46 protein-coding genes, 1 tRNA gene and 2 pseudogenes (1 of these 49 running past the window's edge) are annotated in these 57,671 nt (G+C 67.1%); 26 read left to right on the top strand and 23 right to left on the bottom strand.

What is annotated here, in order from left to right; genetic code table 11:
* Window positions 1-778, top strand: the 3' end of a protein-coding gene (gene hpnD, locus IHV25_RS03335; RefSeq protein ID WP_192533677.1) for a presqualene diphosphate synthase HpnD. Its footprint begins 1,301 nt before the window's first position; 778 of the gene's 2,079 nt are visible here — the last part of the coding sequence; its start codon lies beyond the left edge, outside the window; its stop codon occupies window positions 776-778.
* A 13-nt stretch (window positions 779-791) separates the two neighbouring features.
* Window positions 792-2,123, top strand: a complete 1,332-nt coding sequence (gene hpnE / locus IHV25_RS03330) for a hydroxysqualene dehydroxylase HpnE (protein ID WP_192533675.1) — start codon at window positions 792-794, stop codon at window positions 2,121-2,123.
* A 250-nt stretch (window positions 2,124-2,373) separates the two neighbouring features.
* On the opposite strand, the gene IHV25_RS03325 is transcribed toward hpnE, so the two are convergent.
* From IHV25_RS03325 to aroA, 6 genes are all read right to left on the bottom strand, one after another.
* Entirely contained in the window at window positions 2,374-2,931 is a 558-nt protein-coding gene (locus IHV25_RS03325; RefSeq protein ID WP_192533674.1) for a hypothetical protein, read from the bottom strand.
* 312 nt (window positions 2,932-3,243) lie between these two features.
* Entirely contained in the window at window positions 3,244-5,100 is a 1,857-nt protein-coding gene (gene ilvD / locus IHV25_RS03320) for a dihydroxy-acid dehydratase (protein ID WP_192533672.1), read from the bottom strand.
* A gap of 126 nt (window positions 5,101-5,226) precedes the next feature.
* Window positions 5,227-6,288 carry an adenosyl-hopene transferase HpnH gene (hpnH, locus tag IHV25_RS03315; RefSeq protein ID WP_192533671.1) on the bottom strand — a complete coding sequence of 354 codons (1,062 nt, stop codon included), beginning with the start codon at window positions 6,286-6,288 and terminating at the stop codon, window positions 5,227-5,229.
* Window positions 6,289-6,407: 119 nt separating this feature from the next.
* Complete coding sequence (gene ispH / locus IHV25_RS03310) at window positions 6,408-7,373, bottom strand: 4-hydroxy-3-methylbut-2-enyl diphosphate reductase (protein ID WP_192533669.1); 966 nt, start codon at window positions 7,371-7,373, stop codon at window positions 6,408-6,410.
* Window positions 7,374-7,512: 139 nt separating this feature from the next.
* On the bottom strand, window positions 7,513-8,148 hold the full coding sequence (gene cmk, locus IHV25_RS03305; protein ID WP_192533668.1) for a (d)CMP kinase: 636 nt from the start codon (window positions 8,146-8,148) through the stop codon (window positions 7,513-7,515).
* A 196-nt stretch (window positions 8,149-8,344) separates the two neighbouring features.
* Window positions 8,345-9,715 (bottom strand): 3-phosphoshikimate 1-carboxyvinyltransferase, encoded by a 1,371-nt coding sequence (aroA, locus tag IHV25_RS03300; RefSeq protein WP_192533666.1) that lies wholly within the window; start codon window positions 9,713-9,715, stop codon window positions 8,345-8,347.
* A gap of 220 nt (window positions 9,716-9,935) precedes the next feature.
* Here aroA and IHV25_RS03295 point away from each other — a divergent pair, with 220 nt between their 5' ends.
* Window positions 9,936-10,274: a TIGR02300 family protein gene (locus tag IHV25_RS03295; RefSeq protein WP_192533665.1), complete on the top strand. Its 339-nt coding sequence runs from the start codon at window positions 9,936-9,938 to the stop codon at window positions 10,272-10,274.
* Window positions 10,275-10,417: 143 nt separating this feature from the next.
* Window positions 10,418-10,493, top strand: a tRNA-Ala gene (locus tag IHV25_RS03290).
* 851 nt (window positions 10,494-11,344) lie between these two features.
* Here IHV25_RS03290 and IHV25_RS03285 read toward each other — a convergent pair.
* From IHV25_RS03285 to IHV25_RS03275, 3 genes are read right to left on the bottom strand one after another with little or no spacing between them, the layout of a single operon-like run.
* Window positions 11,345-12,625 (bottom strand): CNNM domain-containing protein, encoded by a 1,281-nt coding sequence (locus IHV25_RS03285; RefSeq protein WP_192533663.1) that lies wholly within the window; start codon window positions 12,623-12,625, stop codon window positions 11,345-11,347.
* Window positions 12,626-12,630: 5 nt separating this feature from the next.
* The gene (gene aroB / locus IHV25_RS03280) at window positions 12,631-13,743 is read right to left on the bottom strand and encodes a 3-dehydroquinate synthase (RefSeq protein ID WP_192533662.1); all 1,113 of its coding nucleotides are present in this window, start codon (window positions 13,741-13,743) and stop codon (window positions 12,631-12,633) included.
* Entirely contained in the window at window positions 13,740-14,345 is a 606-nt protein-coding gene (locus IHV25_RS03275; RefSeq protein ID WP_192533660.1) for a shikimate kinase, read from the bottom strand. The genes aroB and IHV25_RS03275 overlap by 4 nt, the downstream gene beginning before the upstream one ends.
* A 172-nt stretch (window positions 14,346-14,517) precedes the next feature.
* On the opposite strand from IHV25_RS03275, the gene IHV25_RS10535 reads away from it, so the two are divergent.
* From IHV25_RS10535 to IHV25_RS03260, 4 genes are all read left to right on the top strand, one after another.
* Window positions 14,518-14,652: a hypothetical protein gene (locus IHV25_RS10535; protein WP_274605232.1), complete on the top strand. Its 135-nt coding sequence runs from the start codon at window positions 14,518-14,520 to the stop codon at window positions 14,650-14,652.
* Window positions 14,653-14,935: 283 nt separating this feature from the next.
* Window positions 14,936-16,774 (top strand): hypothetical protein, encoded by a 1,839-nt coding sequence (locus tag IHV25_RS03270; RefSeq protein ID WP_192533659.1) that lies wholly within the window; start codon window positions 14,936-14,938, stop codon window positions 16,772-16,774.
* A complete protein-coding gene (locus IHV25_RS03265; RefSeq protein WP_338048579.1) occupies window positions 16,767-17,792 on the top strand; it encodes a site-specific tyrosine recombinase XerD in 1,026 nt (341 codons plus the stop codon). The genes IHV25_RS03270 and IHV25_RS03265 overlap by 8 nt, the downstream gene beginning before the upstream one ends.
* A 215-nt stretch (window positions 17,793-18,007) precedes the next feature.
* Window positions 18,008-18,520 carry a hypothetical protein gene (locus IHV25_RS03260; protein WP_242018773.1) on the top strand — a complete coding sequence of 171 codons (513 nt, stop codon included), beginning with the start codon at window positions 18,008-18,010 and terminating at the stop codon, window positions 18,518-18,520.
* 589 nt (window positions 18,521-19,109) lie between these two features.
* Here IHV25_RS03260 and phoU read toward each other — a convergent pair.
* From phoU to IHV25_RS03230, 6 genes are all read right to left on the bottom strand, one after another.
* A complete protein-coding gene (gene phoU / locus IHV25_RS03255; RefSeq protein ID WP_192533656.1) occupies window positions 19,110-19,835 on the bottom strand; it encodes a phosphate signaling complex protein PhoU in 726 nt (241 codons plus the stop codon).
* Window positions 19,836-19,899: 64 nt separating this feature from the next.
* The gene (pstB, locus tag IHV25_RS03250; RefSeq protein WP_192533654.1) at window positions 19,900-20,715 is read right to left on the bottom strand and encodes a phosphate ABC transporter ATP-binding protein PstB; all 816 of its coding nucleotides are present in this window, start codon (window positions 20,713-20,715) and stop codon (window positions 19,900-19,902) included.
* 9 nt (window positions 20,716-20,724) lie between these two features.
* On the bottom strand, window positions 20,725-22,005 hold the full coding sequence (pstA, locus tag IHV25_RS03245; RefSeq protein ID WP_192533653.1) for a phosphate ABC transporter permease PstA: 1,281 nt from the start codon (window positions 22,003-22,005) through the stop codon (window positions 20,725-20,727).
* A 10-nt stretch (window positions 22,006-22,015) separates the two neighbouring features.
* Entirely contained in the window at window positions 22,016-23,401 is a 1,386-nt protein-coding gene (gene pstC, locus IHV25_RS03240) for a phosphate ABC transporter permease subunit PstC (RefSeq protein WP_192533651.1), read from the bottom strand.
* Between the two features lie 314 nt (window positions 23,402-23,715).
* Window positions 23,716-24,771 (bottom strand): PstS family phosphate ABC transporter substrate-binding protein, encoded by a 1,056-nt coding sequence (locus IHV25_RS03235; RefSeq protein WP_338048578.1) that lies wholly within the window; start codon window positions 24,769-24,771, stop codon window positions 23,716-23,718.
* Window positions 24,772-25,118: 347 nt separating this feature from the next.
* Window positions 25,119-25,634, bottom strand: coding sequence for an adenine phosphoribosyltransferase (locus tag IHV25_RS03230; protein WP_192533650.1), 516 nt, complete (start codon window positions 25,632-25,634; stop codon window positions 25,119-25,121).
* A 223-nt stretch (window positions 25,635-25,857) separates the two neighbouring features.
* On the opposite strand from IHV25_RS03230, the gene spbR reads away from it, so the two are divergent.
* Entirely contained in the window at window positions 25,858-27,018 is a 1,161-nt protein-coding gene (spbR, locus tag IHV25_RS03225) for a SpbR family protein (protein ID WP_192533648.1), read from the top strand.
* A complete protein-coding gene (locus IHV25_RS03220; RefSeq protein ID WP_192533647.1) occupies window positions 27,015-27,425 on the top strand; it encodes a hypothetical protein in 411 nt (136 codons plus the stop codon). Before spbR ends, IHV25_RS03220 begins: the two co-directional genes overlap by 4 nt.
* Window positions 27,426-27,735: 310 nt before the next feature.
* Here IHV25_RS03220 and IHV25_RS10625 read toward each other — a convergent pair whose 3' ends face one another.
* Window positions 27,736-30,219, bottom strand: a complete 2,484-nt coding sequence (locus tag IHV25_RS10625; RefSeq protein WP_192533645.1) for an intermembrane phospholipid transport protein YdbH family protein — start codon at window positions 30,217-30,219, stop codon at window positions 27,736-27,738.
* Window positions 30,220-30,368: 149 nt separating this feature from the next.
* Here IHV25_RS10625 and IHV25_RS03210 point away from each other — a divergent pair, with 149 nt between their 5' ends.
* Window positions 30,369-30,977: a Panacea domain-containing protein gene (locus IHV25_RS03210; protein WP_192533644.1), complete on the top strand. Its 609-nt coding sequence runs from the start codon at window positions 30,369-30,371 to the stop codon at window positions 30,975-30,977.
* A gap of 54 nt (window positions 30,978-31,031) precedes the next feature.
* Window positions 31,032-32,186 (top strand): annotated as a pseudogene (locus IHV25_RS03205) (quinone-dependent dihydroorotate dehydrogenase); the annotation flags it as partial.
* Between the two features lie 638 nt (window positions 32,187-32,824).
* On the opposite strand, the gene ccmB reads toward IHV25_RS03205, so the two are convergent.
* The 3 genes and pseudogenes from ccmB to htpX form a co-directional block, all read right to left on the bottom strand.
* Entirely contained in the window at window positions 32,825-33,490 is a 666-nt protein-coding gene (gene ccmB, locus IHV25_RS03200; RefSeq protein WP_192533640.1) for a heme exporter protein CcmB, read from the bottom strand.
* Window positions 33,464-34,170, bottom strand: a pseudogene (ccmA, locus tag IHV25_RS03195) (heme ABC exporter ATP-binding protein CcmA); the annotation flags it as partial. The pseudogene ccmA and the gene ccmB, both read right to left, overlap by 27 nt.
* Before the next feature lie 155 nt (window positions 34,171-34,325).
* Complete coding sequence (gene htpX / locus IHV25_RS03190) at window positions 34,326-35,201, bottom strand: zinc metalloprotease HtpX (RefSeq protein WP_192533639.1); 876 nt, start codon at window positions 35,199-35,201, stop codon at window positions 34,326-34,328.
* A 126-nt stretch (window positions 35,202-35,327) separates the two neighbouring features.
* Here htpX and IHV25_RS03185 point away from each other — a divergent pair, with 126 nt between their 5' ends.
* The 9 genes from IHV25_RS03185 to IHV25_RS03145 all read left to right on the top strand — a co-directional run bounded on the left by IHV25_RS03185 (window position 35,328) and on the right by IHV25_RS03145 (window position 43,143).
* Complete coding sequence (locus IHV25_RS03185; protein ID WP_192533637.1) at window positions 35,328-35,540, top strand: DUF1674 domain-containing protein; 213 nt, start codon at window positions 35,328-35,330, stop codon at window positions 35,538-35,540.
* 96 nt (window positions 35,541-35,636) lie between these two features.
* Window positions 35,637-36,140: a thermonuclease family protein gene (locus IHV25_RS03180; RefSeq protein WP_192533636.1), complete on the top strand. Its 504-nt coding sequence runs from the start codon at window positions 35,637-35,639 to the stop codon at window positions 36,138-36,140.
* A 320-nt stretch (window positions 36,141-36,460) separates the two neighbouring features.
* Window positions 36,461-36,931, top strand: a complete 471-nt coding sequence (locus tag IHV25_RS03175) for an Hsp20 family protein (protein ID WP_192533634.1) — start codon at window positions 36,461-36,463, stop codon at window positions 36,929-36,931.
* A gap of 354 nt (window positions 36,932-37,285) precedes the next feature.
* Window positions 37,286-37,525 carry a hypothetical protein gene (locus IHV25_RS03170; protein WP_192533633.1) on the top strand — a complete coding sequence of 80 codons (240 nt, stop codon included), beginning with the start codon at window positions 37,286-37,288 and terminating at the stop codon, window positions 37,523-37,525.
* A gap of 191 nt (window positions 37,526-37,716) precedes the next feature.
* Entirely contained in the window at window positions 37,717-39,228 is a 1,512-nt protein-coding gene (locus tag IHV25_RS03165) for a methyltransferase regulatory domain-containing protein (protein ID WP_192533631.1), read from the top strand.
* A gap of 537 nt (window positions 39,229-39,765) precedes the next feature.
* On the top strand, window positions 39,766-40,128 hold the full coding sequence (locus IHV25_RS03160) for an STAS domain-containing protein (protein WP_192533629.1): 363 nt from the start codon (window positions 39,766-39,768) through the stop codon (window positions 40,126-40,128).
* Between the two features lie 120 nt (window positions 40,129-40,248).
* On the top strand, window positions 40,249-42,354 hold the full coding sequence (gene glgX, locus IHV25_RS03155; RefSeq protein WP_192533628.1) for a glycogen debranching protein GlgX: 2,106 nt from the start codon (window positions 40,249-40,251) through the stop codon (window positions 42,352-42,354).
* A 28-nt stretch (window positions 42,355-42,382) separates the two neighbouring features.
* On the top strand, window positions 42,383-42,697 hold the full coding sequence (locus tag IHV25_RS03150; RefSeq protein ID WP_192533626.1) for an STAS domain-containing protein: 315 nt from the start codon (window positions 42,383-42,385) through the stop codon (window positions 42,695-42,697).
* Window positions 42,698-42,708: 11 nt separating this feature from the next.
* On the top strand, window positions 42,709-43,143 hold the full coding sequence (locus IHV25_RS03145) for an ATP-binding protein (protein ID WP_192533624.1): 435 nt from the start codon (window positions 42,709-42,711) through the stop codon (window positions 43,141-43,143).
* A gap of 168 nt (window positions 43,144-43,311) precedes the next feature.
* Here the strand turns inward: IHV25_RS03145 and IHV25_RS03140 are convergent, their stop codons facing one another.
* The 4 genes from IHV25_RS03140 to gatC all read right to left on the bottom strand — a co-directional run bounded on the left by IHV25_RS03140 (window position 43,312) and on the right by gatC (window position 48,498).
* Entirely contained in the window at window positions 43,312-45,033 is a 1,722-nt protein-coding gene (locus tag IHV25_RS03140; RefSeq protein WP_192533623.1) for a methyl-accepting chemotaxis protein, read from the bottom strand.
* Window positions 45,034-45,262: 229 nt separating this feature from the next.
* Window positions 45,263-46,720 carry an Asp-tRNA(Asn)/Glu-tRNA(Gln) amidotransferase subunit GatB gene (gatB, locus tag IHV25_RS03135; protein ID WP_192533621.1) on the bottom strand — a complete coding sequence of 486 codons (1,458 nt, stop codon included), beginning with the start codon at window positions 46,718-46,720 and terminating at the stop codon, window positions 45,263-45,265.
* 3 nt (window positions 46,721-46,723) lie between these two features.
* Entirely contained in the window at window positions 46,724-48,205 is a 1,482-nt protein-coding gene (gene gatA, locus IHV25_RS03130; protein ID WP_192533620.1) for an Asp-tRNA(Asn)/Glu-tRNA(Gln) amidotransferase subunit GatA, read from the bottom strand.
* Window positions 48,206-48,210: 5 nt separating this feature from the next.
* Entirely contained in the window at window positions 48,211-48,498 is a 288-nt protein-coding gene (gene gatC / locus IHV25_RS03125) for an Asp-tRNA(Asn)/Glu-tRNA(Gln) amidotransferase subunit GatC (protein ID WP_192533618.1), read from the bottom strand.
* Between the two features lie 342 nt (window positions 48,499-48,840).
* Between gatC and tpiA the strand changes: the two genes are divergently transcribed.
* From tpiA to IHV25_RS03100, 5 genes are all read left to right on the top strand, one after another.
* A complete protein-coding gene (gene tpiA / locus IHV25_RS03120) occupies window positions 48,841-49,599 on the top strand; it encodes a triose-phosphate isomerase (protein ID WP_192533616.1) in 759 nt (252 codons plus the stop codon).
* 240 nt (window positions 49,600-49,839) lie between these two features.
* On the top strand, window positions 49,840-50,238 hold the full coding sequence (gene secG, locus IHV25_RS03115) for a preprotein translocase subunit SecG (protein ID WP_192533615.1): 399 nt from the start codon (window positions 49,840-49,842) through the stop codon (window positions 50,236-50,238).
* A gap of 159 nt (window positions 50,239-50,397) precedes the next feature.
* Window positions 50,398-52,029 (top strand): CTP synthase, encoded by a 1,632-nt coding sequence (locus tag IHV25_RS03110; RefSeq protein WP_192533613.1) that lies wholly within the window; start codon window positions 50,398-50,400, stop codon window positions 52,027-52,029.
* Between the two features lie 148 nt (window positions 52,030-52,177).
* A complete protein-coding gene (gene kdsA / locus IHV25_RS03105) occupies window positions 52,178-53,020 on the top strand; it encodes a 3-deoxy-8-phosphooctulonate synthase (protein ID WP_192533612.1) in 843 nt (280 codons plus the stop codon).
* A 1,900-nt stretch (window positions 53,021-54,920) separates the two neighbouring features.
* The coding region (locus tag IHV25_RS03100; protein ID WP_192533610.1) for a hypothetical protein at window positions 54,921-57,671 on the top strand (2,751 nt) is incomplete at its 3' end.

Raw genomic sequence — 57,671 nt, 5'->3', positions numbered from 1 at the left:
GGTTCTGCCCAAGCCCCGGCGCCAGGGCATGTACGCCCTGTACGCCTTCTGCCGGGTCATCGACGACATTGCCGACGATCCCGGATCCCGCGAGGAGAAGGAGCAGAAGCTGGCCGCCTGGCGCGACCAGATCGACGCCATCTACGACCCGGCCCGCGCGCCCACCGATCCGGTGGCCCTGGCCCTGTCTCCGGTGCGGCTCCGGTTCGGTCTTCCGAAGCAGGACTTCCTCGCCGTGATCGAGGGCATGGAGATGGACGCGGGCCCCTCGGTGCGGATCGCGGACATGCCTTCCCTCGAGTACTACTGCGACCGGGTGGCCTGCGCCGTCGGGCGCCTGTCCAACCGCATCTTCGGGGTGGACGAGGCGCTTGTGGACCCCATCGCCAAGCACACGGGGCTTGCGCTCCAGTTTGTGAACATCCTGCGCGATGTGGCCGAGGATGCCCGGATCAACCGGCTCTATCTGCCCGCAAGCCGGCTTCGGGCCCACGGCCTGACGGACACCGACACCCTGGGGCCCGAGTTCCTGAGCCACCCGGCCACCCGGAAGGTCTGCCAGGAGCTTGCCTCCCGCGCGGCGGCGGAGGTGGCCGAGGCCCAGCGCCTGCAGAAAAAGGCGCCCAAGGGCACGATCCGCCCGGCGGTCATCATGCTGACGGTCTACAGGCGCTATCTTGCAGCCCTGAACGCCCGCGGGTTCGAGGATCTGGAAAAGCCGGTCCATGTTTCCAAGCTGTTCAAACTCTATGCCGCTCTGAGACACGGGCTGTTCTGATCGGGAAGACACCATGAAAGTCCACGTCATTGGCGCCGGGCTCGCCGGCCTCACATCGGCCATACGCCTGACCGAAGCCGGGGTGAAAGTCGCCCTTTACGAGGCCGCACCCCAGGCGGGCGGGCGGGTCCGCTCGTTTTTCGACGACTCCCTCGGGTGCGTCGTGGACAACGGAACCCATCTGCTGCTCTCGGGCAATGACCGCACCCTGGCCTACCTGGACACGGTGGGGGCCCGCGATGAGCTCACCAGCCCCCAGCACGCCCGGCTGGACTTCATCGACCTGGACAGCCATGAGCGGTGGTCCCTGGTCCCGGACCGGGGACGCATCCCCTTTTGGATCACCCGCGCCAAACGACGGGTGCCGGGCACGTCCCTCAGCGACTACCTGCCGGTGCTGCGTCTGGCCACCGCCAAGGCGGAGGACACGGTCACGGACTTCCTGAAGCCGGGAACGCTGCTGTACCGGCGACTGTGGGATCCGCTGTGCGTCTCGGTCCTGAACACGGCACCGGAGGAAGCCTCTGCCCAGGCGCTCTGGCCCGTGATCACGGCCACCCTGGGCCGGGGCGAGCGCTACTGCCGCCCCCTGCTGGCGCGGCGGGGCCTGAGTGCCGCCTTCGTGGACCCGGCGCTGGCCTGGCTGCGCAGCCGCAATGTGCCCATCCGGCTGGGAACCCGTCTGGACGACCTGGAGACCTCGGGCAACCGGGTCTCGGGGCTTCTGTTCGCCAACGCGGACCACATCGTCCCCGTGAGCGAGAAGGACCGGGTGATCCTGGCCATGCCGTCCCACGCGCTGAAGCAGCTTCTGCCGCGCACGCCGCTGCCGGACCGCTACAACGTAATTGCCAACGTGCACTACAGGCTGCCGGACACCCACCCGGTGACCCACAACGGTGATTTCCCCATGAGCCTGCTGCGGAACCCGGCGGACTGGATGTTCGTCAACGGACAGCTGGTGTCCCTGACCATCTCCAACGCGGGCTTCCTGAACAACGAGCCGGCAGACGCCCTGGCCGCCCGCCTGTGGACGGGCACCGCACAGGCCCTGGAGCTCCAGGGGCTGGCTCCCGCGGGATCGCTCACGGCCCTGCCCTGCCCGCCGTTCCGGGTGATCCGCGAGCGGCGCGCCACCATGGCCCAGACGCCGGGGCAGATGGCCCTGCGCCAGGGGCCCCGGACCCTCCATCCGAACGTGTTCCTGGCCGGGGACTGGACCGACACGGGCCTTCCCTCCACCATTGAGGGCGCGGTCCGCTCGGGAGAAACCGCGGCGGCCCTGGTGCAGAAGATCCTGGGCGCCAACGGGACGGCGGCAGCGCCTGCCGGGATCGGACGCTGAGACCCGTGGCGTAGCGCACGCCGCCCCAGCCCGGGGCCGGACGCCCCCATCCGGAGCGGCGCGGCGCGTGCGGGGTCTTCCGGGCCCTGCCGGGCCGGGAAAGGCTGGTGGCAATCTCCAGTCGAGATGCAAAACGAAACGGGGGGCTCCGAAACAGCCCCCCGCTTTTTTTGTGGCCCTTGCGCGCCTGCGCCCGCGCGCGACCGGACCCGGCCCCGCGACGCAGACGGACCGCGCCCGGGCGCCGGGGTCAGGCCCGCCGCTCGGTGTCTTTCTGGTCCACGAGCGCGTTCTGGAGAAGCCGATCCTCCTCCTCCTGCGCTTTCTCGGCCATCAGCTTCTTGATGATCTTGCGGATCTCCCGTTCAAATTCCTCGCGCTGCTCATCGGGCATGGCCTCCAGCTCCTCCTCGGAGACCCCGAGCTCCTTCAGGGCCTGCTCGCGGAACTGGGCCGCATAGCGCTCGGACACATCCATTTCCTGCCGGTCCAGATAGGCATTAATTTCCTTCATAGCGTCGATGGCCTTTTCCCGCTCCCCGGCGCTCATGGTGGCCAGGCGGTGAGCCAGACGGGCCTCGGCGGGACTGAGGGCGGCCCCGGAGCCCGGATCGCCCGACAGGGCCATGATCCTGGGCCCGCCCATCATACCGGTCACCACCGCACCACGGGCGGCCTTGACCACCCGCTCCAGCTCGGTGTCGCGCGTGTCCTTGTGGATGTTCAGGGGCTGGGACGGGCCACTGCCCGGTTTTTTTGGGGGGGCCACCTCGGTGAGATCTATGATTCCAGAGAGGGCTTTGAGCATGGGGTCACCTCCACAATCAGGGGTCGTTTCAGGATGGAGATGCAAATGGCGTGCCATAATGATGGCCCTGCCCCCGGGGCCCGCCCCCCCCCCCCCCGGACGGCAAACACCCGGCCGTTCGCCGACCGGGTCCACACTCCGGCACCGGGAGGCCCGCCCCCCGCGCGCACCCCGCCCGCCGGGTCGGAGTGAGGGGCAGACGCCAGACACAAAAACGGGGGTGTCCGAAAACACCCCCGTCCCACTCCGAAGCCAGGCGCTGCCCGGCCCGCAACCGATCACGGCTCCGGGCCCGACCCGAAGCCGCCGTGTTTATTTCCCGCAGATCCGGGACAGATCCCGCACCGCGCCCTTGTCCGCACTGGTGACCATGGACGCGTAGACCTTCAGGGCGGTGGACACCGCGCGCTGGCGGGGCTTCGCCGGGGTCCAGGCGTCCGCGCCGCGGGCGAGCTGGGCCTTGTGGCGGGCCTCCATTTCGGCGTCCGAGACGACAACCCGGATCGAGCGCCGGGGGATATCGATTTCCAGAGTGTCCCCCTCCTCCACCAGCGCGATGGGGCCGCCGTTCGCCGCCTCGGGAGACACGTGGCCGATGGACAGGCCGGAGGTGCCGCCGGAGAACCGTCCGTCGGTCAGCAGCGCGCACGCCTTCCCCAGCCCACGGGACTTGATGTAGCTGGTGGGGTAGAGCATCTCCTGCATGCCGGGTCCGCCGCGGGGGCCCTCGTAGCGGACAACCACGACGTCGCCGGCCTGGATGTCACCGCCCAGAATGCGCGACACGGCCTCCTCCTGGCTTTCGCACACCCGGACCGTGCCGGTGAACGTCCAGATGGACTCGTCAACGCCCGCGGTCTTCACGATGCAGCCATCGGGCGCCACGTTGCCCGTGAGCACCGCAAGGCCGCCGTCCTGCGAGAAGGCGTGGGCCCGGTCGCGGATCACGCCCGAGGCCCGGTCCGTATCAAGAGCCGTGCGCATGCGGGACTGGGAGAACGGCTCGACGGTGCGCACGCCACCCGGCGCGGCCAGGAACAGGGAGCGGGCCTCGTCGCTGGCGTCGCGCACGATGTCCCAGCGGTCCAGGGCCTCGGCCATGGAGGGGGCATGCACACAGCCGACGTCCGTCTTCAGAAGACCGGCCCGGTCCAGCTCGCCCAGAATCCCGAAGATGCCGCCCGCGTTGTGCACGTTCTCGATATGGACCGTGTTCACCGCCGGAGCGACCTTGCAGATGTTGGGAACGACCCTCGAGAGGCGGTCGATGTCGGCCATGGTGAAGTCAACCCCGGCCTCCTGGGCCGCCGCCAGAAGGTGCAGCACCGTGTTGGTGGAGCCGCCCATGGCGATATCCAGGGTCATGGCGTTCTCGAACGCCGCCTTCGAGGCAATGGAGCGCGGCAGCACGCTGTCGTCATTCTGCTCGTAGTGGCGCCGGGCCAGGTCCACGATGCGGCGCCCGGCCTCCTCGAACAGATCCTTGCGCAGGGCGTGGGTGGCCACCAGGGTGCCGTTGCCCGGCAGGGCCAGGCCCAGGGCCTCCATCAGGCAGTTCATGGAGTTGGCCGTGAACATGCCCGAGCACGAGCCGCAGGTCGGACAGGCGGAGCGCTCGACCGCGGCCACCTCGTCGTCGGAGACGCTCTCGTCCCCGGCCATGATCATGGCATCGATCAGGTCCAGGGCCCGGTCCGAGCCGCCGACCTTCTCGTGACCGGCCTCCATGGGGCCGCCGGACACGAAGATCACCGGAATGTTGAGCCGCAGGGACGCCATGAGCATGCCCGGCGTGATCTTGTCGCAGTTGGAGATGCACACCAGCGCGTCGGCGCAGTGGGCGTTGACCATGTACTCGACCGAGTCCGCGATCAGGTCGCGGGAGGGCAGCGAGTACAGCATGCCGTCGTGGCCCATGGCGATGCCGTCATCGACCGCGATGGTGTTGAACTCCTTGGCCACGCCGCCCGCCTTCTCGATGGCTCCGGCCACCAGCGCACCCATGTCCCTCAGGTGGACGTGCCCCGGCACGAACTGGGTGAACGAGTTGGCCACGGCAATGATGGGCTTGCCGAAATCGGAATCCGTCATGCCGGTTGCGCGCCACAGGGCGCGGGCTCCGGCCATCGTGCGGCCGTGGGTGGACGTGCGGGAGCGGTAAGCGGGCATATTCCTGGACCTTGGGCTGGGGACAAAGGGAAAGCGTCGGGCCGTGTACGGGCGCGGGGATGCGGGCGCGGGGCCGCCGGCGGGACACCGGGTCAGGGCATCCGACCGGAGCAGCGCCCGCGGGCGTCAGGCGGCCGGGCGCTGGTGCTCAAACGAGACCTCGGGAGCCATGGGGCCCTCGGTCACGGGCCCCCGGATCGCAACCCGGAGAGCCTTCAGGGGATGGGCGATGGTGTCGGCCACGGCCGTTGCCTCGAACCCGCAGTGCATCATGCAGTTGGCGCACTTCTCGTAGCGGCCGGTGCCGTAGCGGTCCCAGTCCGTTTCCTCCATGAGCGCGCGGAAGCTGGGGGCCGTCCCCTCGTTCAGCAGGTAGCACGGACGCTGCCAGCCGAAAATGTTCCGGGTGGGGTTCCCCCAGGGCGTGCACTGGTAGGTCTGGTTGCCCGCCAGGAAATCGAGGTAGAGGCTGGACTGGTTGAAGCGCCAGGACTTCTGGCGGCGGCGGAACAGGTCACGGAAAAGGGACTTCGTGCGCTCGCGTCCCAGGAACACGTCCTGGAGCGGGGCCTTCTCGTAGGCAAAGCCCGGAGCCACCGTGACCCCCTCCACGCCCAGGTCGTTGCAGGCGAAGTCCACAAAGGCCGCGGTCTCCTCGACGGCGTGGCCCTCGAACAGGGTGGTGTTGCAGGTCACCCGGAAGCCCCGCTTGCGGGCCTCGCGCATGGCCCGGGTGGCGATGTCGAACACGCCCTCGCGGCAGACGGCCCGGTCATGGTGCTCCCGGTCCCCGTCCAGGTGGACCGAGAACGTCAGGTAGGGCGAGGGCTCGAAGTCGTCGAGGCGACGCTCCAGAAGCAGGGCGTTCGTGCACAGGTACACAAACCGCTTCTGGGCCATCAGGCCCTTGACGATGGCCACGATGTCCTTGTGGATCAGGGGCTCGCCGCCCGCGATGGACACGATGGGGGCGCCGCACTCCCGGGCGGCATCCAGACACTCGTCAACGCTGAGGCGCTTTTTCAGGATGTCGTCCGCGTAGTCGATCTTGCCACACCCGGCGCAGGCCAGGTTGCACTGGAACAACGGCTCGAGCATGAGCACAAGCGGATAACGCCTGTTGCCCCGAAACTTCTGTTTCAGAAGATAGGCACCGATCCGGGCCTGCTGGATAAGGGGAACGCTCACGGCTGGTGTCCTTGTCGTCCGCTGGGTGGGTGGGCCCCGTCGAATGACGGAAGGGGCAGTGGTCTCCGGAACCCCGAAGACCGGACCTGCCCCGCCCGGAAAACCTTATGAAACGGCCGTCAGGCGATGGACCTGCGGCGCTCCTCCTCCTGGAGAAGGCGGGGGAGTTTGAACTGGGTCTGCTCCTCGACGCCCTCGAGCTCCAGAACCTCGATCTCGCCGAAGTCCTGAAGGCGCTCGACCAGGGCCTGCACCAGGCTCTCGGGAGCGGAGGCCCCCGCCGTCACACCGATGCAGCTCGCGCCCTCGAGCCAGACCGGGTCCAGGTCGCTCGCATCGTCGATCAGGTAGGACGGCTTGCCCATCTGGGCGCCGATCTCGCGCAGACGGTTCGAGTTTGACGAATTTCGCGCCCCGACCACAAGCAGAAGATCCGCATCCTTGGCAATTTCCCGCACAGCGGACTGGCGGTTCTGGGTCGCGTAGCAGATATCCTTGACGTCCGGGCCGTGAATCGCCGGGAAACGCTCCTTCAGGGCCCGGATAATGGCCCGGGTGTCGTCCACCGAGAGGGTGGTCTGGGTCACGTAGGCCACCTGACCCGGATCCTGGATCTCGAGACGGGCCACGTCCTCGGGCGTGCTCACCAGATGGACGCGCCCGGGGATCTGGCCCAGGGTGCCCTCCACCTCCGGGTGCCCGGCGTGGCCGATCATGACGATCTCCCGGCCCTCGGCCGCGTGCTTCTGGCCTTCCTTGTGCACCCGCGACACCAGGGGGCAGGTGGCGTCCACGACGGGGAGACCGCGCCGGTCCGCCTCGTCGACCACGTTCTTCGGAACGCCGTGGGCGGAGAAAATCGTCAGCGCCCCGTCGGGAATTTCCGTCAGCTCGTCCACGAACACGGCGCCCTGGTTGTGGAGGTTCTCCACCACGTGGCGGTTGTGGACGATCTCATGGCGGACGTAGACGGGATGCTCGTAGTACTCAAGGCACCGTTCCACGATTTCGATGGCCCGCGTCACACCGGCGCAGAAGCCCCGGGGCTTGGCCAGCAAAACCCGGAATTTTTTCTTTTCGTTCACAATCAGGGGTTCCTCGGATCGAGATGATGTGGGGAAAAGGCGGGAACCGGACCGGAAATGCGCGGACGACAAAAACAGGTTCCAGACGACATATAGAGGTCACCGGAGGCAAAACGCAAGCGCGTTCGGGTGCCGGACATCAGCCCCGGCGCCCAAAGACGACCCGGCAGGCGGCCTCGAAGGCCTCGTCCGCGGTCATGGCGGAGGTGTCGATTTCCACCGCATCCGCGGCCGCCGCCAGGGGCGCGACGCTCCGTTCCCGGTCGCGCCGGTCCCGGGCCACCATATCGGCCAGAACCTCGCTCTCGGTGACCTCCTGGCCCCGCTGCCGAAGCTCCAGGGTCCGGCGCCGGGCGCGCACCGCGTCGGACGCGGTCACGAACAGCTTGACCCCCGCGTCAGGGCAGACCGTCGTGCCGATATCGCGGCCGTCCAGGACCGCCCCCGCAAGGCCTCCCGGCGGCGTGCGGGCAAAATCCCGCTGGAACTGGAGAAGGGCCTCGCGAACCCCGGGGAACACGGCCACCTTCGAGGCGGCGGTCCCCGCCGTGTCCAGGGACAGGCTCTCGTCCGACAGAAGGGCCGGGTCCAGGGACCGGGCGGCCTCGACGGCGGCGGCCTCGTTGGCGGGATCGATTCCCGCGCGCACCAGGGACATGCCGACGGCCCGGTACAGGCGCCCCGTATCCAGATAGGCAAAGCCGAGGTGGGCGGCCAGGCGGCGGGCAAGGGTTCCCTTGCCGGCTGCCGCAGGTCCGTCGATGGCGATGATCATGGTCAGTCTCTCCAGTACTGGGTCTGCGTTCTGCGAACCGGACCGCCCTGCCCCGGCGCGGAAGCCGGAGACAGCAGCGGTGCGGCCCCGGGGGACCGGAGCCCCCCTGACGCACCGGGAACCGGAGCCCCGGCTTTCCCATGGAAGCGGATCCGGCGGGAACGGCCCCCGGGAAAGCGGGTGCGGCCGGATGGCCTCAGGGCGAGTCGGAAATGTTGGCACCGATGCCGTTCATCAGGCGCGCGAAACCCGGGAAGCTGGTTTCGATGGGCGCGGCCTCGTCGATGGAGACGGGCTCCTCGGAGACCATGCCCAGCACCAGGAACGACATCCCGATCCGGTGATCGAGCATGACAGGCACCCGGGCGCCGCCCTTCGGGGGACGGCCGGTTCCGTGGACGATCAGGGTATCCCCCTCCACCTCCACCTGGACGCCGCACGCCCGCAGGCCGTCGGCCATGCCGGTCAGGCGGTCGCTTTCCTTGACCCGAAGCTCGCCCAGGCCGTGCATGCGCGTGGTGCCGGTGGCGCAGGCGGCGGCCACGGCAAGGATGGGATACTCGTCAATCATGGAGGGCGCACGGGACGCGGGCACATCAATCCCGGTCAGGGCGCTGGTGCGGACCTCGAGATCGGCCACCGGCTCGCCCGTGTCCATACGCTCGTTCAGAAGGCGGATGTCCGCGCCCATCTCCCGCAGGGTGTCGATCAGGCCCGTGCGGTGGGCGTTGATCCCCACCCCCTCGAGCAGCAGGTGGCTGCGGGGCGTGAGAAGGGCCGCAACCAGCGGGAACGCCGCGCTGGAAGGGTCAGCGGGCACCGTCAGGGTCTGCCCCACAAGCTCGGTCTGGCCGGTGACGGACACGGCGGTCTCGCCCTCCGGCGTTTGGTGGATCTCAACCGGCACACCGAAGTGGGCAAACATGCGCTCGGTGTGGTCCCGGGTGGGGATCGGCTCGATCACGGTGGTCACGCCCGGGGTGTTGAGGGCCGCAAGAAGAATGGCCGACTTGACCTGGGCCGAGGGCACCGGCAGGCGGTAGGTCAGGGGAACCGGGCTCCGGGCGCCGGTCACGGTCAGGGGAAGGCGGTTGCCCTCGGAGGCCTGGAACTCGGCACCGAACTGGGCCAGGGGCTCGGTCACCCGGCCCATGGGGCGCTTGCACAGGGAGGCATCCCCGGTCAGGGTCGCCCGGATCGGGTGGGTGGCCAGCATGCCCATGACAAGGCGCACGCCCGTGCCCGCGTTCCCCATATCCAGAACCGTTTCAGGGGTGCGAAGGGCTCCCACGCCCACGCCCTCGACGAACCAGACCGCATCCCCCGAGGGTGTGGCCTCGCGCTCGATGCGCGCGCCCAGCTGGCGCATGGCCCCGGCGGTGGCCAGGATATCCTCGCCCTCCAGAAGGCCGAAGATCACCGTGCGTCCGACCCCGAACGTCCCCATCATCAGAGCCCTGTGGGAGATGGACTTGTCGCCCGGAACCCGAAGCGCTCCGTGCAGGGAGGGGGTCTTCCGGGAAAAAAGCGGTCCCGACGAAAGCGCCGGAGAAGAGGCTGGAGCCATGATCTGATAGCCTGTAGGTGCAAGATTCGAGGACGAAAGAGGCCGCACAGCTGCCACCCCCTTGAGCGCCAAAGCATATCCGGGGCGCCAGCGCGTTGCCAGCGGTTTGCGTGTACCATTTGCTTTTGACAAGACCGGTCGAAAATGGCAATAGCGCCCAAGAAGGGGAATCCTCTCCCCTACACAGATATGCAGCCAGAAAATGTGGAGGACTTAAGCCATGTCAAAACCCGAATGGGGCGTGAAGCGGGTGTGCAACGCCTGCGGAGCGAAGTTCTACGACATGAAGCGCACCCCCGTCGTGTGCCCCAAGTGTGATTCGGAACTTGACCTGGAGGCCCTGAATCGCCCGCGTCGCCCCGAGCGCAAGAAGGCCGCGCCCAAGGTGGTCGAGCCCGATACCATGGCCGATGACGCGGACGTGGATGTGGACGACGACCTGGAAGTGGACGCCGGCGACGACATGGACGATTTCATGGAGGACGCCTCGGATCTGGGCGAGGACGATTCGGATCTGGACGAGGTCAAGGACCACATCGCCTACGAAGAAAACGAATAAAAATCAAAAAGTCCCGGGGGGGAAAAAAATTTTCGAGAGAACGCATTTTTCCCCTTGCGGGACCCGAAAGGAAAGGGTAGAAACCCGCCATCGCCACGGCAGACGGGGACAACAAAAACCCCAAGCCACCGGCGAGACACTGTGGGGCCGTAGCTCAGTTGGGAGAGCGCTTGAATGGCATTCAAGAGGTCAGGGGTTCGATTCCCCTCGGCTCCACCATATCCCTGAAAGGGGATACCCGAAAAAGCCCGATGATCCTGGTTCGCCCGGATGTCGGGCTTTTTCGTGTCCGGACGCCAGAGATCGCCGGACAGCGGGGCTGACAGGACCGCCATCCCGCCCCGGCACGGGCCAGAGCCCGGAACACGGGCCTCCCCGGGCGGACCGGGGCCCCGGGACGCCCCTGCACGCCTCCACGGGCCATTGCGAACGCCTGCGGACCTCGACAGGCCCCGAGGCGGCGGACGGGGCCCAAACGCCCCGCAGCCACCGTACAGCGCCGAATCCCCCACCACAGGGGGCCACAGGGCCAGTACCGACCCCAACACGGCGTGGCAGACCCGGGTCGGGGCACAGGCGCCCCCGCCTGACCGGCACGACGCCGGCTGTGCCGGGACCGAATCCCCACCCCGAACACGGGCACACCGGAACGCCCACCCCATATTCCGGCCCAAACCGACACCGCCCGACCCGCGTTCGGCCGCACACCGGCGCCGGACTCGCCGCCCCTGACCCGACCGGAAACCCGAATCAGCCCGCACAACAGGGTCGCAAACCGCACGTATATCCGAACGGTGCACGGGACTCCCGGCGGCCAGAAACCGAATCGTTTGGAAAAAACGTCCCACCCGCCCGCCCGGCGGGCACCGAATCACCGGCGGCCACATCACCGGCGGCTACGGGGTCGCCCGCCACCTCACAGGCACATCACGGCAGCAGGGGAAGCGGGAAAAAGGGGCCATCGCCCGGCGGGCACCGGCGCGCCGGGGTGTCTGTGGACAGTCGTACCCGGGGCACCGGGGAAAGCGCGCGGCGTGTCACAGTCGCCCCGGGCACAGTGCGCCAGGGCCTCAGGCGTCCTGGTCCTCGGGCTCGGGGGGCGAGATGCGCACCAGCGTGATGCGGTTGCCGGACCGGCGCATGATCCGGAAGCCGAAGCCGTGGAACGTGAAGGAGTCGCCCTCGGCGGGGATCGTGCGTGATTCGCGAATCAGAAGCCCGGCAACCGTTGCGGCCTCCTCGTCCGGCAGGGACCAGTCGAACTCCCGGTTCAGATCCCGGATGGTCACATCCCCGTTGACCAGGTAGGTTCCGTCCCCCTGGCTCTGGACGCCGGGGACAGCCTCGTCGTACTCGTCCAGAATATCGCCGACGATCTCCTCCAGGATGTCCTCGAGGGTCACGAGCCCCTGCAGGCTGCCATACTCGTCGATCACCAGGGCCAGGTGCTTGCGCCGCTGGCGGAACGCCGACAGCTGGCGGAAAAGGGGCGTGGTGTCCGGCACAAACCAGGGGGGCGAGGCGATCGTCATGAGATCCAGCCCCTGTGTGGTGCCGCCGTTCTCCCGCAGGGCCTGGGTCAGGTCTTTCTCGTAGATCACGCCGACGATGTTCTCGGGGCGGTCGCGCCACAGGGGGAAGCGGCTGTAGGGGCTGGTGAAGACAACGTTCGCGTTGTCCTCGACGGGGTCGTCGGCGTTCAGGGACACCACCTTCGAGCGGTGGACCATCACGTCCGAGACGGGAACCTCCGTCAGCTCCAGAATCGAGGTGAGCATGGAGCGCTCGGCCCGGGCGGCCCGATCCGTGCACTCGCGGGTGTGCAGGTCGATGGCCCCGCGCAGCTCGGACAGGGCCTCGGCGGAGGACGTGCCGGACGTCCGCTCGCCTTTCGGGAACATGTAGAGCAGCAGGTACACAAGCCCCTGAAGCACCGCGGTCACGGGCCGCAGCAGCCACACCAGGACCGACATCACCGGCGCCACCTTCAGGGCGATGCCGGTGGTGTGGATCAGGGCGATGGTCTTGGGGAGGATTTCCCCCAGCAGGAGAACGCCCACGGTCATGACCAGGGTGGCCCAGGCCACGCCGCTCTCCCCGAACAGGGAGATGAACAGGCTGGTGGCCATGGCCGAGGCCAGGATGTTGACCAGGTTGTTGCCCAGCAGGATGGTGCCGATCAGGCGCTCGCGGGTGCGCAGCAGGCGATTGACGTTCGAGGCCCGGCGGTCGCCGTGGCGTTCCATCTCGTGAAGCAGGGGCCGGGATGCCGCCGTCAGCGCCGTTTCGGACGCCGAGAAAAAGGCGGACAGGGCAATCAGAACACAAATGATGGAAATTGTCGTGATCACGTGGCTCAGGCCAGGACGGCCTCCTCCAGAACAGCCATGACTGCCGCAGGATCAACATCCCGCCGCAGAACACCCTTTCCGATTCCCTCGGCCAGGACGAAGGTGATGGTCCCCGCGTCCATCTTCTTGTCGTGCGCCATGTGGGCGAAGAGCCGCTCCGCCGACCAGCCGCCGGTGAGAGGCACCTCGGACAGGCGCGTGATCAGGCCCACGTCGTCGAGGTGGGCCCTCAGGCGGGCCAGGTCGGACGCGGGGCACAGGCCCATGCGCACCGACAGGGACACGGCCATGATCATGCCCAGAGCCACCGCCTCGCCGTGAAGCAGCACCTCCCCGTATCCCGTTTCCGCCTCCAGGGCATGGCCGAAGGTGTGCCCCAGATTGAGAAGCGCGCGCTCTCCCGCCTCGCGTTCGTCCGCGGCCACGATGGCCGCCTTGTGAGCGCAGGCGGTCGCGATGGCCGAGGCCCGCTCCTGCGCGCCCCCCTCGAGCACGGCCCGGCCGTTGGCCTCCAGCCAGTCGAAAAAGGCCGCATCCCGGATCACGGCCATCTTCACGATTTCCGCGTACCCGGCACGACGCTCGCGCACAGGAAGAGTATCAAGCGTGGCGGTATCCGTCAAAACCAGACGCGGCTGGTGGAACGAGCCCACCAGGTTCTTGCCCCGAACCGTGTTGATCCCGGTCTTGCCCCCGACCGAGCTGTCCACCTGGGACAGCAGCGTGGTGGGAATCTGGATGAAGTCCACACCCCTGAGGACAATCGAGGCCGCAAAGCCGGCCAGATCCCCCACGACACCGCCGCCCAGGGCCAGAATCGTGGTGGAGCGCTCCACCCGGTGGCGCAGCAGGCTGTCCAGCAGGGCCTCGAGGGTGGGGAAGGACTTGCTGCCCTCGCCGGGAGCCACCACGTGGCTGTCGTGGGCGATGGACTGGGCCTCCAGGGAGGCTTGCAGTGTCTCCAGGTAGTGGCCCGCCACGGTGGCGTCGGTCACGATAAAAACACGGGGCCTTTTGAGAACGGGGCGGATGAGCTCTCCGGCCCGGGGCAGAAGGCCCGAACCGATGTGGATGTCATAGGCCGTCGTCTCCAGCGGAACCCGCAGGGTCTTCATCATGTCCGTTCCTTTTGTTTCGGTCCCCCGTGCTCCCCGGCTTTCAGCGCGGCCAGCGCCTCCAGGACCCGGGCTGTGGTGTGGGCCGGATTCTCGTCGTAGGTATCGACCACAAGGTCCGCCTGGGCGTAGACCGGATGGCGCTCGTTCATCAGACGGCCCAGGGTCTCGCGCACGTCGGTGCCGTTCAGCAGGGGCCGGTGGGTCCGTCCCGCCGTCCGGCCCACAAGCACATCCAGGGAGGCGCGCAGCCAGATGGACAGGGCGCGCCGGGCGATCAGGGCCCGGGTTTCCGCATTGATAAAGGCACCACCGCCGGTGGCGATCACGCAGGGCTCCCTGCGGTGCAGCAGGCGGCTCATGACGCGGCGCTCCAGGGAGCGGAACTCCTCCTCCCCGTAGAGGGCGAAGATCTCGGCCACCGGCATGGCGCTGGCGCGCTCGATTTCCTGGTCCGCGTCCACAAACTCAAGGTCAAGGGTCTTGGCCACCGCCCGCCCGACGCTGGTTTTTCCGGCTCCCATGAGCCCCACAAACACAAGGGACCGACCCGAGACCGGCCGTGACTCCGGATCCGGGTCCTCCGTATTCAAAACTGGGTTCATCAGGCGACGTTGATCCTTTTTCTACAAGCCGCTACACTTCCAAAGAAGGGGACTTTCCTGTCCATACCATGGATGGGCTTCGGTCCTCCAGCCTCAAATCCACTGCCCCCGGCGCGGGCGTGCCCGCCCTGAGCCCGGCAGACGCTCCACCTCCTTCGGGAAAGACAGCCTCATGCGCTTTTTGATCCGCACCCTTGTCGTCGTTGTTCTTCTTGCTGTCGTTGGCTTTGTCGGGGTTCTGATGGTGGGGTCCGGCATGGAGCCGGAAAAGCAGAGAATTGAGAAGATCATCCCCAATGCGCCATGACGGCCGGCCGGATCACGGGGGATCCGGCTCTGCGGCGGGCGTCGCCCCCGGGCCTGTCCAACGGCACCCTTTTATGGAGGGAGCGCGTGACGCCCCGCCAGCGGGCATGGTGCGACCGGAGCCGCGGCCATCGCGCCCGCCGCTGGTGTCGCCGTCCCTGACGCCCGCACCGCCGTCCCTCGCCCCCACACCGGCATCCCTGACGCCCGCACCGCCGTCCCTCGCGCCCACACCGGCCTCCCCCCGCCCGGCGCCGGGACGGGGCCCCCTTCCGGCTGCCCGCGTGGCCCTTGTGGCCCTTGGCTTGGCCCTTGTGGCCCCTTGCCTGCTTCTGACACCGCCTGACGCCGCGGCCCAGGTGTATCTTGTCGCCCCGGACGGGGAGACCGCCTCACGCCCCACCCGGGCCAAACCCTCGGGCGCCACCGGGCCGGAGGGCGCGCCGGAGGATCGCCAGGGCGTGGAGGTGAGGCCCCTGTACTCCCTGGGGCTGGACAACTTCGGCGTTCTGGGCACCGGGCGCGGCGGCTTCGGCCCCCGGGTCTGGGAGGGCATGAGCCGGAAGGATCTGTTCGCCCTGATCGAGGCGATGCCCGTGGGCGTCCCCTCCCCCGCCATGAACGACCTGGCCCGCAGGCTTCTCCTGTCCGAGGGACAGCCGGACGACAGCCGCCCGGGCCCCGGGGCCGGAACACGCACCGGCGTCGAAGCCGTAAACGCCGCCGGCCGCGCCTCCGCCACCCTCGCCCGGAAACCGGGATCCGCAGCCGCGGCCTCGGCCGCACATGGCGCGGACGTCGCCCCGGAAACCGCCGCCGCCACAGTCACCGGCACGGCCACCGGCCCCGGCACCGTGACAGCCGGCCTCCAGGAAACCGGGTTCCTGTCCCTGCGCATCCGCAAGGCCTTCCAGATGGGGTTCTTCGAGGGCGGCCTGTCCGAGATGGTCAGGCGCCTGCCGGAGACCACCCTCCCCCCCGATCTCTTCTTGCTGTCGTTTCGCACCCGCGCGGTGGTGCCCTGGGACGCGTCCTCGGCCTGCGAGCTTCCCGTTCCCGACACCCTGCCCGAGCCCAGCCGGGACGCGATCGCACTGTTCTGCACCCTCTGGGTCGGGGACACCCTGGTGGACCGGGCCCGGATTGATGCCATCCGCGCGGCCCGCGGGCGCGACAGCCTGTTCCTGTACGCCGCCGAGCGCCTGGCCTGGCTGTCCGGCGAGCCCGTCCCCGACAACCCGCATCTCGATGCCCTCGGCCTCAGCCTCATGCAGCGCTGGCACCTGCCCCTGCCCCGGGTGGACCTGGACACCCTGCGTCCCTGGCAGCTGAACGCGGTCGCCCGCAGCTACCAGCCCGGCCTTCAGGGCCTGGCGGCGGCCGAGAAGGCCCGCACGACGGGCGCCCTGTCCTTTTCGGCCCTGGTGCAGATGTACGACGGGACCGACCCGGCGGGCAAATCGGCGGCGCTGACGACCCCCGAGGGTCGGGCCGCCTTTGAAAAGAGGATCCGCCAGCGCTGGACCGGGCGCGGCGTGCGCGGCCCCGACGTGGAGACCATCCGGGAGCTGGCCGCGGGCCTGGCCCGGCTGCGTCGCCAGGACAGCACCGGCTGGCTGGCCTTTGCGGACTGCGTGGCCGCCATCACGGATACGGGCGTCCCGAACCCGGCCTTTGCACCCCACGCCGCCGAGATCGCCCTGGCGCTGTTCGGCGCCAACGAGACCCGCCGCGGGCTGGAGTGGGCCGAGATCGCCCTGTCAAACCGGGAGATCACGCCCTCCGCCCGCCGGGTGCTTCGGGTGCTGCGCGCCCTGGCCGACCGCCGGACCACCGTGCGGACCCTGGGACCGGAGGCCTTCACCTTCAGTGACCGCGCGCCCCTGCCCCTGCCCCCAAACCTTCCGGTGCGCATCGGGCGGCTTCAGGATGCGGCCATCAAGGGGAACCGCGGCGAGACCGCCCTGCGCGCCCTGGATGTTCTGGGCACCGCGGGGGGACCGCTCTTCGCTCCGGCGGATGTTCTCTACGCCACCCTCGAGGCCCTGGAAACCGCCGGGCTGGGCGATGACGCCCGGCGCCTCGCCATCGAGGCCCTGGCCACGCGGGGCCGCTGTGACTGAGCCCGAGGACCGCGATCGCGCCGCACCCGGGGGCGCCTCATTTGGCAGCCTCGCGGACGCCTTTCTGGAAATGATGGCGGCGGAGCGGGGATCCTCGCCGCGCACCGTGGAGTCCTACGGGCGGGATCTGGCGGACTTCGGCGCCTTCCTGCGCGCCGGGCAGCACTCGGCACTCTCGGTGGAGCGCGACAGCCTGCGCGCCTACCTGGGACAGTTGGCCGGACAGGGCCTCTCGCCGCGCACCCAGGCCCGGCGCCTGTCGTGCCTGCGCCAGTTCTTCGGTTTCCTGCTGGTGGAGCGCCACCGCGCCGACAACCCCTCCCTGGGGCTGGACTCCCCGCGGCAGGGGCGCCCCCTTCCCCGGGTTCTGTCAGAGGAGGAGGTCCGCGCGCTTCTGGACACCGCCCGGACCCTCCCGGGGCCGAACGGGGTGCGCATGGTCGCCCTGATGGAGCTGCTCTACAGCACCGGGCTTCGGGTCTCCGAGCTCGTGGGCCTGCCCGCCAGCGCCGTCGCCCGGGATCCGGCGGTGCTGCTGGTGCGCGGCAAGGGCGACCGGGAGCGCCTGGTCCCCCTGGGCGACCCCGCCCGCGCCGCCCTGCGGGACTGGCTCGCGGTTCGCGACCAAACCCTTCCGCGAAGCGAGGCCGCGCGCAAGCGCTCCGCCCGGTTCCTGTTCCCGTCCGCCCGGGGATCCCGGGACGGCCACCTGGGGCGGGACGCCTTCTACCGGGCTCTGGCCGACCTTGCCGCCCGGGCCGGTCTGGATCCGGGGCGGGTCTCCCCCCACGTGCTGCGGCACTGCTTCGCCAGCCACATGCTGGCCCACGGCGCGGACCTGCGCGGGGTCCAGGCCATGCTGGGGCACGAGGACATCGTTACAACCGAAATCTACACCCACGTTCTGGACGCCCGGCTGAAGGCGCTGGTCCACTCGGCCCACCCCCTGGCCGGTGCGGACGACGCCGGTGCCAGCGCGAGCACCGCCGGAAAATCCGATTCGCAGGACGGTGATTAACCGTTTTTCCATATTTTTGTGCCACCCTGAGCAGAATGGCAGTCGAGTCGCTACAACAGAAAACATGCGGCAACGGTCTGTTTTTCAATCGCAAACCGAAAAACCGGCCGTTTCCGGCCCGAAAGTGTAACCTTCCCGGTCACGGTTTGGGCTGGCGGGGCTTGCATTCCTGTGATACCCCTGTCACATGCGAACACTTCTGGAGGTCCATGCTCATGGCTTTTCCCCTTGCGGCGCGAAAGGTTCGTGCCCTCTCCGCCCGCAATGCCCGCATAACGGGTTTTGCTGCCGCCCTTTTCGCCGCGCTTGCAGCAACCCCGGCCCAGGCCGACTGTAAAACGTCGTCCGATGGCGTGACCCTGGCCGTGCGTCAGATTCAGACTCACCTTATGGTTGCCGCCCTGTCGTGCGGCCATTCGACCCAGTACAATGCGTTCGTGAACCGCTTCGCAACCGACATAAAGTCCAACGGCGATGCCCTGAACCGCTACTTCTCGCGTCAGTACGGCGGCTCCTCCAAGAGCCAGCTGAACGCCTACATCACCCGTATCGCGAACGAGGCATCCCGCACCTCCATGGTGAACCGTCAGGGCTTTTGCGAGGAAGCCAACGCCGTGTTCCAGTCCCTGATGGGGACGAACCCGGGCCAGCTCGCCACGTATGCCACGGCCAACCAGCCCTTCAGCATCCAGGCTGGATCGTGCACGACGCGTACGGCGCAAAAATAAAAGACTGACGCTGAAGACCTTCTTTCCGTGCGCCCCGGGGCTCCCCGCCCCAGGGCGTTTTTTTGTGCCCGGGGGGCACCGGGGAGAGAGCCGGCAGCACCGCCCTCCCCGCCTCTGGCAGGCGGGCATGCCAACCCCGGCCCGGGTGGGCGGGGCAGAGTGCATCCGCGCGGGAGGAGGAACTTTTGAGACTGCGGGTGGCGGCGCATGGGGGTCACGCCCGGATCCGGCGCCAGGCCGGGCGTGCTTGGGGAAAAGCCTGATACATTTCGGGTGCGCATAGGGGCCGACACAAAGCCGGACGCGACGGGGGAGCACAGCGGGCCACGGACCCGTGACGAGCGGGACGGGGTCGCCGGACGGGAGGGTGACCTGAACGGCGACCCGAACTGTGGCGGCCCGCTTTTCGGGTCGGGAGCCCGGCTGTGAAAGCGAAATACCCCGGTGAGCCTGCCGGGCGAAGGAAAACCGGGCGGCACCCCGGGCGGCAACCCCGGCGAAGGCACCCCGGGCGGCACACCCGCCATCACAAGAACCTGTTCGCCAAAGCCAACCGGGGGCCGGCCAGGAGCCGGAAGCCCCCCGGAGCCTATTCCGTCTCCGGTCCGTCCGGCGTGTCGGTCTCGACGGTGGTGGGTGCGGGCTTGGGGTGCACCATGCGCAGGGGCAGCCCGGAAATGAAGAAGTAGATGTTCTCGGCAATGTTGGTGGCGTGGTCGCCAATCCGCTCGATGTTGCGCGCGATGAACATGAGATGGGCGCACGCCCCGATCAGGGACGGATCCTCCATCATGACCCCGGACATCTTCTTGACCACCACGTCATAGAGGTCGTCCAGAGGCTCGTCCTGGTTCCAGGCATCCATGGCCCGGTCAATGTCCCGGTCCCGGTAGGCCTGGAGCGTGTCCCGGAGCATCACAAGGGCCATGTCCGCCATGGGCTCGAGCTCCCGGACCAGGGGGGTCTCGGGCAGGCGGTCCAGAACAAGAACCCGCTTGCCCAGGTTGGCGGCGTAGTCGCCGATCCGCTCCAGGTCCGCCGAGATCTTGAACCCGGAGATGATATAGCGCAGGTCGTCCGCCATGGGCTGGCGCAGGGCCAGCAGGCGGATGGAGCGTTCGTTGACGTCGCGCTCGAGGGCGTCGACCCGGGCATCCCCCTCGATCACCTCCCGGGCAAGGGCGGTGTCACGGGTGGCCATGGCCTTGGCTGCGCGGGCAAACTGGCTCTCGGCCAGGGCCCCCATTTCCAGGATCGTCGCCGTCAGTCCCTTCAGATCCTCGTCGTAGGACCGGACCGTGTGCCTGTCTGTCAAAACACCCTCCCCTGAAAGCGCCCGTGCGGACGCAGACACCGGCGCCAAGCGGCCGGTGCGCGGTCTAGCCGAAGCGTCCGGTGATGTATCCCTGGGTCAGCGGATGCTGCGGGTTCATGAAAATCACGTCGGTCTGCTCACACTCGATCAGGTAGCCCAGGTGGAAGAAGGCGGTGCGCTGGGACACCCGCGCGGCCTGCTGCATCGAGTGGGTCACGATGATGATCGTGTAGTTGCCGCTGAGCTCGTCGATCAGCTCCTCCACCTTGGCGGTGGCGATGGGATCGAGGGCCGAGCAGGGCTCGTCCATCAGGATCACCTCCGGCGAGACCGCAATGGCCCGGGCGATGCACAGGCGCTGCTGCTGGCCGCCGGACAGGCCGGTGCCGGGCGCGTCCAGACGGTCGCGGACCTCTTTCCAGAGGCCGGCGCGCTCGAGCGAGGACTGGACGATGCCGTCCAGCTCGTCCCGGGAGCGGGCGATACCGTGGATCCGCGGGCCATAGGCCACGTTCTCGTAGATGGACTTGGGGAACGGGTTCGGCTTCTGGAAGACCATGCCCACCCGGGCCCGCAGCTCGACCACGTCCACCTCGGGAGCGTAGATGTCCTCGCCCTCGATCAGGACCTGGCCCTCGACCCGGCAACCGTCGATCAGGTCGTTCATCCGGTTCAGCGAGCGCAGGAACGTGGACTTGCCGCATCCGGACGGCCCGATAAAGGCGGTCACCTCGCGCGACGCAATGTCGAGCCCCACGTTCTTCAGGGCGTGCTTCGGTCCGTAATAGACGTTGACATCATTGATGGAGAACTTGATGTCCCGGCCCGGGAGCCTCGGGTGTCCGGTTACGCCTTCGTAGTGGAATGACTGGTCAATCATGGAGGAAAGTTACCATTTTCGTTCGAATTTCCTGCGAAGCCAGACTGCGGCCGTGTTCATGATCACGAGGAACGTGAGAAGGATGATAATAGCCGCGGACATGCGCTCGAGAAAAGCACGTTCCGGGCTGTCGGCCCAGATGTAGATCTGCACCGGCAGGACCGTGGAGGGCGAGAGGATCCCCTCGGGGGTGTCGGCGATAAAGGCCACCATGCCGATCATCAGCAGCGGAGCGGTCTCGCCCAGAGCCCGCGCCATGCCAATAATGGTGCCGGTCATGATCCCCGGCAGGGCCAGGGGAAGCACGTGGTGAAGCACCGTCTGCATCTTCGAGGCCCCGATGCCCAGCGCGGCCTCGCGGATCGAGGGCGGCACGGACTGGAGCGCCACACGGGCCGCGATGATGATCGTGGGCAGGGTCATGAGAGACAGGACCAGGCCGCCCACCAGCGGAGCCGAGCGCGGCAGGCCGAAGAAGCCCAGGAAGATCGCAAGACCCAGAAGGCCGAACACAATGGAGGGCACCGCGGCCAGGTTGTTGATGTTGACCTCGATGATGTCCGTCAGCCGGTTTCGGGGCGCGTACTCCTCGAGGTAGACCGCCGCCGCCACCCCCATGGGGAACGACAGGGCCAGCGTCACAAGCAGCGTGTAGAGGGAGCCCATCAGGGCGCCGAAGATTCCGGCCAGCTCGGGCTGGCGGGAGTCCGCATTCACGAACAGGTTCCGGTCCAGACCGAACGAAACCAGCCCCCGCTCCTTCAGGGTGTTGAACCAGCCAATCTGCCGGTCGTTCAGGCGGCGCAGGCTCTCGGGCTGGCTGACGTCCACCTGCCCCTTGGCCAGCATGTCAAAGTCCGAGGCCACCGGGGTCGTCAGGGTCACGGTGGTGCCGATCAGGGCCGGATTGGCCATGACCTTCTCGCGCAGGTCATAGGTCGCGCCGTCCGAGACGATGGCATGGAGCTTGCGGCGCTCGATCCGGTCCTGGACGTCGGGGAACTGGGCATCCAGTGCATCCAGAACCAGCTTGCGGTAGTTGGCGCCAGACAGGGTCGCCTCCGCGCGGGTGCCCTCCGGATCGACCACCGCCGCCGTCACCGGCACGGACAAGGTCAGCTCGGTGGCGACAAAGGCGCTGGCGCCCTGCGAGACAATCGTCACGAACAGCGTGAACAGAAGCACCAGGGCCGCCAGGATCGCCGTGATCCCGTAGAGCCGGAAACGGGCCTCGGCCCGGTAGCGCTTTTTCAGTCCCGCGCGAACGATGTCAGTAATGTTTCGGGGCATGGGCAGAGCCTCAGTCGTATTGCTCGCGGTATTTTCGTACCACGTACAGCGCAACGATGTTCATGATCAGGGTCAGGCAGAACAGCACAAGGCCCAGGGCAAAGGCCGCCAGGGTCTTGGGGGAGTCGAACTCCTGGTCCCCCACGAGCAGGGTCACGATCTGCACGGTCACCGTGGTGACGGCCTCGAAGGGGTTGGCCGTCAGGCGGGCGGCCATTCCGGCGGCCATGACCACAATCATGGTCTCGCCGATGGCCCGGGAGGCCGCCAGAAGCACACCGCCCACGATACCCGGAAGAGCCGCGGGGATCACCACGCGGCGGATGGTCTCGGACTTGGTCGCCCCAAGGCCAAGGGAGCCCTCCCGCAGGGACCGGGGAACGGCGGAAATCACGTCGTCCGACAGGGACGAGACGAACGGGACGATCATCACGCCCATCACCACACCGGCCGCGAGGGCGCTTTCCGAGGACACGTCCAGCCCCAGCTGCTCCCCGAGGGAGCGGAACAGGGGCGCAATGGCCAGCGCCGCAAAGAAGCCGTAGACCACCGTGGGAATGCCCGCCAGCACCTCGAGAAGGGGCTTGGCCACCGCCCGGAAGCGCGGATGGGCGTACTCGGACATGTAAATGGCGGACATCAGGCCGATGGGCACGGCCACCACCAGGGCAATTCCCGCAATCAGGAACGTGCCCGCAAACAGGGGAACCGCACCGAACGACTTGGATACGTCCGGGCCGGTTGCGGTCTGGGGGCTCCAGTGCAGGCCGAACAGGAAGTCGGTGACAGACACGTGGGCAAAGAAGCGCAGGCTCTCGAACACCAGGGACAGGACAATGCCCAGGGTGGTGAGAATGGCCAGGCCGGAGCACATCAGGATGAAGGCGCGAAAGACGCTCTCGACCTTGTTGCGGGTGCGCAGAACCGGCGTGATGCGCGACAGGGCCCAGGCAGTGCCCCCGAGCGCAATGGCCAGACAGGCCGCCCAGGTCCCCCGGTTGCCCAGAAGGTGGAGCCGGTCCTTGTAGGCCGACGCCTCCATGAGCGCAGCCGGAGAGTCCACCGGGACGAGGCCGTTGGCCACGTTCCCGATCTCCGTATAGATCAGCTGGATCCGCTGGGCCGACAGGGGCTGCCCGTCCGGCCCCGAGAGGACAGAATCCGGCAGGGACGCGAGAACCAGCCCCCGGACGATTGCCGGCTCGAACATCAGCCAGAGCAGCAAGAACGCCAGGGAGGGGATCACGCACCACAGTGCGACATACAGACCGTGATACACCGGAGTGGAATGAAGCGGACGGGTGCCGTCTCCCACTCTCAGGGCCCGGGCCATGCCCATGCGGTACATCACCGCCGCCAGCCCGAGAATCACGCAAATGAGAATCAGAGTATCCATGCGCGCCTTAACGCCAAAAATAAGCACCGAGGCAGGTATGACCAAAAACAGGCCGCAATGAAAGGAAAAAGCGATAAATCGGGAAACAGCGCTGTCTTTCCCCCGGGAAGCCTCGGGGAAACGGGGCTTCCGGGGCCCGGGTTCTTTTCGGCTGAAGGCCTCCCGGCGATCCGGCCGGCCATTTTCCGAATCCGCCCCCTCCACCTCCGGAGGCGAGCGGGGCCGGGACACCCGCGCCTTGGGCAGCTTCATGACGCGCGTCATACCACCTGCAATGACCCGCGCCGCGGGAACTGCCCGGGCGCGGGACAGCCTCAGTCCTCGGGAACCGCCATGGGCACCAGATCCCGGGCGCTCCGGGCGGTGGCCTCGCGCTCGGCCTCCGGCAGCGGGATCAGCCCCCGGTCTGCAAGATAGCCCTCGGGCCCCGAGGCGGCGGGACCGGTGAACGCCTCCACGAACTCCCGAAGCCCGGGAACAATCCCGGCGTGGGCATTCTTCACATAGAAGAACAGGGAGCGGGACACCGTATAGGCCCCCGAGGAAATGCTCTCGAAGGTGGGCTCGGCCCCCTCGATCATCGCGCCCTGGACCTTGTCCGCGTTCTGCTCGAGGAAGGAAAAGCCGAACAGCCCGAAGGCGCTTCGGTTGGCCTCCAGCTTCTGGACGATCAGGTTGTCGTTCTCGCCCGCATCGATAAAGCGCCCGTCCTCGCGCAGGGCGGCGGTGCGCAGGGCAAACGAGGCCGGGTCCGTGTCCTTCAGCTCCTGGCAGGCCGGGATTTCCAGACATCCGGGCTCCATCACCAGCTCGAGGAACGCATCCCGGGTGCCGGAGGTGGGAGGCGGCCCCAGAAGCTCGATGGCGACAGACGGCAGCTCCGGGCGGATGTCGGACCAGCGGGTCCAGGGATTGGGAATCCAGCGGCCGTCCACCGGAACCTCGCGGGCGAGGGCCAGGAACAGATCCTTGCGGGTGAAGTCGGGACGGGGCGTTCCCCGGGCGCTGGCGACCACGATGCCGTCAAAGCCGACTCGCACCTCGGTGATCCGGTCCACGCCGTGGGCGCGGCAGGCCTCGAATTCCGAGCGCTTGATCGGCCGCGACGAGTTGACGATGTCGGGATAGCCGACCCCCACGCCCGAGCAGAACAGCTTGATGCCCCCGCCGGAGCCCGTGGCCTCCACCACCGGCGTGCGAAACGGGGTCATGCGCCCGAAGTGCTCGGCCACGGCGGTCGAGAACGGGAAGACGGTGGAGGAGCCGACAATGCGGATCTGGTCGCGCGCCTGAGCCGGAGCCGCAGACAGAACGACGGCGGAAAGAAGCAGCGCGGCGCCAAGCACGCGCCCGAACGGTTTCCCGATCAAGAAAGCCTCCCTGGGATACCCGCTCCGGGGGCCGGACAGCGGGCGGGGCAAAAAACGACGGGGAGCGCCCCATATGCGGGGCCTCTCCGTCTGAACCTGGTCCGGCGGGCCACGGAGGCCCGAACGGTGAAGACAGGCGCAAACGCGCGGTCTGTGAGACAGATCCTCCGCCGGTCATCGGGGCGGGACGCTCCCGTCAGGCCATCGGGGCGGGACGCTCCCGTCAGGCAGGCGGGGGAGGACGGACCCTGTCAGGCCCACGCCCCGGGGCACGGGCCCTGAACGCCGGAGACCGGGGATCCGGGCCCCGCGCGGCGGCGACCCGGCTTGCTCCCGGAGGGACCGGACTACTCCTCGTAGCGGATGACGCTGTCAACCTCGGTCGGGATGACATCGCGGCCGCCAAGGAAGGCCAGCTCCATGATGCAGGCCGCGCCCACGACCTCTCCGCCCACCTTGCGGATGAGCTCGATGGCGGCGCTCATGGTGCCTCCGGTGGCGAGCAGGTCGTCAAGAACCACAACACGCTGGCCGGGCTCGATCGCGCCCTTCTGGATCTCAATGGTGTCCGAACCGTACTCGAGGTCATATTCGTAGCGGACGGTCTCGCCGGGCAGCTTGCCCTTCTTGCGGACCATCACAAAGCCCAGGCCCAGCTTGAGGGCCAGAGGAGCGGCCACCAGAAAGCCGCGGGACTCGATACCGGCAAGGATGTGGGGCTGACGCGGGGCGACGGCCTTTGCCATGCGGCCCATGGCCACCTGCCACGCGTCCGCGTGGGCCAGGAGGGTGGAGACGTCGTAAAAAAGAATTCCGGGCTTCGGAAAGTCGGGAACCTCGCGAATGTAGGATTTCAGATCCATTGATTGTAACCTTTCCGGTCGTTGAAAGCGGAAGCAAAGCGCCCTATTCTCGGCAAAATGAGCGCTCTGGGAAGCCTTTTTTCGCACGGCCTGCAACCGGGCCCGGAACGACCCCCATTTACACAGTTTGAGGGGGCAATTTTCCCGGGCAAGGGCTTTGACACGCTTCCCGGCGATAGTGTACGCTTTCCAGACGTCCAATAGTTCGGCGGTACCATCCCTCATGGTGAAAAAGCTTATATCCGAAAGCGATGTCAGTCGCTTGTTGAGCGACCCTTCCGGATCCAACAGGGCCGAGACTGCCGACAAGATAGCCCGCCAGTTCGGCGACGGAGCGCTCACGGACAGGGAACGCGGTCTTGCGGAAGACATCTTCCGCCTTCTGGCCCGGGATATGGAAATCCGGGTTCGCCAGACCCTGTCCCTGTGCCTGAAAGAGTGCTCGGACCTCTCGCGCGACATTGCCCTGACCCTGGCCCACGACGTGGACGAGGTCGCGCTTCCGCTTCTGGAGTCCTCCTCGGTCCTCACGGACGAGGATCTGGTGGAGATCGTCCGCCTGAACTCCGAGTCGAAAATGACGGCTATTGCGCGCCGGGATGGAGTCTCCGAAATTGTCTCCGGCGAGCTTGTGGAGCACGGGACCGAGGCGGTCGTCTCCACCCTCATCTCGAACGAGACCGCCCGGGTGGGGGATGACACCCTCGAGCAGGTCGTGGACCGGTTCGGCGAAAGCGGGCAGATCCAGGACCGGCTGGTGTCCTTCGCCCGCCTTCCCTCCACGGTGGCGGAGAAGCTGGCCACCAAGATTTCCGCCAATTTTCAGGAAGCGCTCCTGTCGCGCTCGGACATCAGCCCCAACACCGCCGCCTGGCTTGTGCTCCAGACCTGGGAGAAAACCGTTCTCTCCGTGTCGTCCGAGGATACGGATTCCCAGTTCGAGCGGCTGATCCACCAGCTCATGAACACGAACCGGATGACGCCCTCGCTCGTGTTCCGGTCCCTGTGCATGGGGAACGTGAAGTTTTTCGAGCACGCCCTGGCGGCCCTGTCCGGCATGCCCCTGAACGTCGCCTGCCCCATGGTTCACGACCAGGGCGAGCGCGGGTTTCGCAAGATCTACGAGGCCTCGGGCCTTCCGGACCGCTTCATGCACGCCATGTACGCGGCCATCAACGTCGTGAGCGAGATCGAGCTCGACGGGCGGGAGGACGACCAGAAGCGCTTTTCACGGCGCATGCTGGAGCGGATCCTGACCCAGTACTCGGCGAACGGTGTGGAGCTCGAGGACGAGGATCTGGACTACCTTCTCGACAAGATGCAGCAGTTCCCCTCGGACATCACCCTGTCGCGAACCTCCGGCAGCCCGGTGTACCGGTCATGAGCCTGGATCGGGAAACCCGGCGCGCCCTGCATGACGTCCTTTCGGACTGTCACAGCGCCTCCCAGTTCGTCCACTGCGTCCAGGCGGCCCTCGACGACCTGACCCGCTCGGCCTGCCGCCGGCACGTGGGCGATGTGGGGCCGGACGAGGTGTTCGACATGGTCAGCGTTCTTGCGACCCTGAAGGGCCGCTATATCGCCGAGGCCCTGGCGGAAATCTCCTCGAAGCGGAACCCGGCCGCCCTGGATGTGGGGCGCCTGAGGGTCTTGCGCGAGCAGATCCGGGAAATCGAGAGCGCCCTTGACGCGGTCCGCTCCGCCATCGACCAGGAACTGGTGGGGGTGCGCGGGGTCAACGCGCCCTCCCCGACCGGCAGCCAGCCGGTGCTGCGCAACCACCCCGAATAACGCCCGGACCGGCCCGCCGCAGGGCAGGCTCCGCGGGCAACAGGCACTGGGCACCCACCCGAACCGGCACGGACAGCGGACAGGCACCCGCTCACACGAACGGGCACGCGGAGCCCCATACACACCCGGTCCGTCCGATTGCGAAGATGCTCCCCCCGAACCGCCCCCCCAAGGCGCACCGTCCAGGTTGGCCCGGCGGCCTGAACACGCGGGAGCCGGATCCCGGCGGGCCTGTCCCACTCCACCGCCCCGGATACGCCCGCCTCCCTGCACCAAATCCTCCGACGCAAGAGCCACCGGGAACCGGGCCCTACGGGCGCGCCGAAATCCCGGTGGCGGGGCCCGATGCGCGCTTGCTGTGCCCGATGCCGGATTTCTCCACGCTCTTCAGGAAGGCATCCAGATTGCCCCGAATGCGCGACGGGATTTCATAGGTGTAGACGTTGGCCCCGATCAGCTCCAGGAAGGCGCCGCTGAGGGTGGTCCTCACCTCCACCGGGTAGCCGTCCAGCAGCCGGGGGTTCGCCCCCGCAAGAAACACCTCCAAAGACAGATCCCGGGTCAGATCCCCGTCCAGGGACACGTTCAGGGTCCGGAAGTGGAAATCCTGAAGGGCCTCAAGAAGGGTGACCACCCCCTGGCGGGCGCTGCCGGTGACGCCCCCGGCCGCCGAGGCCGTGCCCGACGAGGGGGTATAGCGAAGGATCCCGGGACCGGTGGAGCGCAGGGCCGCCTGGCGGATCCGGATGGTGCCGTCGGTCTCCACGCGGAAGGGGATGCTGCCGGACAGGAAGCCCCGGGCCTCCATCTCCTTTTCCACCTCCAGAAGCCGCACCAGGGCGTCCAGGGACAGGCCCTCCACCGCCAGGCTGGACTCGACCGCGCCGTCCCCGAGAGGGATGCGGATGCCCGATGCGGTGATCTCGCCCTCGGCAAACCGGCAGCGGAAGGACTGGAGCACGATATTCCCCCGGCCGTCGAACCGCCAGGTGGCCTGCCCGTTGGTCAGGGGGATGCCGGGGCCCAGAAGCTCGGCCACGGCTTTGGAACTGTGGCCCTCCAGAGGCTCGAACCGGGTGATGGACACGGCGGTGGTCAGGTTCTGGAAGGCAAGGGCATCAAAGCGCCCGGTCAGATTGTCCAGAGCCATCTTCAAGTCCGGCGTGACCGTGTCGCCGTCCCAGTCCAGGCGCCCGCCCAGGGAAATGGTCCCCTCCCTCAAGTCCAGCCGCCCCGCCAGAAGACCGTGGAAGTCCTGCGCCCGCAGGGCCGGGGAAAACGCAGACTCCGGCATGTGAAGATGAAGCCGGGCGCTGCCCAGGTCGCGGGCCACGTGGCCCTTCACGCGCATGGTCGCACCGCCGGCGCCGACGTGAACCGTACCCTCAACGGCAAACAGATCCTCGCTGGTGGGGTACGGGTCAAGCCGGGCGTCCAGAACCAGGGGGCGCCCCTTTCCGCCGGGCAGGCGGTACTCCTCCTCCAGCGGCAGACGGTCAATCCGGGCCTCCAGGGTTGCCCGGGCCCGGGCCGGAAGGGGAGCGCCGGCCTCCCAGGGCACCCGCACCCGGAAATCCAGAGCCTCCAGGCCCGTCCCCTGCCACAGGAGCCGCCCGACGCTCATGCGAACCACAACACCGGGCCGGGGCCCCTCCGAGGAACCGAGGGCCTTGGGGACAGGCTCACCGTCCCCGGCTGCGACGCCCTCCGGGCCAGCCCCGGACGCGGACCCGGACGCGGACCCGGACGCCGTGCCGGTCGTCGCGTCGGTCCCGGGCGTGCCGCTTTTCGCGCCGGCCGCGGCCGAGGCGGTTTCAGAAGCGACCCGGTCCGTCCCGGTCTGCGCCATCGCCGCGGCGCCCGGACGCGTTTGCGTCCCGGCCCCCGGAGGCGTTTGCGTCCCGATCCCCGACCCCGTACCGATATCCTTTTTCGGGCGCGCTCCCTGGGGCCTTCCGGGCTCCCCTGCGCCACCGGCGTCCAAACCGGCCTTGTCCACATCCTCGCCCGGATCCCCGGCGCCGGACGTGTCGGCGGGGCGGAAATCCGCCGTGTCCACCTGGATCCGCAGATCCTCCAGACGGGCGGGACCATCGGCCGTATCCAGAACCAGCGGCCCCTCCAGGCTCAGGATCAGATGCAGCGCCGGCAGCCCGCCGGACGCGCCGCGGGTCCGGGCGCCCCGTTCCAGGGACAGGCGCACCGAGGCCGGCTCCCTCAGCCGCAGGCCGTCGGGGCCCGATTTCTCAAGGGGCTCCAGCGTGAGATGCATCCCGGCGGGAGGCGGGGCGTCCGAACGCCGGGTGCGGGTGTCCAGCTGTCCGGACAGGCGCGCGGAAGCCACCACCGGCTCCCCCGAGACCACGTCCAGGATCTCCAGGCGGCCGTCCCCGATCTCGAGGGTCCGGAAGCGGTCCGCCAGCCGGATCAGCCCCTCTGCGGGAAAATCGCCCTCCCCCTCGAACAGGGGCTCAAGCCCCGGGAGCCAGACCCCGGCCCCGTCCGCCACCGCAAACAGGTGAACCGTCCCGATCCGCAGCGAGGCAACACGGCCCCGGAGCAGATCCAGCGGCGAGGCGGTGACCTCCACGTCCTGCACAACGGAAGGGCCGGTCCCCGGGCGCACCTCCTGGATGACCATGCGGGACGGGCCCAGGTGCACAACCCGGGCGGAAGCGCCCTCCAGCCCCATCGCCCCCAGACCCAGGCCCAGGGCCCACGAGGCCGCCGCCAGCCGGTTCAGCCACAGCACCACGGCCGCCACGCACACGACCAGAACGGCCACGCGGCGCACGGCCACACCCCGGGGGCGCCGGGGGCGGCTTGGGTTTTTCCATACGGGGCTGAAGGTCCAGTCTGTTCCGGTTCGTCTCATGGGGGTATTGTGCCTGAAGAGCCTCTTCTGCTTAAAGCATATCTTTCTGTTTAAAAGGTGAACACCCGATGGCCTCCATCCGCCCGCCCAGGGTCCAGACGGTCTTTGACGTCGCGAACTGGTTTATGGACCGGGCCCTGAATGACGGCGAGTATCTCCAGCCCCAGAAGCTTCACCGCCTGATGTATCTGGCCCAGGCGTACCACGCGGCCGCGTTCGCAGGCCGCCGCCTGATGCCCGCGGTGTTTGTGGCGGACCCGGCCGGGCCCCTGGAGCCGAACCTGTACCGGGCGCTGCAAAACGGGCGCGACGCCCTGGGATGCAAGACCCCGGATCCCCAGGCGGTGGCGCTGCTGGACAGCATCTGGCGGAAATTCGGGGCCCACTCGGTGGAGCACCTCACCCGCATGATCCAAAAGCACCCGCCCTTTGCCGAGGCTTGTGCCACCGAACCGGGCTCTGTGATCACCGAGGACGCCATGGCCGCCTACTACGGGCGGCGCGCCCAGGCGGCCTCCGAGACCGCGGGGGCTCCCGGAACGCCGGGCGCTCCGGCCCCCGACCAGGTGTTCCGGCCCAGGGTCATGCGCTCCCAGACGGGGGAGGCCGTCTCCGTCATGCCCTGGCTGCCGAAACGGCGCGACCCGCCGGACGGCGGCACCGCCCCCACCTCCTGAACCGTTTTTCCCGGGCCCGTGCCCATCCCTGCCTGTCTGTCTGGAACCCTGACCATGTCCTCGCCCAAATCCTCGCCCATCGCGTCGTCCAACGCGTCGTCCAAAGCCCCGCCCACCTGGTACAGCCGCCTCTGGCCCCTCGTGCGGCGCCTGGATCCGGAAACGGTCCACCGCCTCACGTTTGCCGCCCTGTCCACGGGGCTCTTTGCCCGCGCCCCCGCCCGGATGGACGATCCCATCCTGGAAACCACGGTCTGGGGACGGGCGTTCCCCAACCCTGTGGGACTGGCCGCCGGCCTGGACAAGGATGCCCGCGCCTTTGACACCTTCCTCGGCCTGGGCTTCGGCTTTGTGGAGGTCGGAACCGTCACGCCGCGGCCCCAGCCCGGAAACCCGCGCCCGCGGCTGTTCCGGCTCCTGGAGGACCGGGCCATCATCAACCGCATGGGCTTCAACAACGCGGGCATGGACGCCATGGCCGTGCGCCTGCGCAGCCGCAAGGTTCCCGGCCTTGTGGGCGTGAACCTGGGCAAGAACAAGGAGACCGAGGACGCCGCCGCCGACTACGAGAAGGCGATCTTGCGTCTTGCGGCCTTTGCGGACTACCTGGTGATGAACGTGTCATCCCCCAACACGCCGGGCCTTCGGGCCCTCCAGGGGCGGGAGTCCCTGGTCACCCTGGTGCGCCGGGCCCGGGAGGCTCTGGACCGGGCCTTTCCGGCGGGAGCGGGCCGCCCGCCCCTTCTGCTGAAGATCGCGCCCGACCTGACGGACGAGGATCTCCGGGACATTGCGGCGGTGGCTCTGGGCGAGGACGGCACCGGCGTCCCCGGGTCCGGCGGCTCCGCCACGCCTCTGCTTGACGGCCTGATCTGCACCAACACCACCATCGAGCGCCCCGCCAGCCTGAAAAGCCCCCAGGCGTCCCAGGGCGGAGGACTGTCTGGCGAGCCGCTGAAAGAGCGCTCCCTTGAGGTTCTGCGCACGATGTACCGCCTGACCCGCGGGCGCGTGCCCCTGGTGGGCGTGGGCGGCATCTCCTCGGGCGAGGACGCCTACAGACGTATCCGGGCCGGGGCCAGCCTGATCCAGGTGTACTCGGCCCTCATCTACGAGGGACCGCCCCTGATCGAGCGGATCAAGACCGACCTGGGGCGCTGCCTGCGGGCCGACGGGTTCACCCGCCTTGAGGACGCGGTCGGCGCGGACGTTCCCCTGGACGTGCTGGAGAGCCCGGCCCCCCGGGGAGCACCGGCGGTGGCGGACGGATCAAGCGCACCGGCGGTGGCAGACGGATCGACCGCGCCCGCCGCCCCGGCTGCACCCGAGGCAACCGTCACGCCGTCCACAACCGATGTGCCCGCAGCACCGAAGGCCCCGGTCACGACCGGGGACACGCCGGCTGCGACGCCGGATCGGGCACCGGCCAGCGGTGAAACGGAGCCCGGCGCCGGGGAGACCCGGACCGGGGCAGCCAAAACCGCAGCGGCAAACGCTGGAAAAACCGGCAAGGCCGGCGGCGCGGCGGCGAACACCGGGGCGGCAAAGGCCAAAAAGGGGAGCGCCCGGAAGACCACGCCCGGCAGCGGGAGCAAAAAGCCCCGGTCCTGAGCCGGGGCAAGCGCTCCGCCAGCGTGCGAGGGGGAGCGGACAAGCGGGGGTGCGGGGCGACAGGCAACCGCCCCCCCACACACATTCCTACGTTCCTGCGCCCCTGAGCGGGCAAAGGGGAAGTGAGGCGAGGGAAAGGGCGCCCGGAACCGGGCCACGGGGCGGCTGTCTGGCAAGGCCGTCTGCCGGGCTACAGGGCCACGGGCCACCGGCCTACTCCAGCCGGCGACGCCGGTCTACTCCAGCGCCTGGCGCAGGGCCATGGCCGCTGCCAGGGGGCAGACCACCAGGGACACCAGCAAGATTGCCCCCATGATCTGGAACTGGGAGGCCACCGCGAAACCGGAGGCCGCCCCGTCCACCGCCGAGACGCCGAAAATCAGCACCGGCACATACAAAGGCAGGATCAGAAGGGACACCAGAACCCCGCCCCGGCGCGCGCCCAGGACAAGGGCGGCCCCCACGGCCCCGATCAGGGACAGGGTCGGCGTTCCCAGAAGGAGGGCGGCCACCAGAGCCGAGAAGCCCTCGGGCGACATCTGGAGCAAAACGGCCAGAACCGGAGCAGCGACCACCAGCGGCAAGGCGGTGGTGAGCCAGTGGGCCAGGATCTTGGCCAGGACAATCCCGGTCAGGGGTGCGGGCGCCCGGGTCAGAAGGTCCAGGCTTCCGTCCTCGTAGTCCTGCTGGAAGATGCGGTCCAGGGACAGCATGGACGCCAGAAGCGCCGTCACCCACAGAACACCGGCGCTGATCCGCTCCAGCACCGAGACCTCGGGGCCCACGCCAAACGGGAACAGAACCACCGTCACCACAAAGAAGCCCACAACAATCAGGCTGTCGGAACTCTGGCGAAGGGCAAGGCGCAGGTCGCGCCCCAGAACGGAAAGGAAAAGACCCATCACGCGGCTCCCGGCTTCCGGGGGGCGAAGGCGTCCAGGTGAAGAACCCGCGCGCCCGGCAAGTGAATGTCCTGGTGCGTGGACACGACCACAAGACCGCCCTGCTCCCGATGGCGGGCAAGAAGGGCCTCGAGCACCCCGATGGACGCCCGGTCGAGCGCCGTCGTCGGCTCGTCCAGAAGCCACAGGGGCGCCGGAGCCGCAACCAGCCGGGCCAGGTTCGCCCGGCGCTTCTGCCCCGCCGACAGCATCCGCCCGGGAACCCCCGCAAGGCGACCCAGGGCGAAGGTCTCCAGGGCCTCGTCCACCCGGGACAGGTCTGCACCGGAAATCCGGGCCTGGAAGGCCACGTTCTCGCGCAGGGACAAAACAGGCTTGATGGCGTCCTGGTGACCCACATAGCGGGTCCGGGCCCCGTGGTCCTCGGGATCATCGGCAACGGGCCGGCCCGACCAGTCCAGACGCCCGGCAAACGGCTTCAGAAGAAGGGCCATCACCCGCAGCAGGGACGACTTGCCCGAGCCGTTGGGGCCCAGCAGCACAAGGGCCTCGCCGGGATCCACATGGAACGAGAGACCCGTAAAGACAACGCGCTCCCCGCGAACGCAGGTCAGGCGCTCGCCGGAAAAGGAGCTGGGCTCGGGGCCGCCGGGGGCCTCAGAGATCGGTGTGTTTCTCATAACCTGAAAGGTGTAGAGGGAAATGCCGGGCCTGCCAAGGGCTTTGGCGTGGAAAGCCGTGCCGTGCCCTGCCGCGCGGGACATGGCCAAAAAAAACGCCGCCCGTTCGCAAACAGGCGGCGCGTGGTTCCGGGTCCGGACCGGGGAAGCCGACCCTACGGCATCCGACTGCGGCGGACCGTGGCCGGGGTCATGGTCTCGGCGAGCTCGCGCAGGCGGGCAATCCGGTTCTCGGTGGAGGGGTGGGTCGAGAACAGGTTGTCCATGCCCTTCCCCTTCAGGGGGTTGATGATATAGAGCGGCGCCGTGGAGGGATTGTGCTCGGCCCTCGCGTTGGGAACCCGCCGGGCGGCCTGCTCGATTTTCCCGAGAGCGCTCGCCAGCCACAGGGGCTGGCCACAGATGCGCGCGCCCTCCTCGTCGGCGCGGTACTCGCCGTTCCGGGAGATGGCCATCTGGATGACCATGGCCGCAAGGGGCGCAAGGATCATCATCAGGATCGCCGCGATGGGGTTGACGCCCTCGCCGTCCCGGCTGCCGCCAAAGAAGAAGGCAAAGTTCGCCAGCATGGAGATGGCACCGCCCAGGGTGGCGGCAATGGTCATGGTCAGGGTGTCACGGTGCTGGACGTGAGCCAGCTCGTGCGCCATCACACCGGCGATTTCCTCGGCACTGAGCGTGGACAGCAGGCCCGTGGTAGCCGCCACCGCCGCGTTCTCCGGGTTGCGCCCGGTGGCAAAGGCGTTGGGCTGAGGGGTATCGATGATGTAGACCCGCGGCATGGGCAGATTGGCGTTCCTGGCCAGCTGGGCGACGATCCCGTAGAAGTCGGGTGCGGTCTGCATGGTGACCTCCCGCGCGCCTTGCGAGCTCAGGACCATCTTGTCCGAGTTCCAGTACGTGAAGAGGTTCATCCCCGCCGCGACCAGCAGGGCAATCAGCATTCCGCCCTGACCGCCGATCAGGTAGCCGACCCCCATGAACAGGGCTGTCAGGGCTGCAAGCAGTATGGCGATGCGGGCAAAGGACATGTAAAGCTCCCTCGGAACAGGTCATGGTGGTTTTTGGTGTCTGCTATTGAAATAGGGATTGTGCCCCCCGCGTCAAGCTTATAAACCCGGACGGGCCGAAACGGTTTTTGCACGGGAGAACACGCCATGGCCGAGAACAAAACCACGACAGGAACGGACACCGCCCCCGGAACCGCGCCCGAGGCCGACGGCGGAACCCCGACCGGAGCCCCCACGGAAACCACCCCGGAAAACGCCCCGGAAAACGCTGGCACCCCCAAGGAATACGGCGGTCCGAAGGGGCCCGAGCCCACCCGCTACAGCGACTGGGAGCAGAAGGGCCGGTGCACGGATTTTTGATCCGTCCCCCAAAATTTTTATTCGATGTTTGTTCTTTTTTAACCCTTCTTGCGTTATAGTTCAACCAAGCGTTACAGCAATGACAGGGTTAACACCATGAACAGGCTCCTGCGTTCACGTTCCGTCCCCTTTGCCGGGGTTCTTGTGACCGTCTGCCTGTCGGCGGGACTGACGGCGGCGGCGCCGACCAGCCGGGCCGTCCCGGTGGAGGGCCCGATCCGGGGCGAGGTCGTCCGGGTCATCGACGGAGACACCCTGGAGGTGGAGGCCTTTGTCTGGCCGGACCACCGGGTGACGGCCTCCGTGCGGGTCGAGGGGATCGACACCCCCGAGCTGCGGGGCCGCTGCGATGCGGAAAAGGAAATGGCCCGGCGGGCGCGGGATTACGTCATCGCCCTCCTGGACCACCACGGCTCCACCGTGCTGCTCAAAAAAGTGCGCCATGACAAGTATGCCGGCCGGGTTCTGGCCAGCGTCCTCCTTCCGGGGGACATCGACCTCGCCGGCACGCTGATTGCCGAGGGACTGGCCCGCCCCTACGACGGGAAAACCCGGGGCTCCTGGTGCGAGCCGCAGGATACGGCCCTGAACAACCACTGAGGCCGCAGCCGGACGCACCGACACCGAGGCCGCAGCCGGACACACCGACATGGGGCCGCGGCCGGCCCAACCGAACGGCCTGCCGGATGCCACAGGCCCGGGACTCGGGTTGAATTTTTTTCTTGACAACCCCATTTGTGGTTACCAGATACTTTTTTCGAGAGGACGCCCGACCACGGAAACCGGCCTCCAAGGGGTGTGCGACGCTTTCGGCACCCCGCTCCGGTTGTCCCGTCAAGGCACCCCCTCTCGACCTGACCCCGGGTGTGACACGTCCTGTGCACCCGCGTTTCTCGTATCGCTCACTGGAGGATATGACCATGCGTGCTTACGACCTTTCCCCCCTTCACCGCTTTGCCATCGGCTTCGACAACGTCGGACGCCTTCTGGACACGGCCGCCCGGCTTGACAGCCAGGCCACCTCCTACCCCCCCTACAACATCGAGAAAACCGGCGAGACCGAATACCGCATCACCATGGCGGTCGCGGGCTTCTCGGACGACGACCTGAGCGTGGTGTGCGAGGACAACACCCTCACCATCTCGGGACGCCTGGAGGCGGCCGCGGACGAGAACCGCCAGTTCCTCCACCGGGGCATCGCCGGGCGCGCCTTCGAGCGCAAGTTCGAGCTGGCCGACCACATCAAGGTGGTGGGGGCCAGCCTGGCAAACGGCCTTCTCAATGTGGACCTTGTGAGAGAGATCCCCGAGGAAAAACAGCCCCGGCGTATCGAAATCACCCGGGCCGGGGAACCCCGGACCGTTCCGGCCCTGGGGGTTGACGCCGCCTGACGGGCGCAGGGCGCCTTCATTGTTCGGGGCGCGGGGGAGGTCACTCCGCGCCCACACTTTAGTATGCATACCACTACATGTAGCTTGCACCGTAGTACAGATTTTTGTCGGAAAAACCACTTGATCGAGCGTTCCAACGTTGGTATAACTAAAAATTGAGGACGTATTGAATTTCGGGTCGAAATTGACTGCGGGATCTTTCCCCCCACCGGGAGTGCCCCCCATATCAGGGGTGCGGGACAAACGGTGGAGACAGATGCGCCCCGACGCCCTCTTCCAGCACGGTGTCGCTCCCGCATTTCGGCGAACGCCGGGGATCCTCGTTCCCCCGGCCCTCATCCAAGGAGAAGACCCATGACACACTCGGCATTTCATCGTCCCGAAGCAACGGTCGACGAGTTCGATGCGGCATGGATCTCCGACTCGTTCGCGGCCCTTGCCGACATCGGAGATGCCCCCGTACACGACACGGAGCCGTCCCTGATGGACATTTTCCGGGACGAGATTGTTCACCGGCTCATGGTCCGGGACCAGGTCCATCACGAGGATCTGATCCACCTCATTCGCGAGACGCGAACCCGCCTGGGACTGTAGCGTCCTGCCCCATCTTTCCTGTCTCTCCCTTGACTCGCCCGGAACCCGCGTTCCGGGCTTTTTTTTTCAATCCATGCCCGCAGGTTTTGATCTACTCGCGCGCAAAAAAGTTCGCTTTGTCTCCATTTTGATCTAAAGTCGCATCTTCAGGGGCACCCCCAGGGTGCATCATAACCAGGAGATCGCAAAATATGCCTGAGTGGACACAGGGCTACGGTATGGATGTGCCGACAAACAAGACCGTTTTCAGCGAGCTTTCGCCCGCCTCCATCAATTTTTCCCTCGCTCTTTCGGGACAGGCCGCGCCGAACCTCGAAAAGCCGTTCACCTATGCGGAGCTTGGATCCGGCTTCGGCCTCTCGACGGCCGCCTGGGCCGCCCAGTACCCCGAGGGCCAGTTTTTCGCGATCGACGTCAACCCCTCGCAGAGCGCCTGGGCCACCCGGCTTGCCGCCGCGGCCGAGCTCTCGAACCTGACGGTGTATGAGCGCTCCATCCGGCAGATGCTCGACGAGAACCTGCCCAAGCTGGACTACGTGATCCTCAACAACACCTGCTCGCGGGTGTCCGAGGACGTGCTCGCGGACATCCAGGCCTTCATCCAGAAGTTCCTGAAGCCGGGCGGCGTGGTCTACGCCGGGTACGCCGCTCTTCCGGGCTGCGCCGTTGCCGAGCCCCTGCGCCACCTGGTGCAGGAGGGCACCCGCGCCACCGGCGAGAAGGATCCGGTCATCGCCCTGACCCAGGGCCTGAACTTCCTCAAGGAGCTCGAGGACTCGGGCGCCGTCTACTTCACGGCCTCGGCCAACGCGGGCGCCTGGCTCGAGAACTGGCGCAACAGCGAGCTGGGCTTCCTGCTGGGAGACTTCTTCGGCGGACGGGCCAAGGCCTTCCACTTCAGCGACATGCTCTCGCGCATGTCGGCCTCCAAGCTGGCCTTCGTGGGCTCGCTTGACGCCACCAACTACCTGGAGCCGCTCATCACGCCTCCGGACTTCATGAAGCGCCTCGAGCAGGTCAACGCGAGCCTGCCCCTGCGCGAGACCGTCAAGGACATGCTCTACAACACGGTGTACCGCCGTGACCTGTTCGTGAAGGGCCCCCAGCCGCTCACTCCGGAAAAGGCCCGCAAGGCCCTGGGCAAGATGCGTCTTGTTCTGGCCGGTGTGCGCAACGCCCTGCCCGAGAACCTGGTGCTGAAGGGCGTCCAGGTGTCCCTGAGGGAGGACGTCTACAACCCCATCATGGACATCCTGGCCGAGGCTCCGGCCACCATCGACGAGATGGTCGAGCGCCTGAAACTGGACTTCACCCAGGTCGCCCAGGCGGCGGTGGTGATGACCGTTCTGGGCTGGGTCCAGCCCACGCCTCCGGGCAAGGCCGACGTGCGCGCCGCGCGGGTCAAGACCTTCAACGCCGCCCTGGACGAGCTTCTGGACAACGAGCAGTTCGCCTTCCTGCTGACGGTGAACGGCGCCTGGCAGCACTGCGGCTTCCTGGAGCGCCTCTACGGCCTCGGCCTTGTGAAGGGCGAGGATCCGGGGGCCTACATCGGCACCGTCATGGAGACCCGTGGCTTCCAGGTCAGCCAGGACGGCAACCCCGTCGAGGATGCGGAGGCGATCAACAAGATCGTTGCCGAGCAGACGGCTCTCCTCTCCAACGTCCTTCCGGACGTGCTGAAGCGCCTGGGTCTCGTCTGAGCCCGGCGACACGGGGCGGCTTTGCGGCCGCCCCGCGTTCTGACCCGACCGGTCCGGCCCCGCGTCCTGCGGGGCTTTTTTTGTGGCCGCACCGGCGTTCCGGGCCTGCTGCCGTCGCCGGCCCATCCGCCCCGGGTGCTCCCCAGCGGCAGCGGGTACCCCCTCACAGGCCGCCCCCGCACCCGGCCCGCGCCCGGTGCTCCCCACCGGCGGCGGGTGCCCACCCTCACAGGCTGTCCCCGCACCCGGCACCGCCCCCGGCATCCGTCGCCAGCCCAGGATACAGAACCGCCAGCCGCCTTTCCCCGAGCTGTTCCGGGCGGGTTTTCCGGCCCGGCTACCGCCGCCGGCTCGCACCCCTCGACCTCCCCCGGGCCTGCCGCCACCACCGCCGCCACGGGCGAACCCGGGGCCGGGCGGTTGCCTGCCCATGCGCTGCCGAGTACTTTTTAGCGGTTCCATTTTACAGTTTGTGTTATTCTTCGGATCGTGATTCCGGGACGCGCCGCGTCCCCATTTTTTGCGGAGGCATCTTCCTTGTCGTGTTCTGTTACCTCGGAAAACGGTATCGCAACCGTCACCCTGACCGGCGAAATTGACGGGCAGAGCGCCCCCTCGATTCAGGATGAACTCCTGAAGGTGCTCCCCGGCGAAGGCAAAGTCCTGGTCGACTTTTCCCGAGTGACGTTTCTCTCCAGCGCGGGGCTCCGGCTTCTCCTGGTGCTGACCCGTGCCGTTCGGGGTGGCGGCGGAACCCTTGTCCTGGCCGGCGTCATCGACCCCATCCGGGAGGTCATGGAGCAGACCGGCTTCCTGACCCACCTGACCCTGGTGCCCACCCTGTCCGACGGGCTGGCCGAGCTGGATGCCGCCAGCGCAGCCCAGGGCCATGCACCGTAACACCGACCATCCCGGGCCGGCCCCGGTGGGACTGGCCCCCCTCTCCCGAACCGCAGCGCCGGAACGGGCCGCGTGGCCGGAACGGACCGCGCAGCACCCCCGGAAGACCAGGAGGCCCCAATGACGTCGAACGGCGTGCGCATGGATCGCTACCCGACCCACTCCATCAAGGGGGTGAAGTTCCGTGCCGGGCATGCCCTGCCGTTCGGAACCTCGCTGATCCCGGGGGGCGTGAACTTCTCGGTCTACTCGAACCACGCCACCGCCTGCACCCTGGTGCTTTTCGAGAAGGGCGCCCGGGAGCCCCGGCTTGAGATCCCCCTGCCCGAGGCCTTCCGCACCGGCAACGTCTGGTCCATCACGGTCTTCGACCTGGACATCGAGATGCTGGAGTACGGCTACCGCATGGAGGGCCCCTTCCAGCCCGAGAGGGGGCACCGCTTCGATTCCTCGAAGGTTCTTCTGGACCCCTACGCCCGGGCCGTGGGAGGCCGTGACCGCTGGCTCACCCCACAGGAACCCGGAACGCCCTACCCGTTCCGCTCGAGCATGCTGTTCGAGGATTTCGACTGGGAGGACGACATCCCCCCCGACCTGCCCATGGAAGACCTGGTCATCTACGAGACCCATGTGCGGGGCTTCACCCGCCACAGCTCGTCCGGTGTGCGGGCTCCGGGGACGTTCGCCGGGCTGAAGGAGAAGATCCCCTACCTGAAGGCCCTGGGGGTCAACTGCGTGGAGCTGATGCCCATTTTCGAGTTCGACGAGTGGGAGCACTCCCGGCGCCTGCCGGACGGCTCGCTCACCGTGAACTACTGGGGCTACTCGACCATGGCCTTCTTTGCCCCGAAGGCGGGCTATGCGGCCACCGGGCACATGGGCATGCAGGCGGACGAGCTCAAGACCCTCGTGAAGGCCCTCCACGCCGAGGGGATCGAGGTCATCCTGGACGTGGTCTTCAACCACACCAACGAGGGCAATGAGCTGGGCCCGACCCTGTCCTTCCGGGGGCTGGACAACAAGACCTACTACATGCTGACCCCGGACGGCCGCTACTACAACTTCTCGGGCTGCGGCAACACCCTCAACTGCAACAACCCGGTGGTCCGGTCCATGGTGCTGGACTGCCTGCGCTACTGGGTCGCGGAATACCACATCGACGGCTTCCGCTTCGACCTGGCCGCCATCTTGAACCGGGACCAGAACGGCGCGCCCCTCACCAACCCTCCCCTTCTGGAAACCCTGGCCTTCGACCCGATCCTGGGGCGCACCAAGCTGATCGCCGAGGCCTGGGATCCGGGGGGGCTCTACCAGGTGGGCTCGTTCCCCAACTACGGCCGCTGGGCCGAGTGGAACGGCCCCTACCGCGACACCCTGCGCCGCTTCCTGACCGGCGAGGAGGGCCAGGTGGCTCCCATGACCCAGAGGGTGGAGGGCTCCCCCGACCTCTACTGGTGGCGGGCCACGAACGCCTCGATCAACTTCATCACCAGCCACGACGGCTTCACGCTGTACGACCTGTTCGCCTACAGCCAGAAGCACAACCTGGCCAACGGCGAGGACAACCGCGACGGCGAGAACAACAACATCTCGTGGAACTGTGGCTTCGAGGGCGAGACCAACGACCCCGAGATCAACGCCCTGCGCCTGCGGCTGGTGCGCAACGCCTATGCGATCCTGATGACCTCCCAGGGGGTGCCCCTGATCGTTGCGGGCGACGAGTTCGGACGCACCCAGAAGGGCAACAACAACGCCTACTGCCAGGACAACGAGATCAGCTGGCTGGACTGGACCCTGGCCGAGAAGAATGCCGACCTGCTGCGCTTCGTGAGGGGCATGATCCACCTGCGCCGGGACCACCCGATCTTGCGCAAGCGGACCGTCTACGGCCGGGGCGGCGGGGCGCCCTACCCCCAGCTGTCGTTCCACGGCACCCGCCCCTGGTACCTGGACCGCTCGGGCTACAACCGGGTTCTTGCCTGGATGCTGGAGGGCGAGACCGCCGACGGAACGCCGGACGCGGTCTACGTTGCGGTCAACATGTACTGGGACGGACTGCAGTTCGTCCTGCCGGCCTGCCCCGGGAACCGGGAGTGGCGGGTGGCGGCGAACACCTCGCTGCCGTCCCCGCAGGACTTCCGCGAGCCCGGAACGGAAACGCCGCTGGAGACACCGGGCGAAATCATCGTCGGGCCCCGCTCCGTAATGGTTCTGGTTTCAACCTGACGCCGCCGCGAGGGATGCCATGGGACTCATGATCGACACCACACTGGACGGCGAGCAGGCCAACATCGCCCTGACCGGGGAGCTGGATGCCTCCACGGTCGCCCAGTTCAAGCGGGAGGTGGCCCGTGTGGCGGCCACAGAGCGCTTCTCGGTTCTCTGCCTGAGGATGCAGGAACTGGGGTTTCTGGCCTCGGCAGGGCTTGGCGCCCTGCTGGAGGTGTATCGCACGGTTTCGCCGAGAGCTGCAGTGGTCCTGGTGGATGTGACGGACGACGTGCGGGCGACACTCGAAAAGACCGGCTTTGCAAAACGTATGACGCTGCGGTCGTCCTCCGAGCTATAGGGGCCCCTTCCATGCAGAAACGTACCTTCCCGGCAGAACTTGAATCCCTCGCGCCCATTCGCGACTTTGTGCGCGCCCAGGCGGCACCGGTGCTTGACACGCCCGCGGTCTACAAGCTGGTGCTGGCGGTGGACGAGCTGTCCACCAACGTCGTGATCCACGGCTACGGAAAACGGGGCATCGCCGGACATCTGGATGTGGCCGTGTCGATCCAGGACGGGTTTGTCAGCGTTACCCTCGAGGACCAGGCACCGCCGTTCGATGCCTCGGTGGCCGCCCTCCCCACCCCGGAAATGCTCTCGGCACCGCTGGAGGACCGCCACCCCGGAGGCCTTGGGCTGATGCTGATCCGCGACGGCGTCGACATCTTCCACTACGAGCGCGCCGGGGACCGGAACCGCAACACCCTGATCAAACACCTGGCGGACTGCCGCCGGCCCGAGTAGGCGCCCCTCATCCCCTCTCCACCCCTGTCCCCCAACGCAAAACAGCCCCCGAAGCGGGGGCTGTCTGGAGCCGGTGTGGCCCAAGGGCCCTGGCCTCCCGCGCCCGGATCCTGACGCCAGGCGCGGGGGGCGCAGGCCGGGCCGGAGAACCGGGGCCGGGAGCGTCGATCAGTTCCAGGCGTTGCGCACATCCCCGAGGAAGCGGGAGGTCACCTCCTTCAGCTCCTCGGCCTGGGTGGACAGCTCGTGGGCCGCCTCCAGAACCGATGTGGAGGCCGCTCCCGTCTCCCGGGCCACGTTCAGCACATGGGACACGGACGTGTTGACCTGGGAGGTGGCGTCCGAAACGTTCGCAATATTGCGCAGGATCTCGCGGGTTGCCGCCGACTGCTCCTCCATGGCCGACGAGATGGCCAGGATGGACTCGCCCACCTCGGAAATGCGCCCCACGATCCGGCCGATGGAGTTCACGGCCTTTTCCGTCTCGTTCTGGACGGTGGTGATCTGGGAGGAAATCTCGTCGGTGGCGCGGGCGGTCTGGGCGGCCAGGCTCTTCACCTCGCCCGCAACCACCGCGAAGCCCTTGCCCGCATCCCCCGCGCGGGCCGCCTCAATGGTGGCGTTCAGCGCAAGCAGGTTGGTCTGGGAGGCGATATCGTTGATCAGGCCGATAATCTTGCCGATCTCCCCGGACGTGACCGAGAGCTCGGCCATTCCGTTGCTGGCCTCCGCGGCCTCGTCGCTGGCGAAGCGGGAGATTTCCGAGCAGCGCTCCACCTGGCGGCTGATTTCCTGAACCGAGTGGGACAGCTCCTCGGTGGCCGAGGCGATGGTCTGCACGTTTCGGGCCGCCTCATCCATGGCGGATGCAACGGCATCGGTCTCGCGGACCGTTTCCTGAGCGTTCCTGGACATGGATCCTGCACTGTGCTCCAGATTGACGATGGCACCGCCCACCGTATCGAACACCCCGCTTGACGCGCTGTCATAGTCTCCGGTCAGCTGGACGATCTGCTCGGCCTGGGCGCTTCTGATCCTCTGGGCCTCCTCCTGCTCCTCGCGCAGGCGCCGGGCCTGCTGGTAGTTCTCGCGGAACAGCTCGACGGACCGGGCGAGAACACCCACCTCGTCGCGGCGGGCCACAATGGCGGGAGGGAGCCCCTGGACCGGCTCATCACGGCCGATCCGGTCGATGGCGGTGGCGATGGTGCCGATGGGGGTCACAAGGCCGCGGATCAGGCGCACCAGCACCAGGCTGATGACCAGCAGCGCACCGCCGCAAATCCCCAGAAACATCAGCTGCTGATAGCGCTGGGCCGCATCCAGGTGGGACTTGGGCTGCCCCACAAAGTAGACACCCACGATCTGGTCAGGCCGTCCGTTCAGCTCGCCGCGCATGGGCGCATACCCCACGTAGTAGGGCTCGCCCAGGATATCGGCCTCGCCGATGTAGGTCTCGCCGCGGCGCAGGACCGCGTCATACACGGGCCCGGCCGACAGGGTTGTGCCAGTGGAGCGGCCATTGACGGTCCCGGGGACCGTCGTCGAGACCCGCTCGTCCCCCATGAAGAGGGTAGCCATATTGCCCGTGTTCCGCTCCATGGTGTCCACAATGGTCGTGTCCTGGTTCAGGGGCGTGTTGCCCGCATAGAGGACATCGCCCTCGCGCCGGATCTCCCGGCTGCCGGACCAGGTGGTCAGGCTCTCGAGGGTCTTGAGATTGGACGCCATCTCGGCGTTCAGAATGGAGTACGTCGTGACGTCAAAATGGTAGGTCACGGAAAAAAAGAGGGCCAGGGACAGGCCCGCCAGCCCCATCACGACATAAGCCAGAATGTGCGTCGACAGGGTCCGGCTCATCCGGCCGGTCAGATCGCTAAGCCACGACATTGTCCTAAATCCTGTGTTTCGTGGAGAAGTCCCAGGGCAAATTTGCAACCTGGAGTCAATTCACTCGGATAGTGTGTCTTTAATTTAGAGCAAAAATCAATAAAAACCGAATTATTACACCTCCGTCACCGTACAATCACGTGGTGTGGGCGACAAAATGCACCCTGAGGTACAAAAAAGGCCGCCCCGAAGGGCGGCCTGTACAAGCTCCGGAAGGCGACACACGCGCCTATCCCAGAATCTTTTTCCGAAGAAGGTCGTTCACCACGGCGGGGTTGGCCTTGCCGCCGGTCCCCTTCATGACCTGACCGACAAACCACCCAAGAAGCTTGTCTTTTCCGCTTCGGACCTCCTCGACCTTGTCCGGGTTGGCGGCGATGACCTCGTCGATGGCGGCCTCGATGGCGCCGGTGTCGGTCACCTGGCGCAGACCCCGCTCCTCGACGATGGCCTCGGCCTCGGCCCCGGTTTCCATCATGATCTCGAAGACATCTTTCGCGATGCGTCCGTTAATCACGTCCGAGGTCATCAGGTCCAGAAGACGGCCCAGCGCGCCCGAGGTGACGGGCGACTCGGCAAGGGAGAGACCGGCCTTCGACAGGGCTCCGAACAGGTTGTTGATCACCCAGTTTGCCGCCAGCTTGCCGTCCCGGTCCTTGGCGACCTCCTCGAAGAAGTCCGCGTTGGCCTGATCGACCACCAGCACCGAGGCATCGTAGGGCGTGAGCCCGTAATCCGCGATGAAGCGTTCCTTCTTCTCGTCCGGCAGCTCCGGCAGGGTGGCCCGCACCTTGCTGATGAACTCCTCGTCCAGCTCCAGAGGCAGAAGGTCCGGATCCGGGAAGTAGCGGTAGTCGTGGGCGTGCTCCTTGGAGCGCATGGACCGGGTTTCCCCCCGGGAGGGGTCGAACAGGCGGGTTTCCTGAAGCACCTCGCCCCCGGACTCCCAGACCTCGACCTGACGGCGGGCCTCCACCTCGATGGCCTGCATGACGAAGCGCACCGAGTTCACGTTCTTGATCTCGCAGCGGGTGCGCAGCCCCTCCTCGCCCTCGCGGCGGACAGAGACGTTCACGTCACAGCGCAGGGAGCCCTCCTCCATGTTCCCGTCACAGGTGCCGAGGTAGCGGAGGATGGAGCGCAGCTTGCGCAGGTAGGCGCCCGCCTCGTCCGGAGCCCGCAGGTCCGGATGGGAGACGATCTCCATCAGCGCGATGCCGGCCCGGTTCAGGTCGATCAGCGACGCCCCGGGCACCTGGTCGTGGATGGACTTGCCCGCGTCCTGCTCCAGGTGCAGGCGCTCGATGCCCACGGTGCGCGACGAGCCGTCGGGCATGTCCAGCACCAGGTGACCCTCGCCCACGATGGGCTTGTCAAACTGGCTGATCTGGTAGCCCTGCGGCAGGTCCGCATAGAAGTAGTTCTTGCGCGCAAAGACCGAGTGGCGGTTGATCCGGGCGCGAAGGCCCAGTCCCGTGCGCACCGCCTGCTCGACGCAGTGGGCGTTGATCACCGGCAGCAGGCCCGGGAAGGCCGCGTCCACCAGGGAGACCTGGTCGTTCGGCTCGCCGCCGTAGCAGGCGGAGGCCCCGGAGAACAGCTTGGACTCGCTGACCACCTGGGCGTGAACCTCCAGGCCGACCACCACGGTCCAGCGGCCCGTATTCCCTTCAATCGCGTAGGTCATGGCTCAGACCTCCTTTCCGGCAAACATCGGTGCGCCGGAGAAGGCGCAGGCACGCTCCAGCACCAGGGCCGCGTTCAGGAGGGTCTCCTCCTGGAAATGCCGCCCCACAAGCTGAAGTCCCAGCGGCAGCCCCTGCCCCGACAGGCCCGCAGGCATGGACAGGGCCGGAAGACCGGCGAGGGAGGTCGGAACGGTGAACACGTCATTCAGGTACAGGGTCAGGGGATCCGTCGGCTCCTCGTCGAGGGCGAAGGCCGGCGTGGGGGTGGTCGGGGTCAGCAGCACATCCACCGAGCCGAACGCCTCCAGGAAGTCCCGGGTGATCAGGCGGCGCACGCGCTGGGCCTTCAGGTAGTAGGCGTCATAGAAGCCGGCGGACAGGGCGTACGTCCCGATCAGGATCCTGCGCTGCACCTCGGGACCGAAGCCCGCGCCGCGGGTGCGGCTGTACATCTCGTCCAGGGTCTTGCCCTCGACCCGCAGGCCGTAGCGCACGCCGTCATAGCGCGCGAGGTTCGAGGACGCCTCGGCCGACGACAGGATGTAATAGGTGGCGAGAGCGTGATCCGTGTGCGGAAGGGACACCTCCACCACCTCGGCGCCCGCGTCCCGGAGCATCTCCACACCCCGGTCCCACAGGGCGCTCACCTCGGGGTCCAGACCGTCGGCCCGGTACTCCCGGGGCACGCCGACGCGCAGGCCGCGGATGTCCCCGGTCAGGGCGTTCTCGAAGTTGGGAACCTCCACCGGAGCGCTGGTGGAATCCAGCGGGTCGTGCCCGGCCATGGCCGACAGCATCAGGGCCGCATCCTTCACCGAGCGGGTCATGGGACCGGCCTGGTCGAGGGAGCTTGCAAACGCGATGATGCCCCGGCGCGAGCAGCGGCCGTAGGTGGGCTTCAGGCCCACGATGCCGCAGAAGGCCGCGGGCTGGCGGATGGAGCCGCCCGTGTCGGTGCCGGTGGCGGCCAGGGCAATCCGTCCGGCCACAGCCGCCGCCGAGCCCCCGGAGGAGCCTCCCGGCGCCAGGGCCGCATCGTCACCGGTGCGCTTCCAGGGGTTCACCGCCGGACCGAAGAACGAGGTCCGGTTCGACGAGCCCATGGCGAATTCGTCCAGGTTGGTCTTGCCCAGCGTGACCGCACCCGCACGGGCCAGGTTCCGGCCCACGGTGCTGTCATAGGGCGGCACGAAGTTTTCCAGCATCCGGGAGGCCGCGGTGGTGCGCACCCCCTTCGTGCAGAACAGATCCTTCAGGGCCACCGGCAGGCCTTCCATCAGGCCGACGGTGCCGGTCGCGCGACGGGCGTCCGACTGGCGGGCCTGTTCCAGGGCCTGCTCCGGGGTCTCGGTGATGTAGGCGCCCAGGGCGCGGGAGGCCTCCATGGCCCGGATGTGGGCCTCGGTCAGCTCCACGGCGGTAAAGTCACCCTTTGCCAGGCCGTCACGGGCCTCGACCAGGGTCAGATCAGTCAGTACGGTCACAGGATTTACTCCACCATCCGGGGCACAACGAAGCAGTTGCTGTTTTTCTCGGGGGCGTTGGACAGCACGTCGTCAACGCAGCCTCCGTCCGTCACCGCGTCCGGGCGCCAGGACAGGGCCAGGTTGGCCACACTGGCCATGGGCTCGACCCCCTGGGTGTCCACCTGCTCCAGTTGCTCGACCCAGGTGAGAATGGAGGAAAGCTCCCGGGCCAGCGTTTCCTGCCGGTCTTCGGGAATATCAATGCGTGCAAGGAAAGCGATATTCGCCACCGTGGTTTTGTCCAGAGCCATGACGTCAAGACGCTCCGCTGATAAGGAAAGGGAAAAGACCCCTTTCTTTAGCCCCCTTGAGCGCGCATCGCAATCGCTTGTGTGAGCCGCGCCGAAAAACCACAGGATTGCCACACGCCCCCGGACACACCGGCACCGCCCCCGGCACCGGACACGACTCCGGGTATCCGGGAACCCGGAGCGCCACCCGGATCCGGTATCCGGGAACCGCAAAGAGGGCCACTTGCCCGCAGTTTTTTACCGCTTCCATGTTGCACATGTTGCCCTGCGGGAATTTCGTCTATACTCCTCGGGCCCCCACGCGGGCCCTGCCCCGAAACCGAGGACCAAAGAGGAAGAACCATGGCCAGACCTGTCCCCCTGATCGCCGGCAACTGGAAAATGAACGGCCTGACGGCCTCCACCCGCTCGCTGGCGTCCGAGCTGGCAACCCGTGTCCGCTCGGACAGGGATCTGGGCTTCGAGATGCTGATCTGCCCGCCCTTCACCATGCTCTCCACCGCCGCCGAGCTGGTGCGCGACTGCGCCCTGAAGCTGGGCGCGCAGGACTGCCACACGGCCTCCTCCGGCGCCCATACCGGGGACATCTCGCCCGCCATGCTGCGGGATGTGGGCTGCGAGTATGTGATCCTGGGCCACTCGGAGCGCCGCACCGACCACGGCGAGACCTGCGCCCTTGTGCGCGCCAAGACCCGGGCCGCCCTGGATGCGGGCCTGAAGGTCATTGTCTGCGTGGGCGAGACCGAGGCCCAGCGCGATGCGGGCGAGACCCTTCGTGTGGTGGCCGACCAGGTCACCGGCTCCCTGCCCGAGGGCGTGACGGCCGAGACCCTTGTGGTCGCCTACGAGCCCGTCTGGGCCATCGGCACGGGGCGCACCCCCACCACCGCCGAGGTGGCCGAGGTCCACGCCGCCCTGCGCCAGACCCTGGGCACGATCCTGGGGACCGGGGCCGCGGAGGGCGTGCGCCTGCTGTACGGTGGCTCGGTCAAGCCCGACAACGCCCGGGAGCTTCTGGCCCTGGACAACGTCAACGGAGCCCTGGTGGGCGGCGCCAGCCTGAAAGTGGACGATTTCTGGGCCATCGCCTCGGCGGTCTAGCCCCACACCGGTCTGCCCGGCCCCGCTCCGGCGGGAACACCACACGGAAGCGCACCCGAGGGTGCGCTTTTTCTCTGGTCAAGCCTGTCTGCAGAGGGTAAAACCGACCCCGTCGGGTTCTGCGGCAGATACTCCCTGCCCCGCAGGCCCCTTTTCTGATTGTCCGGTCTCACATCCGCCCGCTTCCGGCCGCCCCTTTCGGGCGGGAACGTTTCCCGCGGGCCTCGGGAAGTCTGTCTCATGCTCATCACTGTCCTTCTGGTTATTCACGTCATTGTCGCTGCACTTATGATCGGCCTGATCCTGATGCAGCGTGCCGAGGGAGGAGCGCTGGGAATCGGCGGCGGCGGCGGCGGCATGCAGACCCGTCCGCCCGCGAACCTTCTGACCCGCTCGACGGCCATTCTCGCGGCGGTCTTCATGATCCTGAGCCTCTGCCTCACGCTGCTGTCCAAGCGGGACTCCCGTGACCTGTCGCCGATCCTGGATGACGCCCCCTACCGCCCGGTCCCCGCGGCCGAGGCCCCGGCGCCCACGCACGACCCGTCGCTTCCCGCTCCGCCGGACAGCGAGCCCGAGGCCGATTCCTGGGCTCCGAAATCCGAGCCCGCGGGCCAGGCACCGGCGGCCGCACCCTGAGGGTCCGGTGACACAGGAGCGTTCCATACTGCACGAAGGGGGCTTTTGCCCCCTTCCTCTCTTTTTTCCGGACCGGAAACGCTCTATAGATAGTCCGTGCCCCCGCGGCGGCCTGACCATGGCCCCCCTGTCGTTTTTCATTCCTGAAACCCGGTACCCATGACACGTTTCATCTTCATCACCGGCGGCGTGGTGTCCTCCCTTGGAAAGGGGATGGCCTCGGCGGCGCTGGGCGCTCTTTTGCAGGCCCGCGGCTACCGCGTGCGCCTTCGCAAGCTCGACCCCTACCTGAATGTGGACCCGGGTACCATCAGCCCAACCCAGCACGGGGAGGTCTTCGTCACCGACGACGGCGCGGAAACGGACCTGGACCTGGGCCACTACGAGCGCTTCACGGGCGTGTGCGCCCGTCGCGGCGACAACGTGACCACCGGGCGCATCTACTCGAACGTCCTTGCGAAGGAGCGGCGCGGCGACTACCTGGGCAACACGGTCCAGGTGATCCCCCACGTCACGAACGCCATCAAGGACTTCGCCACCGCCGACGTGGAGGACGAGGACTTCGTCCTGTGCGAGATCGGCGGCACGGTCGGTGACATCGAGAGCCTCCCCTTCCTGGAGGCCATCCGCCAGCTGCGCAACGAGCTGGGCACGGACCGGACCATGATGATCCATCTGACCTGGCTGCCCTGGATCCCCTCGGCGGGCGAGCTGAAGACCAAGCCCACCCAGCACTCGGTGAAAGAGCTCCTGTCGGCGGGCATCCAGCCGGACCTGCTGATGTGCCGCTCGGATCGGCCCATCCCCAAGGCCGAGCGCGACAAGATCGCCCTGTTTTGCAACCTGCGTCCCGAGGCGGTCATCCCGGCCCTGGACGTGGACACCATCTATCAGGTGCCCGTGGCCTACCATGAGCAGGGCCTGGACGTTCAGGTCATCCGCTACTTCGGGCTGGAGGAGCAGGCGGCTCCGGACCTGTCGCGCTGGCACGACGTGGTCTCCCGCGTGCGCTCGCCCGAGGGCGAGGTCACGGTGGCCGTGGTCGGCAAGTACACCGCCCTGCTCGACAGCTACAAGTCCCTGGCCGAGGCCCTGGTGCACGGCGGCATCGCCAACAACGTCCGGGTCAAGCTGGCCTGGATTGACTCCGAGATCTTCGAGCAGCCCGACACCATCCAGCGCCTAGAGGGCGTGCAGGGCATTCTGGTGCCCGGCGGCTTCGGCGAGCGGGGGACCGACGGCAAGATCAACGCGGCCCGCTTCGCGCGCGAGCATGATGTGCCGTTCCTGGGCATCTGCTTCGGCATGCAGATGGCCACCATCGAGTTCGCCCGCAGCGTGGCCGGGATTCCCGATGCCAACTCGTCCGAGTTCGAGCCGGACCTGACCGACCCCCTGGTGGGTCTCATGACCCAGTGGAAGCAGGGCGAGGAGCATTTCCGCCGCACCCGGGGCAGCGACCTGGGCGGCACCATGCGGCTGGGCTCGTACGAATGCCACATCCTGCCAGGCACCCGCGCCCACGAGATCTACGGCAAGACCGTGATTTCCGAGCGCCACCGCCACCGCTACGAGGTCAACATCGGCTACCGCGAGCGACTCGAGGCGGCCGGGCTGGTGTTCTCCGGGCTCTCGCCGGACGGTGTCCTGCCGGAAATCGTCGAGATCCCCGACCTGTCCTGGTTCGTGGCCGTGCAGTTCCACCCGGAGCTGAAGTCCCGGCCCTTCGATCCCCACCCGCTGTTCACCTCGTTTGTCGGGGCTGCGGTGGCCAAGTCCCGGCTCGTCTGAGCCGGGGCCCGGTCCGGCCGCGGATCCCCGCCCCCGCCACGCTGCCCCCTGACCCCGCTTCAGGGCCCGGGAGGGCTCCGGTTCTGTTCCGGGGCCGCCCCGCCCTGAACGTTTCCGGTTCCCCTCCACCCCTCGGGAGATGGTCTGCATGAAGCCCCGTCACGTCACCGCCGGTCCGGTCACCTTCGGAAACGATCTCCCGTTTGTCCTGATTGCAGGGCCGTGCCAGATGGAATCCCGGGAGCACGCCCTGGACATGGCCCACGCCCTGGCCGACCTGTGCCGGAGCGAGAACGTCCCGTTTGTCTTCAAGACCTCGTTCGACAAGGCCAACCGCACGTCCCTGTCGGGCAAGCGCGGCATGGGGCTCGAGGCCGCCCTGCCCGTCTTCCGGGAGGTCCGCGAGACCGTGGGCTGCCCCGTCCTGACCGACATCCACGAGCCCGACCAGTGCGCGCCCGTGGGAGAGGTCGTGGACATTCTCCAGATCCCCGCCTTCCTGTGCCGTCAGACCGACCTGCTTGTGGCAGCGGCAAAAACCGGGCGTGTGGTCAACATCAAGAAGGGCCAGTTCCTGGCGCCCTGGGACATTCCCCACTCGGTGGGCAAGGTCGAGGGCTCGGGGAACGCCAATATCCTCCTGACCGAGCGGGGCAGCAGCTTCGGCTACAACACCCTGGTCACGGACATGCGCTCGTTCCCCATCATGGCAAACGCCACCGGATGCCCGGTCATCGTGGACGCCACCCACGCGGTGCAGCAGCCCGGCGGACTGGGCGGAGCCTCGGGCGGAGACCGCCGCTTCGCGCCCGTGATGGCGCGGGCCGCCGTCGCCACCGGCGTTGCGGGCGTCTTCATCGAGACCCACCGGGATCCGGACAGCGCCCCCTCGGACGGCGCCAACATGATCCGCCTGGACGACATGAGCGCGCTCATCCGCATCCTGAAGGATCTGGACGCGGTGGCAAAGACCCATCCCATCCGCCTGTAAACCCCAAACAGGCCGGTCAATCCGGGAAAGACCGGGAGAGGCGCCCCTGCCTCCCCGGAAAAGGGGCCCACTCCACCCCCTCGCCTCCCCCTTGCCTCCCCAGACCCCCGTCCGGCGCCCCCACCGGTCCGGCGCTTGCGGGCCCGGGTCTGTACCCGGCTTCCATGCCCGTCCGGCCGGCGCCAACCCCGCGCGGGCCACGGGCCCCGTTCCGCGTCCCTCCCGCCCGGCCCCGACCGGCTGCCGCACACAGGCCCGCCCCGCAGCGAACCGACCGCACCCGCCCTCCTTGGAGGGCTTTTTTTGTGCCCGATCGCCATCAGACGCGCTTCCCCTGCCGCCTGAACCTCTCCCGGAGCGCCGACGGAGGGCAAACCCCGGCACGCGACCGAATCGGGACGGAGGGCGCACACAGGGCAGTTCCCGCGTCCACTTTCTACCAATTTGCATCCGATGCGTGGTGGTACAACTCCGGCAGCAACATTAAACATTGCAGCGGTGTTGTTTTTTACTTCGCCGAAAAAACAATATTGTACACGCGCCACATACAATCATCGCGAGTTACACCGCAACACATTGTTTTATATGCGACATACGAAAAAAGCCTAAAAAATACAGCGCACTAAACTATGCATGCACCAAAACACCCGAAGCACAAATCATCTCACACCCCCACGCTCAACCATAAGTATTATAACCACGATTCCACGTAATAGTACAACACAGATGAGTTGTTGTTTAATTTCACGCATAAAATCCACAGCATTGGATCGCATTTACAAGATAATTTTTGCTAAAATCATGAAATTAACTTTTATTTTGTCGATCATAAGCGTAGGGGTTGCCGTGGGTTGTGTGCCAACGACCCTTAAGTAAAGCCCGATCGCCAGATGAAGCCCCATACTTCAACGACGCGAGGTCCACGCCCTGCGGTGTGCACTGGCTATACAGCCGTGCACCCACCTGTTCTTTGCGTTTTTACGACGGAGACCCGCTCATGACTGTAATACGCGACGCCCGTTCGCCCTCCCTGACCGGGAAAACTGTTTCTGCCGGACAATTACTCCGCCTCTCTTCTCGCCCCGTCGCAAGTGTCGCTCTCGCCCTGGCGTTAACGGCCCTCGGCGTGAACCAGGCAGGGGCTGTGACCTGTGATGGAGCAACCTGCACACTTGCTGAGAATGAATCCGCAACGTGGAGCGACGTAAAATCCGCGGCTTCAGCGGCGGGGATGCCCACAGTGGCCCTGAAAGACATCCGGTTCACCGGGACCAATTCACAACTGCACTTTGATGAGACGCTCACGCTTGCAGCCACGGCAGGGACCGCCGATCAACGCCTCGTCGTCACCCCGTCAGACCTCGGTATTTTGAAAGTAATGGCAGAGAAGACCATTACGGTGTCGGGGAACAGGGCTCAGGCCCCGGGGGGCGCAATCAGCAATACCGGCACTCTGCGGTTCTCCAGGGAGGCGAACGGGCTTTACGAGTACACGGACAACGAAACCACCCAAGCCAAGGCGATGGGCGGGGCGATCTATTCAAGCGGCAAGCTGTTTATGAGATCACCCGTAGCGTTTGCAGACAACGCGGCCCGCAGCACGGCGGGCGCGGCAAACCCATCGGCCTCGGGCGGTGCCTTGATGAATCATCAGGGGGGGCGCCTTGAATTGTGGGGATACGCATCCTTTGAACGCAACACCGTGAGTGTCACAGGTGAACCGGGAAAGGCCACGGAGGCCCTGGCGCGAGGGGGCGCCATTGCCAACATCAGCGACATGTCCAATTTGCAGCCTGATTTTCTTGCTAAAAGGCATCTCCTTTTCAGTGAGAACAAAGCCGAAGCCGTCGGCGGTGAGGCTTATGGCGGCGCCATTTACAACAAAGGGTCGGGATCGACTATGAGTACCGCCCTCCTTAGACTGGAGGGAGGCGGTACCTTTACCGGGAACAGTGCCGTGGGTACAGGAACCGGGGGCAAGGGCTATGGCGGAGCAATTGCCAACATTCATAACGGGGATATGAAAATCCTCGGCACCGTGACATTTACAGAGAACAAGGCCAGCACGGCAGGAGGCGCCCTGTACAACTGTGCACAATATGGTGCAACCACTCAATTCGGCACGCCCTATACGCCGGCCGCCACCTCCGATAAAACCATTTTCACGCTGTTTCACAGGAACTCCGCTCCGACCGGAGGGGCGATTGCCAACGACGGCGGCAACAACCTCACCGCCGTCAAATTCGGGAGCAACACCTACACCGAGTTCAAAGGGAACACCGCGACAGCCGGAGATGGTGGAGCCATTTACAACGCGGGCGGCGACATGGAATTCCGGGGAAGCACCGATTTTACGGACAACTCCGCGACCGGTAAGGGCGGGGCGATCTATATCGGTCGGAACCGCGGCGTCACGCTTAATCCCCATCCGGGAAAAACCATTACATTTCAAGGGAACAAGGCGAACGGACAACCGAACTCGGTCTTCCTTGAGCCCCTGAGCAGTATCAGCAACCCGCAGACCTGGTTGAAGATCAACGCTGACTACGGCTCGGTCGAGATGCACGACCCCATGGGAGGGCACGCGAACGGGGGAAACATCCATCTTGAGAAAAGCGGAGCGGGCGTCTGGAGCCTCCACGGGAACAACCGGTTCACGGCGGAAAATAGCGGCTCGATCAATTTTACCCATATGAGTGGCCTACTGAACCTGGCCTCGGCGGGCACGACTCTTGCTCTCCAGGGAGATCAATCCGGCTTCGAGATCTACGCGACGTTGAAAGTCAGCGACACCGGCCAGAAGATAACCCTTGCAAACGCAGACGGCTCCCTCGGCGGCGGGATTTCTATCCATGACGGCGCCGTTTTGTCGTTCGACCTGTCCCGACACGCAGCCGACCCGAACACACCCATGCTGGAAATGAAGGCGAAACTGGTGACGCTGCCGGGTTCGGGCAACCCCTTCAGCATCGACCTTCTCCACTTTGATACCGTCACTGCGCCGAAGACCTGGACACTGTTCAGCCTTGAGGACAAGGACGGCCCGGTGAACCTGGCCTCGAAAGCCTCGCTCACCTATCGGGGGGAAGCCGTAACCGGCGGAACCCGTCTCGGCGACGTCCTGGAGATGAACGCCGCCGATCCGCGCAAGGTCACCGTCAAATCCGGCACGAACGCAGTCGCCACATGGAGCGGCGCCGATGGCGACAAGTGGGGTACGGTTGACAAAGTCTGGACAGCAGGCGGATCGACCACACAATCGTTCCTGCCCGGCGACGCCGCCCTGTTCACCTCTTCAGGCAAGGTCAAGGTGAACAAGGGGGGCATTGTGGTTGCGGGCATGGAGGTGCGCGGCGGCCAGCCCATAACCTTCAATTGCGAGAGCGACATTTCCCTGGGCACGATCCTTTCGGCCCGGGACACGGAAACCACTCTTGCTGACGCCGCCGCCGGATACACCCGGGCCCTCAAGGTCACCGGGGACGGAACCGATGCCGTGTTTAACGTGAACCTCGCGTTTGAAAAAGGCTACGACGTGGACACCGGCGCAACCATGACATTTGCGGGGCGGTCGATCTCCGGCGAGATCCGGAATGCCGGAACCTTTGTCTTCGACGTGCCCAAAAACAACCATATCCGGTCGGGAGAGGTCGCCTACGGCGGAGATACGGGCACGCTGTCCGGCATCGGCACAGTCCGCAAAACGGGCGACGGCAGCCTTTTCCTCACCGGGAACCACGCGGCAACGGGTCCTTTTCTGCTGGAAAAAGGTGTCCTTGGTGGCGCGTTCGAGTATGCCGGTACACTGAAGATCGCGAACGCCGGTGTAACCCTGGCGCCGGGCGGGGAAAGAACCGTGGGCGATATGAAGGTGAATGCCCTCGAGACCGATGGAAAGGCCTTCACCCTTGCGGTGCGTGTAAACCCCGATCGCGCCGACACGCTTCGGGTGGCCAGCGGCGATGTGACACTCGCGAGCGGATCGACCCTGACCGTGCGAAGTGCGGGGGGGACCGGCTGGTCCACGGACAAGATCTACCTCGTTCTGAAGGTCGAGGGGGCGACGAACAAGGTTGTAAACACGTTTCGCCTCAGTCCCTCGGCAGATCTCCCGTTTCTCGCGATTACGCAAATCCGTGTGGATGCGGATGACAAGCCTGTGGCCGATGACGTGGAAGCCAAGGGGATCGCGCTGTTCCCCAAATTCAAGGGTCCGGACCCCGGTCCGTCCCCCGCACCGCCCCCGGATCCGGATCCCAGGCCGACACCCGATCCGGATCCCAAGCCGGATCCCAAACCGGGTCCTGGGCCTGGTCCTGGGCCGGGTCCGTCGCCCAAACCCACCCCGCCCTCTCCGTGGGACGGGGCCACGCGCAACCAGATCTCCACCGGGCGCGCCATCGCCAGCATGGGCCCCGGGGCTGTGCAAGATGCCCTCATCAATGCCCAGCGGGACCGGGCCTTCGGCCTTCTGGACGAGCTCTCGGGCGACGCCCACGCCAACGTGGCCGGTGTCCTGCGCCAGGGCGCTCCCCGCCTGTCGCGCACACTGCTGAGCACCCTGTCCCAGCTCACCCCGGGCTCGGACGGCGTGCTGAATGAGGCCCGCATCCAGGTGGCCGCGGCTGACCCGGTCACCCTGTCTCCGGCG

Source organism: Phaeovibrio sulfidiphilus, from assembly GCF_014861485.1.
Classification (GTDB): Bacteria; Pseudomonadota; Alphaproteobacteria; order Rhodospirillales; family Rhodospirillaceae; genus Phaeovibrio; species Phaeovibrio sulfidiphilus.
Note: the sequence above shows the minus strand (reverse complement) of the source record. Positions and strands in the feature narration are given on the sequence as shown.

What these genes read in the sequence shown, in the direction of transcription:
- IHV25_RS03295 (WP_192533665.1), top strand. Translation starts at nt 9,936, where the DNA reads ATGTCAAAACCCGAATGGGGCGTGAAGCGGGTGTGCAACGCCTGCGGA.
- secG (WP_192533615.1), top strand. Translation starts at nt 49,840, where the DNA reads ATGCTCATCACTGTCCTTCTGGTTATTCACGTCATTGTCGCTGCACTT.
- IHV25_RS03325 (WP_192533674.1), bottom strand. Translation starts at nt 2,931, where the DNA reads ATGCTCAAAGCCCTCTCTGGAATCATAGATCTCACCGAGGTGGCCCCC.
- hpnE (WP_192533675.1), top strand. Translation starts at nt 792, where the DNA reads ATGAAAGTCCACGTCATTGGCGCCGGGCTCGCCGGCCTCACATCGGCC.
- IHV25_RS03145 (WP_192533624.1), top strand. Translation starts at nt 42,709, where the DNA reads ATGCAGAAACGTACCTTCCCGGCAGAACTTGAATCCCTCGCGCCCATT.
- spbR (WP_192533648.1), top strand. Translation starts at nt 25,858, where the DNA reads ATGGTGAAAAAGCTTATATCCGAAAGCGATGTCAGTCGCTTGTTGAGC.
- htpX (WP_192533639.1), bottom strand. Translation starts at nt 35,201, where the DNA reads ATGTCCTTTGCCCGCATCGCCATACTGCTTGCAGCCCTGACAGCCCTG.
- aroB (WP_192533662.1), bottom strand. Translation starts at nt 13,743, where the DNA reads ATGATGAAGACCCTGCGGGTTCCGCTGGAGACGACGGCCTATGACATC.
- pstC (WP_192533651.1), bottom strand. Translation starts at nt 23,401, where the DNA reads ATGGATACTCTGATTCTCATTTGCGTGATTCTCGGGCTGGCGGCGGTG.
- IHV25_RS03110 (WP_192533613.1), top strand. Translation starts at nt 50,398, where the DNA reads ATGACACGTTTCATCTTCATCACCGGCGGCGTGGTGTCCTCCCTTGGA.
- IHV25_RS03180 (WP_192533636.1), top strand. Translation starts at nt 35,637, where the DNA reads ATGAACAGGCTCCTGCGTTCACGTTCCGTCCCCTTTGCCGGGGTTCTT.
- ccmB (WP_192533640.1), bottom strand. Translation starts at nt 33,490, where the DNA reads ATGGGTCTTTTCCTTTCCGTTCTGGGGCGCGACCTGCGCCTTGCCCTT.
- kdsA (WP_192533612.1), top strand. Translation starts at nt 52,178, where the DNA reads ATGAAGCCCCGTCACGTCACCGCCGGTCCGGTCACCTTCGGAAACGAT.
- IHV25_RS03140 (WP_192533623.1), bottom strand. Translation starts at nt 45,033, where the DNA reads ATGTCGTGGCTTAGCGATCTGACCGGCCGGATGAGCCGGACCCTGTCG.
- IHV25_RS03170 (WP_192533633.1), top strand. Translation starts at nt 37,286, where the DNA reads ATGACACACTCGGCATTTCATCGTCCCGAAGCAACGGTCGACGAGTTC.
- gatB (WP_192533621.1), bottom strand. Translation starts at nt 46,720, where the DNA reads ATGACCTACGCGATTGAAGGGAATACGGGCCGCTGGACCGTGGTGGTC.
- IHV25_RS03175 (WP_192533634.1), top strand. Translation starts at nt 36,461, where the DNA reads ATGCGTGCTTACGACCTTTCCCCCCTTCACCGCTTTGCCATCGGCTTC.
- pstA (WP_192533653.1), bottom strand. Translation starts at nt 22,005, where the DNA reads ATGCCCCGAAACATTACTGACATCGTTCGCGCGGGACTGAAAAAGCGC.
- IHV25_RS03220 (WP_192533647.1), top strand. Translation starts at nt 27,015, where the DNA reads ATGAGCCTGGATCGGGAAACCCGGCGCGCCCTGCATGACGTCCTTTCG.
- IHV25_RS03275 (WP_192533660.1), bottom strand. Translation starts at nt 14,345, where the DNA reads ATGAACCCAGTTTTGAATACGGAGGACCCGGATCCGGAGTCACGGCCG.
- IHV25_RS03165 (WP_192533631.1), top strand. Translation starts at nt 37,717, where the DNA reads ATGCCTGAGTGGACACAGGGCTACGGTATGGATGTGCCGACAAACAAG.
- pstB (WP_192533654.1), bottom strand. Translation starts at nt 20,715, where the DNA reads ATGATTGACCAGTCATTCCACTACGAAGGCGTAACCGGACACCCGAGG.
- aroA (WP_192533666.1), bottom strand. Translation starts at nt 9,715, where the DNA reads ATGGCTCCAGCCTCTTCTCCGGCGCTTTCGTCGGGACCGCTTTTTTCC.
- tpiA (WP_192533616.1), top strand. Translation starts at nt 48,841, where the DNA reads ATGGCCAGACCTGTCCCCCTGATCGCCGGCAACTGGAAAATGAACGGC.
- cmk (WP_192533668.1), bottom strand. Translation starts at nt 8,148, where the DNA reads ATGATCATCGCCATCGACGGACCTGCGGCAGCCGGCAAGGGAACCCTT.
- glgX (WP_192533628.1), top strand. Translation starts at nt 40,249, where the DNA reads ATGACGTCGAACGGCGTGCGCATGGATCGCTACCCGACCCACTCCATC.
- ilvD (WP_192533672.1), bottom strand. Translation starts at nt 5,100, where the DNA reads ATGCCCGCTTACCGCTCCCGCACGTCCACCCACGGCCGCACGATGGCC.
- IHV25_RS10535 (WP_274605232.1), top strand. Translation starts at nt 14,518, where the DNA reads ATGCGCTTTTTGATCCGCACCCTTGTCGTCGTTGTTCTTCTTGCTGTC.
- IHV25_RS03210 (WP_192533644.1), top strand. Translation starts at nt 30,369, where the DNA reads ATGGCCTCCATCCGCCCGCCCAGGGTCCAGACGGTCTTTGACGTCGCG.
- IHV25_RS03260 (WP_242018773.1), top strand. Translation starts at nt 18,008, where the DNA reads ATGGCTTTTCCCCTTGCGGCGCGAAAGGTTCGTGCCCTCTCCGCCCGC.
- IHV25_RS03230 (WP_192533650.1), bottom strand. Translation starts at nt 25,634, where the DNA reads ATGGATCTGAAATCCTACATTCGCGAGGTTCCCGACTTTCCGAAGCCC.
- IHV25_RS03150 (WP_192533626.1), top strand. Translation starts at nt 42,383, where the DNA reads ATGATCGACACCACACTGGACGGCGAGCAGGCCAACATCGCCCTGACC.
- IHV25_RS03185 (WP_192533637.1), top strand. Translation starts at nt 35,328, where the DNA reads ATGGCCGAGAACAAAACCACGACAGGAACGGACACCGCCCCCGGAACC.
- gatC (WP_192533618.1), bottom strand. Translation starts at nt 48,498, where the DNA reads ATGGCTCTGGACAAAACCACGGTGGCGAATATCGCTTTCCTTGCACGC.